Source organism: Rothia sp. HMSC069C04 (assembly GCF_001812895.1).
Lineage (GTDB): Bacteria > Actinomycetota > Actinomycetes > Actinomycetales > Micrococcaceae > Rothia.
Window position 1 is genome coordinate 1 of sequence record NZ_KV810729.1, and the last position, 49,063, is coordinate 49,063.

Consider the following 49,063-nt stretch of genomic DNA (forward strand, 5'->3'; position numbering starts at 1 on the left):
TCGCCGCGGCGACTCATACAACTATACAGATGCCTAAACGCCCCTGCAACCCGAAAATGGGTGAAGTAGAGCACAAATACGGGGGTTTAGGTTCATCCTGACCTAAACAGAACAGCAAAACCCCTAGTCAACGCAGGATAAGCCTCCCGAAAGTTCTTCAAAAAAAGTTTAAAAACCTTCAAAAGAGCTCTAAAAACCTGCAGAAGCTCCCTAAAGAGCCCATATAGAAGGGCAACAGAGCCCCTCAACGTCAAGAAGATTCAGCATCAAGAAGATGGGAAGAGGGGCTCCGCCCCTCCCCCATCTCTGTATTTCATACCGCCGTATTTCTGTACCGCTGCACTCCCCCGTTCTGCACCTCCCTATATATGAGCACCTACATATGGGGAGAGCGCAGAAGAGCACAGAAAAGGAGGGCACCCCTCACGGGGGCGCCCTCCTTATTCAAACTACAGAGCTACAGGCTGTAGCTCGCTAGCTTCAAAACTTTAGTTCGCGGAAGCGCGACGACGAGAAACATCGTACAGAGTAATACCCACAGCCATCGCCGCGTTCAAAGACTCCATCGCAGAATCAATCGGAATCGACACAATCTGATCGCAGTTCTCAGTCACCAGGCGGGACAGACCCTTACCCTCAGAACCAACCACCACGCACAGCGGCTCATTCGCAAGCTCCAGAGCCGGCAACTCAATATCGCCGCCGCCATCCAGACCAATCACGAAAATACCCTGCTCCTTAGCCTGCTGAATCACGCGAGTCAGATTAGTCGCCATCGCAACAGGAATACGAGCAGCCGCACCAGCACTAGTCTTCCACGCACCAGCAGTCACAGCAGCCGAACGACGCTCAGGAATAATCACGCCATCACCGCTAAACGCGGACACGCTACGAATAATCGCACCCAAGTTACGCGGATCAGTAATACCGTCCAAAGCAACAAACAGCGGCGGAGTCGACAGCTTACCCGAGTGCCAACGCTCCATAGTATCCAGCACCAGGTCAGTAGCGTCCGGGTACTTGTACGGAGGAATCTGCATCGCAACACCCTGATGCACAGAACCATCAGTCAAACGATCCAGCTCGCTACGCGGAATCTCCAGCATCGGAATATTGCGCTTATTCGCAATAGTCATAATCTCGCGGACGCGGTCATCCACCTCAATGCGGCTCATGATGTACAAGTGCTTCGAGGGAATCTCAGTACGCAGAGCCTCAAGCACCGCATTACGACCAGTCACCAGCTCATCGCTAGCACGCTTACCGCCCAGACGAGTCTGGAACTTACGGTTCGTACCGGTAGCAGCACGACGCTCAGCCGCACGCTTCATCTTATGCGCCTTGTGATAAACGCGGTCCTCAGCCTTCGGAGTAGGACCCTTACCCTCAAGCGCCTTACGACCGTGACCGCCAGTGCCCTTAGTAGCACCCTTCTTCTTGGTGGTAGCGCCCGGGCGCGAACCTGCCTTAGCCATTCTTCTCTTCCTTCGTCAAAGTAATGAATACGAGTCTACGCGAGAGAAACCCGCGCGACCTAAGCCTTACGCACAAACGCGGGGCACATCACCCTCTAGCCAACGCTCCAGCTCGAACCATTCGCGCCATCCTTCACCTGCACACCAGCAGACGCCAACAAATCACGCATCGCATCAGCCTTCGCCCAATCCTTCTGAGCACGAGCATCAGCACGCTCCGCCAACACAGCCTGAATCAGCGCATCCAAAGCCTCATGCTCAGCACCCGAAGTGCCCTCAGCGTTAAAGCTCATCAACTGCGCCAAGCCCAGAACCTCAGCCATAGCCATCACAGCATTCGCCGCCTCCGAAGCATCCTCACCAGAAGCAAGCGCCGCATTACCCGCACGAGTCTGCTCATGCAGAACCGCCAAAGCACGCGGAATATTCACGTCATCATCCATAGCCTCAGCAAAAGCCTCCGGAACCTCACGACCCGGCTTCAGCACATCCTGAGTTGCAGCAAGGAACGCCTCAACACGCTCAATAGCGGTTGCCGCCTCCTGCAGAGACGACGGACGGTAATCAAGAATCGAACGATAATGCGCACTACCCAGGTAATAACGAACCACCAGCGGACGAGCCATCTGCAGCATCTGCGCCGGCGAAATCGTATTACCGATAGACTTCGACATCTTCTCACCCTCATAGGTGACCATGCCGTTATGCATCCAGAAGTTCGCGAAATCATCACCAGCAGCAGTCGACTGCGCCAACTCATTCTCATGGTGCGGGAAACGCAAATCCAAACCGCCACCGTGAATATCGAAACGCGAACCCAAATACTTACCAGCCATCGCCGAGCACTCCAGATGCCAGCCCGGACGGCCGCGACCCCACGGAGACTCCCACGAAGCAGTCAGCGGCTCACCCTCCTTATAACCCTTCCACAGGGCAAAATCGCGAGGGTCACGCTTACCGCGCGGATCAGCATCCGCAGAATCCTGCATATCCTCAACGCTCTGATTCGTCAGCGCACCATACTTACCCCACGAACGCACGTCAAAATACACGTCACCAGAATCATCCAGCGCAGGATACGCGTGGCCACGATCAATCAGACGCTGAATCAGAGCAAACATCTCCGGAATATGACCGGTCGCACGCGGCTCATACGTCGGCGGATCAATACCCAACGCCGCATACGCCTGAGCAAAAACCTTCTCAAAACGGTACGCGAGCGCCCACCACTGCTCATTCGGGAACTCACCCTCAAAACCGGGTTCCATAGAATCAGCAGACTTCGCCAAAATCTTGTCATCAATATCAGTGACATTGCGGACCGTCGTCACCTTCAAACCGCGGTAACGCATCCAACGGCTCAACTGGTCAAAAACCAACGCCGAACGGATATGGCCCAGATGCGGTTCACCCTGCACCGTAGCACCACAATAATAGATACGCGCCTCACCGGGCACGACGGGCTCAAACTCACGAATAGTCGCGGAAGCTGAATCATAAAAACGCATAGTCACACTCTCATTCTACGGGGTCGGCTCAGACGCCGGGGCGGTAAATCAGCGATAGGTTACAGAATGGCTCGAAGCAGCCAAACACCTACGAACGCGGGTACACCAACGCCGTCGCAATAGCAGCCACACCCTCGCCGCGGCCCGTCAAACCCAAACCATCAGTAGTCGTCGCAATCACCGTCACCGGAGCACCCGCCGCCTCGCTCAGCACACGGTTCGCCTCATCACGGCGCGGAGAGAACTTCGGGCGGTTACCCACCAGCTGAACGCTCACATTACCAATCTCAAAACCAGCAGCACGCACAATCGCCGCAGCCTCAGAAAGAATACGAACACCAGAAGCGCCCTTCATATCCGGGCGGTCCACACCAAAATTAGAGCCCAAATCCCCCGTGCCGGAGGCGGCAAAAAGAGCATCCGCGGCAGCATGAGCCACCACATCACCATCAGAATGGCCGCTCAAACCACGCTCACCCGGCCAATGCAGACCAGCAATATACAGAGGAGTGCCCTCCTCACCAAAAGCGTGGACATCAACACCGGTACCAACACGAGGAATAACAGTCATCACAGGACCCTTCAATCGATTAAACATCTTCTCAGCAGCAGCGCCTCGGCAAAAGAGGCGTTAGGCGGCAGGGTTAGGCAGCAGAATCACCAAACAGCGCACGAGCAACCCGCAAATCCATCGGAGTCGTCACCTTAAACGCATCCGCATCACCGGCAACCGTCAACACCGGCTCACCCGCCGCCTCCATCGCCATCGCATCATCAGTCAACAGCTCAGCTTCCTCAGCAGGCAGGGAACGGCTACGCTCATGCGCCGCCAACAGGGCAGCCACCTCAAAACCCTGAGGAGTCTGCACCGCACGCATCTGCGCACGCGAAGGAGTACCCGTCACTAGGCCGGCAGAATCCACGGTCTTCACCGTATCCACCACGGGCAACACCGGAATCACCGCACGCACAACACCCTGCGGGCTCTCAGAACCTAAGCCCTCAAGCACTCGGTGATACACCTGCGGCGGAGTAAAAGCACGAGCGCAATCATGAATCAGCACATAATCCACCGGAACCTGCGCATCCTTCAAAGCATCCAACGCCGCAACCACCGAAGCCGTACGCGTATCACCGCCGGCAGTAATCAACGCACCGGCACGGCAGGCATCCTCCAAAAGCTCCGGGCAACTCGCCGAACAATCAGCAGGAACAGTCACCACCACATGCTCAGCAATACCTGAAGCGAGCGCACCCTCCAACGCATAATCCAGTAGGGTACGACCATGCACACGCACAGCAGCCTTCGGAATCGGCTCACCCAGGCGAGTACCCGAACCAGCCGCCAAAACAATCACAGCAGTATTCGCCGCAGAAGCAGAACTCATCAGTCTCAAGCCCGCCTACGCCTCGAACTTATAGCCCAAGCCGCGAACCGTCACCACATACTGCGGGGCAGAAGAATCCGGCTCAATCTTCGAACGCAGACGCTTAATATGCACATCCAGGGTCTTCGTATCACCCACATAGTCGGCCCCCCACACGCGCTCAATCAGCTGGCCACGAGTCATCACACGACCCACATTGCGCAGCAGAATCTCAAGGAGCTCAAACTCCTTCAACGGCATAGAAATCTCTTCACCATTAACCGTCACCACGTGGCGGTCAATGTCCATACGCACCGGGCCGCCCTGCAGCACCGACTCAGTAGCAGAATCAGTCTCCGCCGAACGACGACGCAACACCGCGCGGATACGAGCAATCAGCTCACGCGCAGAATACGGCTTCGTCACATAGTCATCAGCGCCCAGTTCCAGACCGAGCACCTTATCCAGCTCAGAGTCCTTAGCGGTCAGCATGATAATCGGGACCGAAGACACCTCACGCAGCTTACGGCACACCTCCATACCGGACATGCCCGGAAGCATCACATCCAGCAGCACCAAATCCGCGCCCTCGCGGTCAAACACCGGCAGAGCATCCAGACCGTTGTCCACAACAATCGTCTGGAAACCCTCACGACCCAGCAAAAACGCAAGGGGATCCGAGAGGGCCTCTTCGTCCTCAACAATCAGAATTTTAGACATCAATAACTTCCTTCGATTCCATAAAACCTATACCGCTAACACTACACTGCGGCCGGAGGCTCATTCAGCGGCAACGCCAACGTAAACGTCGAGCCCTCCTGCGGCATCGACCGAACCGTCACGCTACCACCGTGCTGAGTCATCACATGCTTCACAATGCTCAAGCCCAAACCAGTGCCGCCCGTCTGACGCGAACGAGCCGGATCAACCCGGTAAAAACGCTCAAAAATACGCTTCTGCTCGTCCTCCGGGATACCCACGCCCTGATCAGCAACCTCAACCAGCAGCTGATCAGCCACACGATGCACCCAAATATCCACCTTCGTATGCTCCGGCGAATAACGCACCGCGTTCTCCACCAGGTTCTGCACAGCAATACCGAGCAGCTCGGCGTCACCGTACACCTCGGGGACCTCCTCGATGCGGGTAGAAATCTGAATGTCCTTCTCCTCCGCCACAATATGCGAACGGTCCACCGCATCAGCCACCAAAGAAGGCACCGACACCGGACCACCACGCGCAATCACGTCGGTCGACTGCAAACGCGAAAGCTCAATAATGTCACGCACCAGCGCAGAGAGGCGGCGAGTCTCCTTATGTAGACGACCCACAAAATACTCGATAGCCTCCGGGTCATCACTCGCCTGTTCAATAGCCTCCGCAAGCAGACTCACCGCACCCACCGGAGTCTTCAACTCATGCGACACATTCGCCACAAAATCATTACGCATACGCTGCACACGAGAAATCTCAGTGCGGTCATCCGCGAGCACCAGAATGTACTCGTCACCCAAAGAAGCCACGCGAACGTCCAGCACCAGCGCCTCACCCTCACCGCGGTCAATTTCAAAAGTACGCTCCGCAAAAATACCGCGATGACGCACCATGCGAATCATATCCGCCAACTCATCAGACGCCACAGTATGACCACGCACCAAACCCATCGCATACGCACCAGGAGAAGCCTGAACCACGCCGCCCACCTCATCAATCACCAGATAGGCACGACCAATCACAGCAAGCACCTGAGCGGCACCATCACGCAGCGCCGGCGCCGACACCAAGCTACGCTCCTGCTCCCGCTCACTACGCGCCACCGCGTTCATGCTCAGGACGCCCACCAGCAGACCTATCATGCCCGCAATAAAGGCGATCAGACCGGCATCCATGTACTTCCCTTCCATTCGGGTACCCCATAAGTATAAATGTGGCCGATACCCAGCACTTGGGCGAACGCCCCTCTTCTCAGACAGGCTCCCCGTGCAGAAACCCTGCAGAGAACGCAATGAGCCGCCCACCTCAACGGTGGACGGCTCATCACAATGACAGGGGTGAAACCCTGCCGGAGGTATTACTTGCCCTGGTTTGCTACGGCAGCAATAGCGTCCTTAGCAGCCTCGGGGTCCAGGTACTCGCCAGCCTTGACGGGCTGGAAGTTCTCATCCAGCTCGTAGTACAGCGGAATACCGGTGGGGATGTTCAGGCCAGCAATGTCCTCATCGGAAATACCCTCGAGGTGCTTAACCAGCGAACGCAGGGAGTTACCGTGTGCAGCAACCAGAACGGTCTTACCTGCTGCGAGGTCGGGCTTGATGTCCGACTCCCAGTAGGGAAGCATACGGCCCAGAACGTCCTTCAGGCACTCGGTGCGGGGAGCGTTCTCAACATCCGCGTAGCGGGGGTCGTTTGCCTGCGAGTAGGGGTCGTTGTCGTCCAGCGGGGGCGGCGGAACGTCGTAGGAACGACGCCAAGTCATGAACTTCTCGTCGCCGTATTCCTCGCGGATCTCGGACTTGTTCTTACCCTGCAGAGCACCGTAGTGACGCTCGTTCAGGCGCCAGGTGCGCTTGACGGGAATCCACAGACGGTCTGCTGCATCCAGTGCAAGGTTTGCGGTGTTGATTGCGCGACGCTGCAGGGAGGTGTGAACAACATCGGGGAGGATGTTGCGCTCTGCCAGCAGCTCGCCGCCGCGCTTAGCCTCAGCGCGGCCCTTATCGGTCAGGTTAACGTCCACCCAACCGGTGAACAGGTTCTTTTCATTCCACTCGGACTGGCCGTGGCGCAGGAGTACTAGTTTGTAAGTCATACCTCTATTTTTTCATTTACCCGCCGGTTTGTCATGCCTTAGAGCCTAGAAAATATGCATTCTCCCAAAAATTTATAAGGGTCTTTTCCACCAGAACGAAAGGCTCAAAAACCCCGCCAGAAAAGGGAAAAGCCCCGCACACCATCCGACCGGGACAAACCAGCCAGAGGGCACGCGAGGCCTCACACTGCATCACTCAAAGCGAGCGCAAAAGCTAACGCTAGAAACGGCGGCGACCCACCGAAGGCCACACACCAGCCAGGAACACGCAGCTAATCACAGCAGCAACCAGCTGAAGAATCAGCACAGTATTACCGCCGCCAGTCACCGCAGCAAAAACGCTAAACAGCGACACCGCAGCAGAACCACCGGTCAAAGCCAGCCACGTGTTCTTCGGGCGCTTACCAGCAAAATCGTAAGCATTAGCCGGAGACGACCACGCACGAACAAAAGCCAGCACACCAACCACAGCGCCGGCAACAGCCAGTAGCACATCGATAAGAGTGGTCACATAGATGACCAACAGAATAGGAGACATAGTATTCCTTAGAATCAGCAGCTTCTCTAGACAACCCTAGCAAAGTGCCTAGCGGACAGCATTAAAGGCCTCAACCAAGTCATTGTAAAGGTCATCGACGTTCTCAATACCTACCGACAGACGCAGCAGGGATTCGGGAATCGAATCCGGCTCGTTACCGTGGCGACGACGACGCTCCACGAGAGACTCCACGCCGCCCAGAGAGGTTGCCGGGGTCCACAGCTTCAACGCCTCCACGACGTTACGGGCACCAGCCGCATCGGTATCCAGGGTGACGCACAAAATCGCACCGAAACCGTCCATCTGCTTCTTCGCAACCTCATGACCGCGGTCGCTCTCCAGACCCGGGTAACGCACCTCAGTCACGAAGGGGTGCTCGCTCAGACGCTCCGCCAGCACCTGTGCGTTCTGCACAGCACGTTCCACGCGCAGCGCCAGGGTGCGCAGGCCGCGCAGACCAAGCCATGCCTCCACGGGGCCGGGGATTGCGCCGTTGGTGATGCGGTGGTGCAGCATCGCCTTGTACAGTTCCTCATTCGAGGTGAGGGTCATGCCCAGCAGAACATCAGAGTGGCCCGCGAGGAACTTCGTAGCGGAGTGAACCACCACGTCAGCACCCAAATCCAGGGGACGCTGCAGAATCGGGGTTGCGAAGGTGTTATCCACCGCGGTCACAATGCCCAGGCGGCGAGCAGCAGAAAGCAGGGCAGGCAGGTCAGCGACCTCAAGCATCGGGTTCGTGGGGCTTTCCAGCCACGCCAGGACCTTCGGTGCCGAGTAGTTCACGTTCTCCGGGGTCACGCCGGTGCGGGATGCGGCATCCTCCATAGCGGCGATAACGCTCTCGGTGTCTTCAATGTCCACGCGAACAAGCTCAATGATGCCGCGGCGCTCCAAATCCTTGCACAGGGTCACCGACGCCATGTATGCGTGCTTCGGAATCAGAACAATGGAACCAACCGGCACCAGGTCGATCACAGCAGCGACAGCAGCCATACCGGAGGGGAACAGCAGACCGGGCTGGGTAGCGTTCTCCAGCTTCGCCACAACCTCTTCCATGCCCTCCCAGGTGGGGTTCGAGAAGCGGGCGTACACACGGTCCTGCTCAATATTGACGGCATCCACACCGCGGTAGGTAGAAGAAAGAACGATCGGAGGGTTCACCGGCGCGTCATGCTCGTGTGCCGGGCGACCGCCAGAGACGACGAAGGTCTCTGCGGAGTAATTCATGTCGTGGTTATCTGCACTCATGTCTTTAAGCCTGGCACACCCGCGCCCAGAACGCACGCCCGCACGGGTGACGATACGCAGGATTTACATGTTTTTTACCTTGATACGCGCTCAATCCCACGCGGAGGTATCACCAAAACCGCACCGGTGCAGCTAAGAGACCCGGTACCCTTAAAGGTGATGGATACTCTCAGCTACACCCCCGATGCACAGAATCTTCCCGCCGACCCGACCGGTCGCCGCGGGCTTTTTATCGTGGTCGAAGGAGGCGACGGTGCCGGCAAAACCACCCAGCTCTCCCTACTGAATGAAGCACTCAGCACCCGCGGATACCGCGTCATCACCACCCGCGAACCCGGCGGCACCGAGATTGGCGAAAAGCTGCGTGCCCTCGTCCTTGAAGCGGGTCAGGGTACCATTGACGACCGCACCGAGGCGCTGATTTTCGCGGCATCCCGCGCGGCTCACGCCTCCCAGCTGATTCGCCCGGCGCTCGCTGAGGGCGCCATCGTGCTCAGTGACCGCTATATTGATTCTTCCGCCGCGTACCAGGGTGTTGGCCGCGATCTGGGTATTGAAACCATCGTCGATTTGAGCCGCTGGGCTACCGCCGATCTGGTACCCGACGCGACCCTACTGCTGAGTGTGCCGTTGAGCGCCGAGCAGGAGCGCATGGATCAGCGCGGCACCGTCGACCGTATTGAGGCTGAAGGCGCCGCGTTCAAGGCCCGCATTCACGGTGCGTTCGAGCAAATCGCCCGCGAGGACGCTAACGGTTCGCACCGCATCATTGATGGTGTGGGAACGATTGAGCAGGTACACGCGCGCGTGCTCGAGGTGATTGAGCCTCTACTTGCCGCTCGCGAGCTGGTCCGCACCGGTAAGGAGGACTCATGAGCCTCTGGGATACCCTGCTGATTCCCGCCGATAAGCTCCAGCAACTACACACGGATGCCGCCGCCGCCCGCCCCACGCACGCTTGGCTTTTCACGGGTGCAACCGGTGCGCCTCACCGTGAGGCGGCAAAGGTTTTCGCCGCCGCCCTGCTGTGCGATCAGCCCGACCCTCAGAACCGCGGCTGCGGCCAGTGCAAGGGCTGCGTGACCGTCATGAACGGTTCGCACGCAGATTTTACGCACTTTAGTACCGAGGCGACGCACATCAGCATTGATGAGGCGCGCGAGCTGGTCATGAAGGCTCAGGACCGCCCGACCGTAGGTCGCTGGCGCGTGATTCTGGTCGAGGACACCGAGCGCATGCCGGAGCGTACCTCCAATGTGTTGTTGAAGGCGATTGAGGAGCCGCCGCCACATACGATTTGGTTGTTGACGGCGCCCTCCCCCACCGATGTGCTGGTGACGATTCGTTCGCGGTGCCGTCCGGTGCAGTTGCCGGTTCCTACCGATGCGCAGGTGCACGAGTATCTACTGGCGCACGGTGTGGCTGATCCTTTGGCGCAACGTGCGGCGCGTCTGGCTCTGGGCGATGCGCAGGAGGGGTACCGTTTGGCGACCGATGAGCGGGCGATGGCTCGTCGGGAGTTGATTACCTCCCTGATTCTGAATGTTCGTTCTATTTCTTCGGCTTTCAACGCAGCTGAGAAGCTCACCGACCTTGCCAACCAGGACGCACAGGCTGTCTCCGCTCTCAAGGATGAGCAGGAACGCCAGGAGCTTCTGGCACTGCTGGGTATTCGCGAGGGTGAGCGTGTTTCTCCGTCCTTGCGAGCGCAGGTTCGCCGTCTGGAGGAGCAACAGAAGCGCCGCGCTAAGCGCGTTTCCTCCGATACGCTGTTGCGTTCCGTGGCGCAGGTTCAGACGGTTCTGCGTGATGCGCTGACGGTGGCTCTGTCGGCGCAGGCTCCGCTAGTCAATGAGCATTTGCGTGAGCCTCTGGAGGCGTTCTGCACCCGCCGTTCCGCCCAGCAGCTGCTGGAGGATGTGCAGGCGGTCGAGCTGACTCTGCGTCGTCTGCGGACGAACGCGAATGCGCGTTTGGCGCTTGAGGCGTTGATGAGCCGCTTCGTGTATCAGTAGCTTCTTGCTAGCGAATACAGCACAAGGGGAGGCACCGAAGAGATAATCTTCGGCGCCTCCCCTTTTCTATTCATTCTCAGCGCCCCTAGAGCTTAGTTGCGGAATCGAGCTTAGTTGCGGAAACCGTGAACCGGCGACGGAATACGACCGCAACGGGCGATGAACGCCTCCGCGCTAGGGGTGTGGGTGGGCATGACGGGTGCTCGACCGAGCAGGCCACCAAATTCGACCATGTCGCCTACGCCCAGGCCGACCGCCGGGATGACGCGGACCGCGGTGGTCTTGTGGTTCATCACGCCGATTGCTGCCTCGTCGGCAATCATTGCGGCGAGGGTCGCGGCGGGAGTGTCTCCGGGAACCGCGACCATGTCCAGACCGACGGAGCAGATGGCGGTCATTGCTTCGAGCTTGTCCAGGGTGATGTGTCCGGCGGCTGCGGATTCAATCATGCCGATGTCCTCAGAGATCGGGATGAAGGACCCGGAGAGGCCGCCGACATTTGAGCACGCCATGAGGCCACCCTTCTTCACCGCGTCGTTGAGCAACGCGAGTGCCGCAACGGTACCGTGGGTACCGACGGTTTCCAGACCCATTTCCTCGAGGATGTGTGCGACCGAGTCGCCAATCTCTGCGGTGGGCGCCAGGGAGAGGTCGATAATGTTGAACTGCACGCCAAGGCGTTCAGCGGCGAGGGTACCGACCAGCTGGCCAACGCGGGTAATCTTGAAGGCTGCCTTCTTGATTTCTTCTGCACAAGTGTCGAAGGATTCGCCGCGGACCTTCTGCAGGGCGCGGTGTACCACGCCGGGGCCGGAGACACCCACGGAGATGGTGGTGTCTGCCTCCTGAACACCGTGGAATGCGCCCGCCATGAAGGGGTTGTCGCTGACGGCGTTCGCGAAGACGACGAGCTTGGCGCAGCCGAAGCCGTGTGCATCCGCGGTCAGGTCTGCGGTGGCGCGGATGGTCTCGCCCATGAGCTTGACTGCGCTCATGTTAATGCCGGCTCGGGAGGATCCGATGTCTACGGAGGAGCAGACCACGTCGGTTTCTGCGAGCGCTCGCGGGATGGAGCGAATCAGCTTCTCGTCGGCGGGGGTCATGCCCTTATCGACGAGGGCGCTGAAGCCGCCGACGAAGTTCACGCCGACTGCCTTCGCAGCTGCGTCGAGGGTACGAGCGAACTCTACATAGTCCTCGTCGCCGGAGGCGCCTGCCACCAGCGCGATGGGGGTGACGGCGATGCGCTTGTTGACGATCGGGATGCCGAGCTCAGCTTCGATACCTTCGCAGACGCTGACGAGGTTTGCGGCGCGGTTGGTGATCTTGTCGTAGATTTTGCGGCGGGCTACTTCGCCGTCGGAGTCGGCGCAGTCGAGCAGGGAGATGCCCATGGTGACGGTGCGAATGTCGAGCTTCTGCTCCTCGATCATTCGGATGGTTTCTAGAATATTGGTGTTGCGCATCAGTGGAGCCCTAGATGGCGTGCATTGCTTTGAAGATGGATTCTGCCTGGATGCGAATCTGCACCTTCTGTTCGTGTTCGACACCGATCATGGCTTCCTGCAGATCGATGAGGTTCTGCTGCGCTTCGTCGAAGGAGCAGTGCATGATCATGGTGAAGTATTCGCCCATGATGGTCTGGGAGACGTCGAGGACGTTGACCTTACGCTCGGCGAGGGTTGCGGTCACGGCAGCGATGATGCCTTCGTGGTCGATGCCTGTGACGGTGAGGATGATCTTCACAGTGTTCTCCTAGCAGTTTGGGGCTGCGTACCTGAGGAAGAGGTGCATAAAGGCACAGGTATACGCATATTTATAAGACCAATTATAGGTTACTCAGAACACACTGTGCAGGGTAGACACAAAAATATCCCCTGCATCCCATATTCGGGGCATAAAAAATCCACGCCTTCCCGGTCTGAATAAATACAGGGAAGAACGTGGATTCTTTATTATGTGCCAGTCTTGATGTATCTTTCGACACTCCTTATATCTGGCTAGATTATAACTGTCTAGAAGTTTTAGTTATCGAGGATTATTTCCTAAACATAAGAAGCAATGTACAGCTCGCCATTACCGCTCAAGGTTGCCTCGGAGGGCTCACCCACGTGCAACACCGACTCGGTAACACCCAGTACGAATTCCTCGGTGCCGTTGCCGTCCGCTGCGTGAATGGTGATTTCGCCGGATACGCTCAGTGCGGCGCTAATACCCTCGAAGGTGTACTCCTGCGGCTTGCCCTCTTCAACACGGATGCGGGTCACGCTCATGCGCTCATCCCACATGGCGTAGGTGCCGACAGGTGCGTTTTCGGGGGTGAGGCGCTGGATGACGGGGGCGTCCTGGCTTTCGCCGAGAACCTTAATGAGCTCCTCAGTATCGATGTGCTTCGCGGTCAGACCCGCGCGCATCACGTTATCGGAGGGGTTCATCAACTCAATAGCGGTACCGGAGACGTAAGCGTGCACCTGACCGTCGGGGGTAAAGGCGGATTCACCCGGTGCCAGGTGTACCAGGTTCATGACGAATGCTACGAGCAGACCGCGGTCGCCGGGGTACTTGCCGGCAACGATCTGCACGAGCTCCGCGGCATCAGCAATAGCAGCGTTTTCGGAGTCGGTCAGCTGTGCTGCCGCCTCGACAAGCTGCTCAACAGCCGCGGTGGCGGTCTCTTCGGGCATGCGAATGATCTCGGTCAGCAGCTGCTTGGGGGTAAGCTCCACGCGCTCTGCCAGCCAGCCAGCCTTGAACGCCTCGGCAAGCTCTGCCAGCTGCGCGGAGGTGCGCACACCGGTGAGCACACGCATCGGGGTCAGCGCAATAACGGTTTCGGGCTTGGAGTAGCGATCCTTGTAGTTGCGGTGCGGTGCATCAATCGCGATGCCGCGTGCCTGCTCGTCCTCGAAGCCAGCAATAGCCTGCTCGGGGGTGGGGTGCACCTGAATCGACAGGGGTGCATCAATCGCAAGGATCTTAAAGAGGAAAGGGAACCAGTCGGAGGTACGGTCCGGGCGCAAGAAACGGGAGGGCTCAGCCTGAATCAGTTCGTTGAGCGGGGACTCGGTGCCGTCAACGGTTGCGCGGGAGGGAGCAGCCGGATGCGCACCAACCCACACCTCAGCCTCGGGCTGCTCGGTGGGTACGGGCACGCCACGCATGCGTCCGAGAATTTCGCGGGAACCCCACGCATAATTCTGAATCTGGTTTTTTAGGGAAAAAATCTCACCCATGGGGGGAAATACCTCTCGACGTGAGTTGTCTGGAGTAAGTGACGTGATAAAAAACCCATACATTCAGCGGAATTTATAAGGTTTTACCTGCCCATTATAGAGGCTACTTGCACTTCTTTACCGCTAAAATAAAAGGCGTGACTACTATTAATCTACATGACTCATTCAAAGCGTACGACGTGCGTGGCATCGTCGGCGAAACCATTACCGCAGAGACTGTTCGCGCTACTGGCGCGGCTTTCGTAGACGTTCTGGGCCTGGAGGGCCAGACTATCCTGGTCGGCGGCGACATGCGCCCCTCCTCCCCCGAATTCATGGATGCATTCGCCCAGGGTGCAACCGCTCGCGGTGCAAATGTTGAGAAGATCGGTCTGATCTCCACTGACGTTCTGTACTTCGCATGTGGCGTTGAGAACGCTGCCGGTGTTACCTTCACCGCTAGCCACAACCCCGCAGAGTACAACGGCATGAAGATGGCTAAGGCTGGCGCTGTTCCGCTGTCTTCCGAGTCCGGTCTGTTCGACATCCGTGACCTGGCTCAGAAGTACCTGGATTCGGGCGAGATTCCTTCGGTTGAGAAGGTCGGCACCGTTTCTGAGAAGGACATCCTCAAGCCCTACGCAGAGTACCTGCGCAAGCTGGTTGACCTGTCTTCCATCCGCCCCCTGAAGGTTGTTGTTGACGCTGGTAACGGCATGGGTGGTATGACCACTCCCGCTGTTCTGGGCGACACCATCCTGCCGGGTCTGCCCCTGGAAATCGTTCCCCTGTACTTCGAGCTGGACGGTACCTTCCCGAACCACCCGGCTAACCCGCTGGAGCCGGCTAACCTGGTTGACCTGCAGAAGGCTGTTGTTGAGCACGGTGCTGACATTGGTCTGGCATTCGACGGCGACGCTGACCGCTGCTTCGTCATCGATGAGAAGGGTGAGCCCGTCACTCCTTCGGCTGTGACCGCTCTGGTTGCTGAGCGCGAGATTGCTCGTGCAAAGGCTGAGGGTAACGAAGAGCCCGTCATCATCTACAACCTGATCACCTCGAAGGCTGTTCCCGAGCTGGTTGAGAAGCTGGGCGGCCGCGCAGTGAAGACCCGCGTGGGCCACTCCTTCATCAAGGCTGTTATGGCCAAGGAGAACGGCGTGTTCGGTGGCGAGCACTCCGCTCACTACTACTTCAAGGACTTCTTCAACGCAGACACCGGTATGCTCGCTGCAATGCACGTGCTGGCTGCTCTGGGTGGCGGCGACCAGCCCCTCTCCGAGATTAGCGCAAAGTACTCCCCGTACGTTGCCTCCGGCGAGATTAACTCCGAGATCGAAGACAAGGCTGCCGCTGTGGACCGCGTTCGTGCACACTACGCTAACGCTCCCGTGGTTGTTGAGGACTCCGACGGCACCACCTTCACCAACACCGAAGAGGGTTGGTGGGTTAACCTGCGTCCTTCGAACACCGAGCCTTTCCTGCGCCTGAACCTTGAGGCACCGGATGTTGCGACTATGGAGCGCGTCCGCGACGAGGTTCTGGCTCTGGTTCGCCAGGGCTAAGCACTAGCTAGCTACTAAAAATCCCGCCTCGCAGATTCGTCTGCGGGGCGGGATTTTTATTTTGAGTTCTAAAAACCCGGCTAGGTTCTTCTGTCTAAGAGGAAGAACCTAGCCGGGTTTAAGAAACCTAGCGGACGAGCCGGCTTACGGGGTTTTTACGCCTCGCGTGCCTGGTCGTGGAGCATCCACTGGTCGGGGCCGAAGATCTCGTAGTTGATGTTCTTGCCGGGAACGCCTGCCTCCACCAGTGCGGAGCGTACGCCCTGCATGAAGGGCAGCGGGCCGCAGAGGTAAACGTTAGCGTTGGAGGGAACGTCCAGCTTGGAGACGTCGACGCGGCCGGTGTAGTCGCCACCCTCACCCTCGATGAAGGAGACGAGGCGTGCGTTGGGCAGCTTGCCGACGAGCTCGGTGAGCTCTTCGCGCAGGGGCCAGGTGTCCAGGCGGCGGTCTGCGTGGACCACGGTCACGGGGCGCTCGGAGCCCTTCTCAACCAGCTCGGAGAGGAAGCTGAGCATGGGGGTGGTGCCAATACCTGCGGAGAAGAGGTACAGGGGTGCCTGGGGGTCGCCGAAGCCTTCCAGGGTCAGGTCACCGTAGGGGTTGGAGACCTCGACGACTGCGCCGACTTCCAGCTCGTGCAGGATGGAGGTCATCTCGCCGTTGGGGTCGAGCTTCACACCGATGCGGCGCTGGTTCTTTTCGCTGGGCAGCAGGGTGTACTGGCGTGCCTGGCGCAGACCGTCACGTGCGGGAACGATGATGGAGATGTACTGGCCGCCCTTGGACTCGGTCATGGGGGTCTCGTCGGCGGGCTCGAAGGTCAGCACGACAACGTTCTCGCCGGTCTCCTTGCGCTCAACGAGCTTGAAGGGTGCGAACATGACGTCGTTTGCCTGAGAAGCGTACAGGCCCTTCTCCAGCTTGATGAGGGCGTTGCCCATGAGCCAGTAGACCTCGGTCCATGCCTCAACGATTTCGGGGGTTGCCAGGTCGCCGAGGTTAGCGGCGATTGCCTCGAAGAGGTACTTGTAGACGGTGGGGTATTCTTCTTCCTTCAGGCCCAGGGATGCGTGCTTGTGGGCCACGCGGGAGAGGACCTCGTCCGGGTAGGAGTCCGGGTGCTCGACAATGTAGGAAGCGAATACTGCGATGGAGCCAGCCAGTGCGCGAGGCTGAGTGCCTTCAAGCTGGGAGGAGCGGGAGAACATGCCGTCCATCAGGTCGGGGCGGGCGGCGAACATTCGACGGTAGAAGTCGGGGGTGATGTCGTTGATGCGCTCAGCGATAATGGGCAGCGTTGCCTCAATAATGGGGCGGGACTTCTCAGAGAGCATGTCATGCCTTCTTCCTGTGTGGTCACCTGGTCGTTGTGATGATGCCCTTGATATGTGTGATGCTGGGGCGTTCACTCGGACAGCTCAGTTGGTGACGAAGTGTTTATAAAGCACCCTTACCGTAGCATTTTGCGGGGTGCTTGCGCTGTGTGCAGGTCATGCCCCGAGGGTTATTTGGCGCTACAGATGCTACTTATGGTTCACCCTGACTCAAAGAGAGAGCCGAGCGTCACACTATATATTTTCAGCACTGTTTTTGAGTTCGCCGGGTGACTAGCCCCGAAGTGTGCATAAAAATTCTGGAGCGAAAATATATTTACTAGGGAAAGTATGCAGTGCGGTGCAAAAATGAATATGGTCACATTTTCTGCATTTGAAAAGCAAATTTGCAATATCCTGCATTTACTGCACATTTTCCGGGTTCGTGCAGGTGCCGACAACCGCGCACGCAGAGTCAAAAACACTCCCCCGCGGCCCTCAAAACCCCCACGAAACACCCCCGCGCGAACCGCCCAGCAGCCCCCGCGCCAACCGCAGAAACACCCTAAACTTCGTGTTAAAAACTCTATGGAGCCTCCCACCGGAAAGCTCCACAGGTACCACGTATTCCTTTAGCGTGCAGGCAGCGCATTCTCCGGAGGCGCGAAGCCTAGCTCCACAAATACCGGGCCAACGGGACGTGCACCGGCAGTCAACTCGCTAATCACAACCGAGTCCACCGAAGCATAGAACGCCTCACGAGCCTTCGCCAGCACATTGCGCAGGCGGCAGAACTTATCGAGGGGGCAGTGGCCGTTCTCATCCTCGCACTCAATCATGGGGATATCGCCCTCAGTAGCGCGAAGAACAGTGCCGACGGTCGCAGAACGACCAGCATCGGAAAGCATAACGCCACCGGCGCGACCGCGAGTCGAATCCAGGTAACCCATGTTCACGAGGAAAGCCACAGCCTTCGCCACATGGTTGTAGGGGGTGTCCACTCCCTCAGAGATCTTCTGAGTGGAAAGCTTCTGACCGGGCTCCAGAGCAGACAGGAGCATCAGAACGCGGAGCGAGACATCCGAGAATGCTGTCAAACGCATGGATACTCCTTCTATCCTTCTCGTGTCGCCGTCACTTCCACAGAGAACTTCCACAGAGACGGCAACGGATGCGTGAGCCCGGGCGGGTTCGACGCGTTCAAAAATCTTACATTGGAATTGTATAGGGGCGGCAAGAGAGGCAAGAAATTATGGATAGCCACTTCTGCACCAAACCATCCCGGCGAGGATCTTAAAGTATTTCTCAAGAGCAAGTGGACTGCATAGCCTTACACTCACGCCTTTGCAAGAAAATTTATCACTCCCCCAACTGACAGGGATTCAAATTTCCCCCAAACGGAAAGAAGGGGCGGAATCTCACCGAGAGATTCCACCCCTTCAAGGCGCTAAACCTTAGGTATTAGCTGGAGTGTCTTAGTCCTCCAGAGCCTTCGCCAGAGCGTCGCGCTGTTCGCGAACCTCAGCGGGCAGCTTGTCGCCGAACTTCTCGAGCCACTCGTCGATGCCGGGCAGTTCAGCCGCCCATTCTTCCTTCGAGACAGCCAGAGCAGCCTTCAGCTCTTCCTCGGAGATTTCCAGACCGGTCAGGTCCAGGTCTTCCTTGGTGGGAACGGTGCCCAGGAAGGTCTCCTGGCCGCCAGCCTTGCCGTCGAGGCGGTCGAAGATCCACTTCACAACGCGAGAGTTCTCGCCGAAGCCGGGCCACGCGAAGCCACCGTCGGGGGTGCGGCGGAACCAGTTGACGTAGTAGACCTTCGGCATGTTCTCGGTGCCGTGCTTCTTGCCCAGGTCCAGCCAGTGCTTGAAGTAGTCACCAGCGTTGTAGCCGATGAAGGGCAGCATTGCCATCGGGTCGCGGCGAATCACGCCGACAGCACCCTTAGCAGCCGCGGTGGTCTCGGAGGAGAGGGTAACTGCGCGGAAGACGCCCTGCTCCCAGCTCTCGGACTCGGAAACCAGCGGGATGGTGGTCTTACGGCGACCACCCAGAACGATAGCGCTCAGCGGCACACCCTCGGGGTCGTAGTACTCGGGAGCGAGCATGTCGACCTGGGATGCGGGGGTGCAGAAACGGGAGTTCGGGTGAGCTGCCGGGCGGCCGGACTCGGGGGTCCAGTCCTTACCGGTCCAGTCAATCAGGTGTGCGGGAGCCTCGTCGGTCTTGCCCTCCCACCAGACGGAGCCGTCGTCGGTCAGTGCAACGTTGGTGAAGATGGTGTTGCCCTTGGCGATAGCCTTCATAGCGTTCGGGTTGGTGGAGTAACCGGTGCCCGGTGCCACGCCGAACAGGCCAGCCTCGGGGTTGACCACGCGTGCCTGGTGGTTCTCGTCGAACTCGATCCATGCGATGTCGTCGCCGACCATCTCAGCCTTCCAGCCGTCAATGGTGGGCTCCATCATTGCGAAGTTGGTCTTGCCACATGCGGAGGGGAACGCTGCGGAGATGTAGCGAACCTTGCCCTCGGGGTTGGTGACCTTCAGGATGAGCATGTGCTCTGCCATCCAGCCCTCGTCGCGACCGATAACGGATGCGATACGCAGTGCGTAGCACTTCTTACCGAGCAGTGCGTTACCGCCGTAACCGGAGCCGAAGGACCAGATTTCGCGGGTCTCGGGGAACTGGACGATGTACTTCTCGGGATTGCAAGGCCAGGGAACATCTTCCTGACCGGGCTCCAGGGGTGCACCAACACTGTGCAGAGCCTTGACGAAGAAGCCGTTGGTCTCGTTCAGCTTGGCAAGAACGTCCTTACCGATGGTTGCCATGATGCGCATGGAGCAGACAACGTATGCGGAGTCGCTGAGCTCAACAGCAATCTTGGGGTTCTTAGCCTTCAGGGAGCCCATGACAAAGGGAATGACGTACATGGTACGACCGCGCATGGAGCCCTCGAACAGACCGGTCAGGGTCTGCTTCATTTCGACGGGGTCGCGCCAGTTGTTGGTCGGGCCTGCGCCTTCTTCAGTCTCGGAGCAGATGAAGGTGCGCTCCTCGACACGTGCAACGTCGTCAGGATCGGAGAAAGCTGCGTAAGAGTTCGGGAATTCGTGATCGCTGAGGCGAACAAAGGTGCCAGCGTCGACCAGTTCCTGAGCGAGGCGGTCGTATTCTTCCTGGGTGCCATCGACCCAGTAGATGTGTGCGGGCTGGGTCAGTGCCGCAACTTCGCGAACCCAGTCCAGAAGGCCCTGGTGGGTAGTGGGTGCGCTCTGCAGCTCCTTTTCGAGCTCAGCAGAGAGAGTACGAGTTGAGGTGTCAGCCATTGACATTTTCCCCTTCAATCGGTGGCCCGGATACTACATTGATCCGGATAGGTCTGCGGTAACAAAGAAGCAGTTAAACACTACAAGCGTGCAAACAATGGTGAATATGCACGCTTGGACAGTCTCCACTTCCTCGTGATGCTTACAGAATAACGCATTAATGGTCTATAGAGCTTTCTATAACGCCATTTCTTAAGTTCTGCGCATCACATTCTTAGAATACGAGAGGATTTCTGTAAAGAATTTTTAGGGCTTACGACGGGATCCTCCGGGGGATTTCAGGGACCCGCAGTGCCGGTTTTAGGGTGCCGAGAAAATATTTTGAAAAATTTTTACGGGCACAAAAACCCTGAAATTACGCGGCAAAATGGGGTATTTTCAGGATGCAAGGAGGGGATTTTGGGTCAATTTCGAGTTTTTCGGCTTGCACACCCTTGAGGACATCCGTATAGTAGTACCTGTTGCCGCGACGGGTTGAAGAAATCCGAAGCGAGGAACATGCGCCTGTAGCTCAACGGATAGAGCATCTGACTACGGATCAGAAGGTTGGGGGTTCGAATCCCTTCGGGCGCACCACCGATCCCCGGTTCTTCGGAACCGGGGATTTTTTGTATGCCCAGAAGACGTACCCGGAAGACACGCCCGGGAAGATGCGTGTGGGGAAAAAGCGCGCCCAGAAAACGCTCTGCCAAAAGCCCCGGGGCAGAGCTCAAGCCACCGCACAGTACGACATGTTGCAGTACGACATGTTGCAGTACGACACACTGCGGGCTCTAGCTAGGTGCAGCAAGGACGCTTCACCACCTGACGCTGTCCCCGCTGTGTCAAAAACCGCGCCTAAAAGCGCCTCAACCTGTGAATCCGCAGATTTACGCTCCCAGATGACGTGCTCCGGGGCACACCCGCCGAAAAACGCCTAGGATGGAAAGAAGGACCCTCCACACATAGGCTGGAGAGCAGACAACGCGAAGGAGCACTATGGCACAGCTATCCATTCCGCAGTCCCTGATAGGTGCGCTCATTGATATTGCTGATTTGGGAACCCTCGATTGCTTCCCGCCCACCGAACGATGCGCCCACTGGTCCATCTATGACGCACAGCGCCAGGAGCTCCTCTGCCCCTGCGCACCCGCCGCCAACACCACCGCGGAGAAGCTCTTTGAGGCCGCGGCAAAGATTCTCTACGAGAACTTCCCCCGATATATCGACTCTCCCGAGGAAATCATTCCTTATACTTCCCGACAGGAACTCGTTGCCGCCCTACGCCGCGGTGAGGAAGAGCCTGTTGATGAGGAACAGGGCGAGTTGCAAGAGCAGTCAGCTGAAAATACTGTAGAGCCTACGGCTGAGGTTGAAACTAGCCCCGCCGAACCTGCAGTAGTTGAGGACACGGAAGTGAGCGCTTCTGTTGCGCCCAAGCCCGCAGCACCGAAGCCCGCACCTTCCCCCGCGCTCTTTGCCGCCCGCGCGGCCCAGGCACCCGCACCGGCTCCCAGCGTGCCGGAAGAAGCAACTGTGGAGGCGACTGCAGAAAAGACGGTTCCGACGCCCACCACGGTTGCTCCCGCAGCGCCCAAGCCCGCTGCACCGAAACCTGCAACACTCAAGCCTGCTGTGCCGAAGCCTGTGGCTCCCAAGCCTGCAGCACCGACTCCCGGCGCGCCCTCCCCCGGTATGTTCCGCAAGTCCACGCTGACTTACCGACCGCCGCGCATCGAAGAGTACCTGGAGGGCCTGCGTGCCCGCCAACAGGCTGCCGAAGCCGCAGAAGCTACCCATACGGCAGTATCTAGCGAGCAGGCACCTGTTGAAGAGTTGCTCGTGTTTGCCCAGTCCTTGCCGAGCGCACCCGCAGCTCCCAAGCCGAGTGCACCGAAGCCCGCTGCACCGGAACCGGGTGCACCGATGACTGCCGCACCCGCCCCGAGCACTCCGGCAGCAGAACCGGTAGCCGCCGCACCTCGCGGCGTTACCGCCGAGGACCGCGAACGCAACTACCGACTGCGCCCGAGCCTGCGTGCCCGCCTCGAACGCGAAAACATTAGCGAAGAGCTCGTGCGCACCATCCTGCGCGACGGCGAAGCGGAACGCATCAACGATTGGACCATTCGCTTCACGCACGACGACTACCGGGTTGACGTGAACACCGCCTCCGCAGAAGTTATTACCGTCATTGACGAATACGACGCCGACTACAACGAGGCGGCGCAGGCTTCCCTGGCGCAGGGCGAATACACCTCGCTCAACGCCCTGGAACTCGAGTTCAGCGAGCGCGCTCGCACCTTCTTGAAGAAGAACCCGCCGTTCGTTTTCGATCTGATGCTTCAGGCGCTGAGTAGCCCCGAGAGCGTGCGCATGGCTGAAGGCTGGACCCGCATCTACGCGGCACAGGGTCTGGAGATCGCGGTTTCGCCCGATGAGCGGACCGTTCTGGCTCTGGCGAAGACCCCGGATTTCCATGTTCTGCACGCGGAGAACCTGCGCAAGGTGCAGCTCGAGGAGCTCAGCAACACCCTGGCGAAACAGGCAGAAGATAAGGCAGCCCAGGCAGAAAACACCACCGAGGAGGAGAAATAATGTCCGCTAAGCAGATCACTATTCCTCTCGAGGTGTATGTTCGCCTGCAGGAGCTTGCCTCCCTCGCCGCCTATAGCTACCGGGACAATCAGGGCTCCGAAGAGAACAGTGCAAACAATAAGCCGTGGGATTTGCTCTCCAAGGACGGCGCGTCCCTACTCGATGAGAACGGCGCGCTCAAGCCCGAAGCGGCAGAGCTCTACTTCACCCTCCTACCGCTCATTGCCCAGGAATTCGTAGAGCAGCAGCAGGCACTCGTGGACGCATACCGTCAGGCACCCAAGCCCGCCGCCGCACGCGCCAAGATTCGCCCCTCCAACCAGCGCCTCATTCCGCTGACCGAGGTGCCGCTGGAGAACCAGCGTATTGCCGCGCGCATCGAGAAGGAATTCTACGGTGACGTGCCGCCGCGCCGCCGCATCTACGGTGTGCTCCCCGGCGTGATGGACTACATGATGCGCCACGGGCTCACCTACGAGCTGCTGTTGGACATCATCGGATCCCCCGCAAGCACGGTGGTTCAAGAAAGCGCGCAGGAGAACCGTTACGGCCGCGAAGTCACCCTCTACACGCATGAAGAGGAAGGCTACCAGGTGGTGCTCAACCCCCTGACTGCCGAAGTGCTCGCGCTGCGCCCGCTGCAGGCTCTGGCGGGAGGCTATCAGCTCTCCCCCGATGCTCAGGCACAGCTGAAGGCGCTCGGTCTGACCGGCGAGTACATTGCCCGCATCCTGGATGAGGCTGAGGACCGCCGCCCAATTCCCGGCAGTAGCCGCACCGTGTACTCGCTCAACGGCTACCAGGTGGAGTTCTCGCACTCCGACCAGCAGGTGATTCGTATTAGCCGCGGCACCGCGCCCAGCCGTAACCCCTTCGAGTCGCAGCCGAGGATGAGCGGCACAAAGAGGCAGCGCGGCCGCAAGATCCCGCACGATGTGGATGCGTTCGTGCAGCTGTTGCAGGAGCACGGCTTCACCATCACCATGGGCGGTAAGCACTACGACATTCGCCACGAGAAGCTGGCTCCGGGTCAGAAGGCGGTCACCTCGGTGACTCCGTCGGATTCGCAGCGTTGGCACCTGAACTCGGCACGCCAAATCCGCAATACCTTCGGTATCGACCTGCGCTACGCCGATCCGCGTGATAGCGTGCGCGGTATTGTGCGCGGCCCCGGAGGAAGAGTCCAGAATTCCGATAACCACAGCGCAGAAAAGCAGGACGCCGAGAAGGCTGCGGAGAAGGAATCAGAGTAGGTCTTCGTCACCGTTAAAGCGCGCCTGCGTGCCGGTTCTTTATACTGCCCCCAGCATGTCTTTGCATCTGGGGGCAGTATTCATATACGGCTATATCCCGCATTGTCAGGGATTTAAGAGGTAGACTGGGGGCAATACAGACATGCTATTCAGCATAAAAATTAATATGCGTTCCCGTGATATGCGTGACGGTAGGGTTGGGGATACACCACAAAGTACGGTGAATAACAGCCCCTACCTCTACAATAGAAACGCATCACTACAGAAGAAGGAGAACGCATGGGCGTAACGATTAAGGTCACTGACGAAGCAGGCGTAAACTACGACATTCAGTGGGAAGACCACCACACCCTCCTGGAAGCCCTCCAGGCTAACGGTGTGCCGGTCCTCGCAACCTGCGGCGGTAACGCATCCTGCGCTACCTGCCACGGCTTCATCGACCCCGAGCACTTCGAAGCTTCCGGTGAACGTACCGAAGCTGAGCAGGACCTGCTCGACATGGTCGACGATGTCGCCAACGAGTACTCCCGCCTGTGCTGCCAGGTCGAGTACGCCCCCGGTATGGACGGAGCAGAAATCCAAATGCAGGCGGCGATGTAATCATGTTTAAATCGGCTCAGGTACTCGCATCAACCACCCTCCTCTGTTGCGTGCTCGCGCTCAGTGGATGCGGCGCGTCCCAGGCCGGTCAGGAAGCTGAAGGCACCTCGGCGCAGCCGAGTGCTTCGGCTTCGGTCAAGCCCGGCACGATTCGAGTAGCTTCTGACGGAGCTACCCCTTCGGTGACTCCGGGCTCCATTACCGTGGTGAACTCCCCCGAGGCGGAGAACCACGGCTCTTCCTCTGAGCACTCCGAGTCTTCTTCCCACACCGAGACTCACAAGTCGAAGCAGAACTCTGACTCTCATTCTTCTGAGTCCTCCCACGAGGGTTCCGAGCAGAACAAGTCAGACGACTCTGCAGATTCTCAGCAGGATTCACAGAAGAGCTCAGACTCGTCTTCACAGTCCGGTTCTCATTCGTCGAACGGATCCTCCCATTCTTCGGAGTCTTCACGTTCGTCGAGCTCATCGAATTCGTCGAATTCCTCGGATCGTTCTTCGAACTCCTCCAACAACACTGCTGAAGGCCCCGGCCAGTGCGATCTGGACGACCTGAACATTTCGGTGTCCATTGGAGATGGCTCCCCCGGCGCCCGAAACTACACCCTGTACTTCCAGAATTCTTCGGATTCTTCCTGCACCCTGCGCGGCTACCCGCGCGTGGTGCATGCGGGTCCTTCGGGCACCTGGGTCGGTCGTGAGGCTTCCACCTCTGATGAGTACATGAACTCTGCGGGCGTGACCCTCAACCCCGGCGATAGCACCACCGCGGTACTGCGTTCGGTGTACCCGGCACGCTTCGGCGACGCATGTGGTAGCCGCCCGGTTCAGGGCTTCCTGGTGGGTCTTCCCTCCGGTTCCGGTGGCGTGATTGTTCCGCTGGATACGACCGCGTGTTCCTCGTCTGTTCCGCAGCTGTCGGTGGGTCAGTTTGGTGCCCGCTAACGCGGCATTTCAGGGTTAAGAAACCGGCGCGTATAACGCACATATGGTTCAAGGGCGGTTCCCCGTGATGGGGAACCGCCCTTGAGCTGTCTATAAGTCTGAATCTAGGGTTTAGCTTTAGTCATACCATAGCTGCGCGCTCTTAGAGGGAGCGAGCAACCTCATCGTGGCTGAAGCGTGCACCGCGCGGGTATGCGGGAGCCTCACCGTGACCGAGGTTGACGACCAGGAAGGGGATTTCTGCGTTGTCCGCGAAGAATTCCTTTTTGATGCCGGCGAAGTCTGCGCCGGTCATGGGGCCGGCATCCAGGCCGAGGGCGCGGATTGCGGTAATGAAGTAGCCTGCCTGCAGGTGAGCGCTCAGCTCAGCGGCGGGGGTGGCGAGCTCCTCGGTGGTGTAGAAGCCCTTGATAAAGCCGGCAGCGTTGGGGTTGAAGGTGTCAGCGTGCTCTACCCAGTTTGCGTCTGCGGAGAGGATTGCGGTCACCGGTGCCGCCTGGGTCTTAGCCTTGTTGCCGTCTGCCAGGTGTGCGACGAGGCGCTCGCGTGCCTCGGGGCTCTTGACCCAGGTGATGCGCAGGGGCTGGCTGTTGAAGGCGGTGGGGCCATAGAAGGTCAGCTCCTGGATGCGGCGCAGCTGCTCGTCGGTGACGGGCTCCTCGGTGAAGGAGGAGACGGTGCGCGGCTCGTGGAAGAGGCTGATGAGCTGTTCTTCGGTCAGGCGGGTCATGGTGAGGCTCCTTTGGGTTGTTTCGCAGTCGATTACTTTACGGGTAAAATATTACATACTCTGTAGAGACACTGTCAAGCACATCTTCCTCCCCCAACCCCCAACAATTCAAGAGGCGCACACCATAAACCCCGCCATAATAGATACATGACCGACGCACTCTCCCACTTCTCCGCCCCCGTACGCGACTGGTTCCGCGCCACCTTCAGCGCACCCACCGCCGCCCAAGAAGGCGCCTGGGAGAGCATCCGCAACGGCAACAACACCCTCATCATCGCCCCCACCGGCTCCGGCAAAACCCTCGCCGCCTTCCTCTGGGCACTCGACGCCCTACACCGCGAACACGAAGCCGGCACCGCAGGCGGCACGCGCATCCTCTACATCTCACCCCTCAAAGCACTCGGTGCGGACGTCGAACGCAACCTACGCGCGCCCCTCGCCGGAATCACCCGCCTGAGCGGCAACGACACTGGCGAGCCGAGCATCACCGTGGGCGTGCGCAGCGGCGACACCCCCGCACGCGAACGCCGCCAACTCATCAGCAACCCACCCGACATTCTCATCACCACCCCTGAATCCCTCTACCTCATGCTCACCAGCGCCGCCCGCAACACCCTCGCCGGCGTGACCACCGTGATCGTGGATGAGATTCACAACCTTGCCGCCACCAAACGCGGCGCGCACCTGGCAGTATCCCTCGAACGCCTCGATGCGCTCCTTGAAAAGCCCGCACAGCGCATTGGTCTCTCCGCAACCGTCGAAAACCCGGAGGCGGTCGCCCGGTTCCTCGGTGGCATTCAGCCGGTGACCATCATGAGCCGCCCGGTTGCCAAAGAATGGGACCTGCGTCTGAGCGTGCCCGTACCCAATATGGCGGCGCTCGGAGGCGCCAACGACTACGGGCAGGGGCTCTACGCCCCATCAGAATATGCGCCCTCGGAGGTGCCGGGCGGCGGGGGCTCAACTTCTGCCGGCTCGGCGCAGGGCGCGGCACAGCCTGCCCCCAGCGCAGCGAATACCCCGGCAAGCGCGCCCTACACGCTGGAAGATGCCATTGGCGTATTCCCCGGGCAGGAAACTGGTCAAGAAACCGGACAAGAAACCGGACAGGCAAACCCGGCGCGACAGGGCAATAACGCCGCGCCCAAAAATACGCTCACCATCCCGGAAGAATCACTCCGTGAAACTGCCGATAGCGAGCGTCCCGAGACTTCCATCTGGCCGCGCGTACAGGAGCGCATCGTCGACCATATTGAGAACAACCGTTCTACGATTGTTTTCGTTAACTCGCGTGGACTAGCGGAAAAGCTCACCGCGGCACTCAACGATATTCACCTACACCGCGTGCTCGCAAAGCAGGGCATCAGCCCCGAAGACTACGCGGCGGGCATCTGCGACATCGCCGAGGTGCCACCGCTCGCCCGCGCGCACCACGGCTCCGTATCCAAGGAACAGCGCACCCTCATCGAGGAAGCGCTCAAGGGCGGAACCCTACGCTGCGTGGTCGCCACCAGCTCCCTGGAGCTGGGCATCGACATGGGCCACGTGGACCTCGTAATCCAGGTGGCCGCACCTCCATCGGTTGCCTCCGCACTGCAGCGCGTGGGCCGCGCCGGACACCGCGTGGGCGAAATTTCGCGCGGATTCTTCTACCCCAAGCACCGCGGCGACCTGCTCGGCGCAACCGTCACCCTCGCCGGAATGCGCAGTGGAACCCTCGAGCCGCTTGCCATCCCCACCAACCCCCTGGACGTACTCGCGCAGCAGACCGTCGCCGCCTGTGCGTTGGGCCCCATCAGCGTGGACTCCTGGTACGAGGCGCTACGCCGCAGCGCGCCCTACGCCGAACTGCCGCGCGCCCTCTTCGACTCCGTACTCGAAATGCTCGCCGGACGCTACCCCTCCGACGAATTCGCCGAACTGCGCCCGCGCATCATCTGGGACCGCACCCCCACCGAGGAAGCCCCCTCCGGCAGTATTGAGGGCCGCCCGGGTGCGCAGCGCCTCGCCGTCACCAGCGGCGGCACGATTCCCGACCGCGGGCTCTTCCCCGTCTACCTGGTCAGCGGCAATGAGGAGCGCGGCCCTAAGCGCGTGGGTGAGCTCGACGAGGAAATGGTGTACGAATCCCGTGCTGGCGAGGTCATCACCCTCGGCGCGAGCAGTTGGCGCATCGAAGAAATTACGCATGACGCGGTGCGGGTCTCCCCCGCACCCGGTCAGCCCGCACGCCTGCCCTTCTGGCACGGCGACCGCATGGGCCGCCCCTACGCCCTGGGCGTGCAGACGGGTACGTTCACGCGCGCCCTCTCCAGCCTGGACGCCACCGATAGCGCCGCCGCCCGCCAGCAACTCGAACAGCTCGGACTGGACACCTGGGCAGTCGATAACCTGCTCGCCTACCTGCGTGAGCAGCGCGAATCCACCGGGGCGGTCCCCTCCGATACCCGCATGATTGTAGAGCGGCACCGCGACGAACTGGGCGATTGGCGCGTGGTCCTGCACTCGCCGCTCGGCTACGGGGTGCACGCACCCTGGGCGCTGGCGGTACGCGCCCGCATTGAGGAGCGGTACGGGGTGGACGCTTCCGTCATGGCGAGTGATGACGGCTTGATTCTGCGTCTGCCCGCTATGGAGGATGTGCCGCCCGGCGCTGATCTGTTCCTTTTCGACCCGGACGAGCTGGAGGCGATTGTCACCGAACGCGTAGGCGATTCGGCGCTTTTTGCGTCTCGGTTCCGTGAGAATGCGGCGCGTGCCCTGCTGTTGCCGCGCCGTGATCCGGGTAAGCGCACCCCGCTGTGGCAACAGCGTCAGCGTGCGGCGCAGCTGTTGGATGTGGCGCGTAAGTACCCTGATTTTCCGGTGCTTTTGGAGACGGCACGCGAGTGTCTGCAGGATGTGTACGATGTTCCGGCGCTGGTTCAGGTGCACCGTTCGTTGCAGTCTCGGGCGGTATCCATGCTGGAGGTTGAGACGAACGACCCTTCGCCTTTTGCACGAACCCTGCTCTTTGAGTACGTTGCCGAGCACCTCTACGACGGCGATGCACCCGCCGCCGAACGTCGCGCCGCCGCGCTGTCGCTGGACCCGGCTCTACTGGCTGAGTTGCTGGGTTCGAGCGGTCTGCGCGACCTGCTGGATCCGGCGGTTCTGGTGCAGACTCAGCAGCGTCTGCAGCGCACGGATGAGCGTTACCGCGCCTGCGGCGTGGAGGGCGTGGCGGATCTTTTGCGTCAGCTGGGTCCGTTGAGCGCGCGGGAGTTGAGTCTGCGCTTGCAGGCTGACAACCCGCGGGCTCAATCTGCGGCACAAGGTTCTCAAGATTTCGGCGAGTCCGAGGACTCTGAAAACTACGGCGAAGAGTACGGCGCGCACGCCAGCACGGATCAGGCGCGTGCCCTGGCGGAAGAGCTGGTGCGCTCGCGCCGCGCGTTCTCGTTCATGGGAGCTGCCGACGGTTCCGCCGAGCCGCAGCTGTACTATGCGGTGGTTGAGGATGCCGCGCGTCTGCGCGATGGGCTGGGCATTATGCCCGCCGCGGCGCTTCCTACTGCCCTTTTGGAGCCGGTCGCGGAGCCTTTAGAGGATCTGGTCTCTCGATATGCGCGCACCCACATTCCCTTTACGGCGCAGCAGGCGGCGGAGCATTTTTCGCGCCTGACCCCGGTGGGCGTGGGCGTGCTGACTCCGGTGTTGCAGCGTCTTCAGCAGCAGCGCCGCCTGAGCTCCGGCGAGTTCCTGCCCGAGGTGTTGCGTGCCTTGGGGTCTGCCGGTGTTGAGTGGGTGGATGCGCAGGTTTTGCGCACGATTCGTGCCCGTTCTCTGGCGGCGTTGCGTGAGGAGATTGAGCCGGTATCGGCGCAGGTCTATGGTGTATTCCTACCCTCGTGGCAGAACGTTCGTTCTTTATCCGTGCGGGTTGCACAGACCCTTCCGGAGGCGAGCGCCTACGGTGCGTTCATGCCCTCCCGCCGTGCCGCCACGGTGGTAGGCGAGAGGGTGGCACCCCTCAGCCCTGCCGCTGAAAACAGTGCTGATAGCGCGGCTCAAGATTCCGCCTCCGCCACGGAGGATCTGCTCACCGCCATCGACCAGCTGGCGGGTGTGCGCGTACCTGCTTCCGCGCTGGAGACGCTGATTCTTCCGGCACGCGTGCCCGGCTACCAGCCGCACATGCTGGACGAGCTGATGGCGAGCGGCAGGGTGTTCTTCACCGGCGCCGGGCAGCTCGGCGGCGGTAGCGCACAGAAGTCTGACGGCTGGATTCGCCTGCATTTGAGCGAGAGTTCTTCGCTAACTCTGGGTGAGGACTACCCGGAGCAGCTGTTGCGCGCGGAGAACCCCGAGCTTTGGGAGGCGCTACAGGCTCCGGGCACGCTGGAGCACGCCATCTATGAGGCGCTGGCTCATGGCGGCCTGTTCATGCCGGCGCTACGTGAGCGGGTGGCGCAGCTGATGAGCGCTGCGGCACCTGCCGGTCAGGTGGTGACTTTCCCGGATGCGGCGGAGGTTTCGGCGGCGCTGTGGCGCTTGGTGTGGGCTGGTGCGGTGACGAACGATAGTTTCGCTCCGGTTCGAGCGGTACTTGCCGGTGTCCGCAGTGCGCATCCGACTCCGGCACCTGCCGCGCGTCTGTCGCGGGTGGGTCGCCGCGGTGCGGGTCGTATTGCGGCGGCGCGCGCCTCCATGGGTAACGGCATGGCGGGCGGTTTCGGCGCTGATAATTATGGTTCCAGCGGTTACTCTGCACCTGCCGCCGGGCGCGGCCTGCGTTCCCTGCGCGGCAATTCCCTCCGCGGCGGGCTCCATGCCGCCACTCCCGCTGTTGCCCCGCAGGATAGCGGCCGCTTCTCGCGCGTGGACTCACTGCTGCAGGATCCGGTGGAGGCGACGGTTGCGGCGCTCGCACGCGCCGACCTGCTGCTGGACCGCTACGGTGTGCTGACTCGCGGGTGCCTGCAGGTGGAGGATTCTGCCGGCGGGTTCTCGCAGCTGTACCGGATTTATTCGGCGGCTGAGGATCGTGCGTTGGTGCGTCGCGGCTACTTTATTGAGGGTTTGGGTGCGGCGCAGTTTGCCGCCCCCGCAACGGTGGACCTGCTGCGTTCTACCGCCGATAGCCTCAGCATTCCCGCAGGTCAACAGGCTTTTGGTGCGACACAGGGTTTTGGTGCGAGCGCCTACGCCCCGCAGCGTACCGATACGGAGCGGGTGTACGGCACGTTCACGGTGACCCTGTTGGCGGCGAGCGACCCGGCGAACCCGTACGGTGCGGCGCTGAGCTGGCCCGCGATTCCCTCCTTTGCGCACAAGGGCGAGGGCACCGTGAAGCACCGCCCGGCACGCAAGGCGGGTGCCTGCGTGGTGCTGGTGGATGGCGCCCCGGTGCTCTATGTGGAGCGTGGCGCGAAGACCCTGCTGGCTTTCACCACCGACCCGGTACTTCTGGAGGCGGCGGCCCCCGCCCTGGCGCGCCTGGTGTCCACCGGTGGCGCGGAGAAGATTTCGGTGGAGAAGGTCAACGATGTGGAGCTTTTGGGCACCCACACGGTGAGCACATCCACATTGGGCGCATCCGGCGGCGAGGTTGTAGAGCATCCGGTGGAGGCGCTGCGTGCGGCGCTGCAGGCGCAGGGGTTCTACGCGACGGTTCGCGGCTTATCGCTACGCCGCTCCATTTAGACTGCGCCGTTCCATTTAGCCCGAGCCTCAAGCTTAGCCTCAGAATAAAACTATTTTCTTCAACCTCAACTTGAGCATCACAATGCCCCGCACCCTCATTGAAGGGGGTACGGGGCATTATGTTTCCCTACTCACGAACCGGGTGGTGTTCCCGGATTCCACCACGTCGCAAGCGGCGTGGTGGAGGAATAACCGCCCGGATGTCCACGTCGCCTTTGCCGTGGAGCACGTAACCAAACATCGGAGCGGGAAGTCCTGTGTAGACCTGTCACCTCTTGAGGCGGCTAGTAGCCGCCGGTGAGGGTGTCAACGGCACCCAGGCACAGGTCGATGGCTTCTTCAAGCCCGAGCCCGCGGGAGCGAACGGTGCGCTGATCGCGGGGGTTGAGCTGCACGACGTGCAGGGCGAAGTAGTCGACGAGTTGCAACCAACCTCCGAGGATGACGCGGGTGCGGTCATTAATCGGCATGCCGGTGCGTTCAAGCATCCATTCGAGGTAGTCGGTGGGGTTGTTCGGGAAGTCCTCCCCACCGGGGGTGGGGACACCGGCTACAACGAGGAAGTAGGTGCGCAGTGCATTGCGCAGGGCCTCCTCGGGGTTTTCGTGGTGCTCGCCGAGAGCCTCAAGGACTGCATTGGCTTCGCGTCGGGTGACGGCTGCCGCCAGGGAGTCCTTGCCGGGGAAGTAGTGGTAGAGCAGGGCGCGGGTGATGCCTGCGTCGCGGGCGATAGCGCTCATGGAGGCACCGAGCACGCCGCGGCGAGCGAAATGTTCTGCAGCGATTTTCAGAATTTGCTCTTCGCGTTCGTGCGGCTCCATACGCAGGGCACCGGTGCGAGGCTCCGCATTCTTTTGTGAATGTTCCATAACCTCTCCTATCGCATTTTCCGGTGCTTTGGAATTGCCCGATTGCACCGCTGTATTTGGGGGTGTTCCTTTAACCTCTGCATCCTTGCGCTGTTTCTGTCCCATTTCGACCCCTTCGTTCGAAATATCGAACTTCTGTGTCTTAATCGTACCGCTTTAAGGCGGTTTCCAGCCTTTATTACGGCCTTTATGACGTAGGATGCCCAGGTTAGCAGGTCTTTATTTGCTTTACATCTTTTATAATTAGAAAAACTACAGGGTCTAAATTGAGGGTTATTAGTTTCTGATTTGACAGCATTTTCGAAAATATCGCACTTAAACGCTGTTTTTTGTAAAATTAATGCAGTTTTTTTAAATTAAATATCCAATAATTTCAAAAATTTGTGAAGTTTTCGTTTTCTCAACCACACGTTCACACAAACATTCATGAGTGTCAGACAAATCTGATTTCCGCAACCCCACACCCAAACCCACGGTAATATTTCCGCCTGCATGCAGCTCAGTCTGACTCATCCGTACCGCCGCCGAGCCAATCCCGCGCAGGCGGTAGAGTAGAGCCATGCCCGCACAGAACACCGCCCACACGCAGCCCGGCACCGCCTATCAGTCGAAACCGGCACGCCGCATGCATCGCCGTCTGCTGACCCCTCCGCTAGCTCAGAAGAACGGCATTGACCCGATTCAGCTGATCCTGCCACTGCCCAAGGAGCTCCCGGCTGAACTCACCCCGAATGGCACGGCTCCGGCAACCATTGCGGACTATCTGATTGCGCGCTTCTACCCGAACGACCCGCAGATTATTTACGCCCGCTTTAATACCGGTGAGGTGCGCCTGGACGACGGCACGATCCTGACCGGCGATAGCCCCTATATGCCGGGTGAGCGCATCTGGTATTTCCGCGAGCTTGTGGATGAGCCACAGCTACCCTCCGACATGCCGGTGCTCTACGAGGATGAGCACGTGCTGGCGATTGATAAGCCGCATTTTCTGCCGACCACCCCGCGCGGTTCCTATATTGCGCAGACCGCGCTGACCAAGCTGCGGGTGCGCGAGCAGAACCCGCTACTGATTCCGATTCACCGCCTGGATCGCCCAACCGCGGGCGTGCTGCTTTTTGCCAAGACGGTGGAGGCGCGCCGCCCCTTCCAGATGATGTTTCAGCACCGTCAGGTGTCGAAGACCTACCGCGCCGTGGCACCGGTACCCGCCGATACCGCCGCCGCCGAGCAGGCGTTGAGTGCGCAGGGTCTGCAGGTGCGTTCGCATATTCAGAAGATTCGCGATCGGCTGCAGGTTCAGCAGCTTTCTGAGGAGCAGTGCGCGGCGCAGGGTGTGGAGCCGAATACGCTGACGACCGCGAAGATTCTGCGGACTTTCACTCCGAGCGCGCAGGCGGTTGCTGGTTGGCGTGCGGAACCGAATAGAGAATGGGCGCTCTATGATTTGGCGCCTCACACCGGCAAGACGCACCAGCTTCGGGCGCACCTGAACCTTTTGGGCTCCCCCATTCTGGGCGATGTGCTCTACCCGCAGGTGCTACCCGACGCCCCAGACCGTCCCGAGTACCCGCTGCAGCTGCTGGCGTACAGCCTGCACTTTGAGCACCCCATCACCGGCGAACAGGTGGACCTGTACAGCGGGCGTTCGCTGGCTGCCGCCGCCTAACCCGTTTTTGAGTGGCGTTCACCTCGTTCCCCGCGGTGCATCTTCTCGGCGGGCTCTCGAAAAGGGATCACACCCGAGAGCCCGCCCACAGCATCCGGGCGCTCAGAGGGTAAAAGGTGGGATAATTTCAGACGTAATACTTCACCGCAACTACAGAGGGTCCATGAAATCCCAGCCGTCTTCCCACAACGAGCAGTCTCTGGAGTCGATTAGCGAGTACGCCCAGCGCACCTCCTCGCACGCCGCTACCGCAGCCGACAGCGTCACCGACACCTTCGTGCACCGCATCCTCGGTGTTCCCGGCGCCCTCATCGGTTCGGTACAGGTTCCCGACCCGCGCCCGCTGAGCCAGCGTCTGAGCGCTTGGCACTACTGGTGGCAGGCGCACCTGCTGGACTGCATAATTGATGCCGGTCAGCGTCACCTGCGCGAGGGCGATATTACTGCCGCCCAGGAGCAGCTGCACCGCGCCCGCGCACTATTGCGCGGCATTAACGTGCGTAACTACGGCCGCTTCGCTAACGACTACTTTGACGATATGGCGTGGCTAACCCTCGCGGTGGGCCGCATGAACTCCTTCTGCATTGAGCTGACCGGTGCGAACGATGTTGCCGCTCAGGATGCCGGCGCGGCTCTCTTCGAGCAGCTGGCAAAGGGCTTCTCCCCGGTGGGCGGCATGAGTTGGCGTAAGTCCAAGCGTGATTTTGTGAATGCTGCGGCGACCGCGCCGACCGCTCTGGCGTATGTGCGGGCGGGCGACCCGAAGACTGCCGCCGCGCTCATGGACTGGATGAACGAAACCCTCTGGGATGCAGAACGTTCGCTCTATATTGACGGTGTGAATGTACGCGGCGACGAGTACGAATACGAGCGCGGCGAATTCACCTATAACCAGGGAACCGCCCTGGGTGCCCTGCTGAGTTTGGCTGCATCCGGCGTGCCCTGCGAAGTGGACCCCGCAGAACGCGCCGAGCGCCTCATCGTCGGCATCGTCAAGCACATGACCGAAGAGGTGGAGTTCCTCTCCGGTGCGCGCCGCCGCATCCTCATCTCGCACGGCGACGGCGACGGCGGCCTGTTCACCGGCATTCTCGTGCGCTACCTGGGCATGGCGGCGTCCTCGCCGCTGCTCAGTGATGAGGCGCGAGCGCTCGCCTCGACCCTGGTGTACTCGACCGCACGCGCCCTGTGGGAGGGTCGCCGCGAGTTCGACCCCGACCTGCCGATGAATGAGTACGGCATTGACCCGAATGAGATTCGCGGTAAGGCGCTCGTGCAGTTCTCCCCACGGTTCACCGAGCCGATGAGCAAGGTTGTGAAGCCCGGTGCGCCGGTGGAGATGTCCGCTCAGGTGCAAGCGTGGACTATTTTTGAGACGGCGGCGCGTCTGGCGCATGCGCGGTACCTCGCCTCCCGCAGTTTCTAAGGCACAGTTTCTAAAGCGCGGCTTCTAAAGTACAGCTTCTAAGACCCGGTTCCTAAAACCCTGCTGTTCTTTGCCTCCCAGCCCTAATCTTCTCCGTTCAGTGCAGAAGGTTAGGGCTGGATTCATTGCGGGGGCGTACGCACGGGCGTACGGTGAATTTTATGCTTGCTTCAGAATCACAACAGGTCACTGCCAGCCCGAACGCTAACACCATTTTCATGGTGTGGAAGTTCAAGAAAGACATTGCTCACGATGCACTCATCGAGGGGTTCCAGAACCTCTGCGGGCTCGTCATTAACCTCAACCACACCGCCGCAAACCGCTACTCGCCCGAGAACGCCAGCATTGTGCTGGGTATCAGCCACAGCGCGTGGCTGACCCTGGATCTGCCCAAGCCGCTGCCGCAGGAGCTCGAAGAATTTGAGGAGATTAGGGGCCCCAAGCACACCGCGGTGTCCACTCCCGGTGATCTGCACTTCCACATCCGTGCGACCCAGCCGTCCGTCGCCTACGATATGGCCTCCGCTATTACTGCGGCGCTACGCGATATTGCTGAGACCGCGGATGAGGTGCACGGCTTCCGCTACTGGGACGGCCGCTCCATCATCGGTTTTGTGGACGGCACCGAAAACCCGCAGACCCCCGCGGCACGCGAATACTTCGGTCTCGTCGGTGACAACGACCCCATGTACAAGGGCGGCAGCTACCAGTTCGTGCAGAAGTACATTCACGACATGACCGCATGGAATGCCCTGCCCGTCTCCGAGCAGGAGAAGGTCATCGGCCGCTCCAAGCACGACGACATCGAGATGAGCGAGGACGAAAAGCCCGCCAACTCGCACTCCGCCATCGCCAATATCGGTGACGACTTCAAGGTCATTCGCGACAACATGCCCTTCGGCACCGTGGGCAACAACGAGCTGGGCACCTACTTCATCTGCTACGCCAGCACCTTCTCGACCGTCAGGAAGATGCTCATGAACATGTTCATGGGAGTGGACGGCGCCAACTACGACCGCCTGCTGGATTTCAGCACCGCGGTGACCGGCACCCTCTTCTTCGTGCCGACTGTGGACATGCTCGGCGACTTCGCCGGCTAACTTCACCGGCTAGGGCGAGCTAAACCCAGCCACCCTGCCTGTACCCTAGTCTGCCTGTACCTCAGCCTGGCTGTACCCTAGCCTGACGGTACCCGCGAAAACCCCGCCTCCGGCGAGAGAGGCGGGGTTTTCCGGTAGGCTAGGGTATAGACATTCAGACGGAAAGCAAACAATCGAGAGAAGAATGAGCGTTCTAGATAACTCTTTCCCCACCGAGGACTTTGGCTTCACCATCACCAGCCGCCTGGCGGACACCGCCTCCCCCAGCGCTGAACGTGTAGAAGCCAACGGCGGACAGTTCCGCGGACGCACCGGTGTCATCACCACCCCGCACGGACAGATCCAGACCCCCGCCTTCACCCCCGTGGGCACCAAGGCAACCGTCAAGGCGGTCCTACCCGAATCCATGAAGGAGCTCGGCGCTCAGGCTCTGCTCTCCAACGCCTACCACCTGTACCTGCAGCCCGGCCCCGAAATCCTCGACGCGGCAGGCGGCCTGGGCGCATTCATGAACTGGGACGGACCCACCTTCACCGACTCTGGCGGCTTCCAGGTCATGAGCCTGGGCTCCGGCTTCAAAAAGGTAATCGACATGGGTACCGTCGCGGACGCTAAGGGCGCCGACGGCCGCCCCCTCGGTGACGACGACGTGGCAAAGGGCAAGGAACGCCTCGCCCACATTGACGACGACGGCGTGAACTTCAAGTCGCATATTGACGGCTCGATTCACCGCTTCACCCCCGAGGTGTCCATGCAGGTTCAGCACCAGATCGGTGCCGACGTCATGTTCGCCTTCGACGAGCTGACCACCCTCTACAACTCCCGCGGCTACCAGGAGGAGGCGCTCGAACGCACCCGCCTGTGGGCGCTGCGCTGCATCGCTGAGCACCAGCGTCTGACTGAAGAGCGCGTGGGCAAACCCTACCAGGCACTGTTCGGCGTCATTCAGGGTGCACAGTACGAGGACCTTCGCCGCAAGGCATGCCAGGACCTCGGCTCCATGCCCTTCGACGGCTTCGGCATCGGTGGTGCGCTCGAGAAGGAAAACCTCGGTACCATCGTGCGCTGGTGCGCCGAAGAGCTGCCCGAATCCAAGCCCCGCCACCTGCTCGGCATCTCCGAACCCGATGACATCTTCGTCGGAATCGAGAACGGTGTAGACACCTTCGACTGCGTATCCCCCACCCGCGTGGCACGCAACGCCGCCGTCTACTCCCCCACCGGCCGCTACAACATCACCAACGCGCGCTTCAAGGCGGACTTCTCGCCCATCTACGAGGGCTGCGATTGCTACACCTGCACCCACTACACCCGCGCCTACCTGCGTCACCTCTTCAAGGCGGACGAGCGTTTGGCGGCGACCCTCGCCTCTATCCACAATGAGCGTTTCATCGTGCGCATGGTGGACGACGCCCGCGAAGCCATCAAGGACGGCACCTACTTCGAGTACCGTGACGAGTTCCTCGGCAACTACTACTCCGGCAAGAAGCCCTAAACCCGCTCTTCAACCCGTTTAAGGAGAACCCTATGAGCATCACTCATGTTCCCGATGAGGAGCTTCTCGTCTTCGATCACGAGATTGCAGCCCCGGTCGAGGACGTCTTCGGCGCCTACCTGAATCCCGAACTGCTGGTCCGCTGGTACGGCCCCGCCGGCTGGCATGTGCGCCCCACCGACGTTGTCGTGGAGCCCGTTGTCGGCGGTCTGCAGCGTCTGTCCATGATCAACGAGGTTGACCCCTCGGTGTCCTGCATTCTGCAGAGCCGCTTTTTGAGCATTGAACCGTTCAAGGAGCTCGAATACGCAGAGCAGCTGCCCGACCACCTGGGCAACCCCGGTAGCGTGCTGGTGTACCAGCGTCACCGTTTCTTCCCCGAAACCGTGATTACCGCCGACGGCGTGGGAGCCGGTACCCGCATCGTTATTGAGATTGGCCCCATGCCCGCCTCGGTTCACGAGGAGGTACGCACCACCTGGCGTTCGACTTTCGCCCGCCTGGATAACGTGCTTGCCACCCGTGCCCGCGGAGAGTTCTAACTCGCACCAGCTCTGATTCTGCCCGCCTGCGGGTGGGAATACTAAAGCGCCGCGTTGACGAATGATACGTCAACGCGGCGCTTGTGTTTAATACCCGTGCCTTGCCGGGTGGGAATCGTAAACTAGTTGGTCAGCTTCACGGTAATGACGGTGCTGCCACCATCCAGGGACACACACTCGGGGGTCGCACGATCCGCGCCGTCGCCCGGCTTCCAGTAGCAGCGCGCCGACATGACGGTACGCTCACCATTCGCCTTATCGGTCACCTCGGCGGGGTTCTGCACCACAAACTGGCGGATCAGCTCACGCGCAAACAGGCAATCCACCGCGCCAGAGGCTACCTGCACGGTCGCATTATGCTTCAGGTAGCCGGTAGCATCCATGCTGCCGCAGCTACCACCCGCGGACTGAACGTCCGAGCTGGACAGGCTCGCGGTGCTCGACGCACTCGCCACTGCACTCGCCGAAGTATTCGCCTTAGCCGATGCGGAAGGGCTCGACGCCGCACTCGCCTGCGCGGTCGCCGTGGGGCTTGCGGTGGTGATGGTTCCGGGGCTCACGGTAGCCGCCGCGGTGGGGGTGTGCACGGTACCGGCAGTCGGGGTGCTTTCAGTGACCGTTACGGTGCGAGTGGGGGTCGCCTTCGCGCTCGTAGCGCTGGGACTAGGGATTGCGGTGGCGCTCGGGGAGGCGGTGGTGGCGCCTCCGGAGCATGCCGACAGCGCCAGCAGAAGCGTGGCACCGAGCGCTACGGGGCTGTAGCGCTGAGCGGTACGGAGGGTAGTAGAAGAAGTCTGGGTAGAGTGCTTCTGTGCCGGATGCATGGTGACCTTTCTGCGTCATTGGTTCGGGTTCCTAACCAGTATTCTAAAGACGCTACCTGTGAGCTAGCTATATACGGCATCTTAGAGACCCGCAGGGTGACCCCTCTGGGTATAACGGGATGGGGGCACCGCGGGAAGGGGACACAGCGGGAAGAATGCAATACGAGGAATGCAATAAGAGGGGCTCCCCGGCAGTGCGGGGAGCCCCTCCTTAGCTAGTCACAACTCATTGATAGCTCGTTAGCAACTCAATAATTCTGACGCGGGCGCTTAGCCTTCGTGCCTGCCACGCACCAGAATAGTGTGGCCGTTTCCGTCATGGCAGCTAATCGAGCCAGTCTCAATCTCGCCCAAGCAGGTCAGCTGCTTGCCCTCAGCAACGGGCAAGATCACCACATCCAAGGCGTGCATTATCTTCGTGTTTGCGGTGGTGGTCTCCCCGTGCAGAGCCGAGGACTCATTCACGGTATTCACCTCGCTGGCGCCGGTCAGGAAGTTCATGCGAGTCACCTCCACCGGACCGGCAAAAGTGCGGCCGACAGCACCGTTACCGTTGCCGGTCTGCTCGCCGGTGCGGCGCTCGCACACCAGGGTTCCGTCCGCGGGGTTCAGCTCGCAGAGGGTGCGCTCGTCATCGCTCTTGAAACGGTAGTAGCCGGCACCGGAATCGTAGTAGGAGGGCTCCATGAGGAAGGGAATCTGGGGAGCATCCGGATTGTCCAGGCGAGCCACAAAGGCGACATCCTCACCGATGGTGCACTCGGGGGCGCCGCGATCCTCGCGACGGTTCTTAACCATCTCGTACTGCGGGTTCCAGTAGCAGGTGGCGTCCTGAACCTTCGCAACCTGGTGCTGGGTCGTGTTGTCGTCGGCACGCGGGGTGGTGACGTACTCGGTCAGCACGTCCAGGGCGTGGGCGCAGTCCACGGTACCGCGCAGCACCATGATTTCCGCGCCGGTCTTCAGGTAGCCTTTGCGCCCAATATGCCCGCAGCGCTCGCCGGCGGAGGCGCGCTCAGCCTCCACCTTTTCGGGCGCGCGGGGAGTCTCAGCGGCGGTAGGGTTCGCGGCAGAGGTTGCCTTCGCCTCAGCGGGTGCGGAGGATTCAGACGCCTTCGCCTCGGCACTCTCTGCGGGGGCGGACACCCGAGTCTCGGTGACGGTCGGCTCGGTCTTCTTCGTCGGCGACGCGGTGGAGGAAGGGAGCGGGTACTGCGAGTGGTTAGCCGTGTTGGAGGGGCTGGGGCTCGACGAAGAGTTTTCGCTCTGAGAACCGCCAAAGCAGCCGGTCAGGGCGAGGAGCAGGGCGGCGGCGCATCCGGTGGCGCGCATCGTGCGGCGACCCCGGCTGGCGGAGTCTGCCTGAGTGTGGTGGAACGACATTGTTATCTCTCCCGGGAATGAACCTTTTGCACCCTTTGCAGAAGGTATTTAAAGCATACGCTTGACCCCGTTCAAGACCGGTTTATTACAGCGGAGCGCCCTCTACTTCTGCGGCAAGTAGGAGCTCAGCAGTTCACGCTGCTCGGGGCTGAGTCGAGTCAGTCGCCCCGCCACGGAATCCCAGAACGCCAGCACGGTAAAGGCACGCACGCATTCGCGGCCGTCCACCGGGGAGAGAATCGAGTAGCCAATCCGCACGGATGCGGCGCTGACCTTCTCCACGCTCAGGCGCACCGGCACGGGCTCACCGGTGTAGGGTAGCTGAGCCAGGTAGCGGATGCCGTGCTCGGCAATAAGCGCCTGCACGCCCTCGGCAACCAGGTCGAAAAGCGGAATCGGAGGCTGCGGTGCCACGGTGGGCTTCTGCCCAGAGGAGGGCGGCGGGCCGAAGAGCGCCACGCGGGCTTCTTCCATGACCGAGAAGATGGCAACGTTGTTGACGTGACCGTAGGCGTCCATATCGCCCCAGCGTGCGGGTACGTGCACCAGCAGTTCGTCGGTGGTACCGACCTCAGAGGCGGGGGTGTTTTCGCGGTTCTTTTCGTGGCTTTGCATGGTTTTAACTCTACTCCCCCACCGCTGTGGGGCGGCTATTCGTACGAATCCGCAAGGTACAGCAAATGAATCAGCTGATAATGATTCGGGGGCTAGAAATATATTTGATAGTTAAAGCGATGAGGCTCGAAAGCTACGATGCTTTCGAGCCTCATCCAACACACAGACATTTGAACGCATACAAGATCATACGGTTCACTGTCTATGATAGACCCCACTCTGAGGGCCAACTGCATTTTTACGGTTTTATTACGAGGAATTCCAGAAATTTTCCGTATTTTTCGTTTATTACTGTGTTGGAGTCTCTGCAGGCCCCAACACCGGCCCTCCCGGCAGCTGCAGAACCTAACGGCCCAGCTTCGCCGCAGTCTCCAGGGCATGATCAGCGTCGTACTTCATGGCATCGTACTCGGCAGTTGCCTGCTGAGCCTCCACGAAGGTCTGCTCATCAATCACGTGAGTGTGGCGGATACGAGCAAAGTACAGCAGGCTCAGCACCACAAAGTAGCCCACGCCCACAATTGCCGGAACCATAGAACCGCGCACCATGAAGAGCGCAACCCACACCGCGAAGAGCAGCAGAACGCCCACCGCTGCGGTGAACTGGCCACCCCACAGGCGGAAACCATCGGTCGCCGGCTCAACACGCTTGTACACGATGTACGCGAAAAGAATCAGAACCCACACGGTCAGCGCGCACACCATGATCACAAAAATCATGGAGAGGAACGCTTCCTTCGGGCTGTACAGCGCCAGCAGAATAGCAATAACCATGCCGCTGGTCGACGCCCACACGGCGCGAGCCGGAACGCCAGCACGGTTCACCTGAGCCAGCTGGCGAGGCGCCATGCCGTCAGCCGCCAGGGAGTGTAGCAGACGCGCACCCGCGTACAGGTTTGCGTTCGCGCTCGACAGTGCCGCAATCAGCACCACAAAGTTCACGAAGTGCGCCACGCCCTGAATGCCGAGCTGTTCAAAGACCAGAACGAACGGGGAAGCATCCACCGCATCGCCTATGCCCGAGGCCGAACGCCACGGAATAATAGCCACAACAATCAGAACTGCCAGCACGTAGAAGGTCGCCAGGCGAATCATCATCGCCTTCGCCGAGGAACGCACCGAACGGGAGGGGTCCTTCGCCTCCGCAGCAGAGATCGAGATCATCTCAATACCACCGAAGGAGAACATCACAACAGCCAGCGACAGCCACACCGACTGGAGGCCGTTCGGCATGAAACCGCCGTCGTTGAAGAGGTTCGCGGTACCCACCGCGGCGTGACCGGGCAGACCGAAGAAAACCAGGCACAGGCCCACCAGCAGGAAGGCAACAATCGAAATGACCTTAATGGACGAGAGGAAAAACTCCAGCATGCCGAAAGACTTCACGCTCGTCAGGTTCAGCACAATCAGCGCCACACCAAACACAGCAATACCAACCCACAGAGGCAACTGCGGCCACCAATAATTCAGGTAAGTCGCCACCGACACCAGCTCAACGCCGGCAATCAGAACAGTCGCCGTCCAGTAGGCGATGCGAGTCAAAAAGCCCGCGAAAGGGCCCAGGTAGCGGGTAGCGATAGTGCCGAAACCGCCGCGGACAGGGTAGCGAACCGCCATTTCACCGGTTGCCGCGCCAATCACCGAAGCGAGCGCAGAACCAATAGCGTAGGTGAGAATGACCGCAGGACCAGCCATCGCAATGGCGGTGCCCGAACCCAAGAAGAGGCCCGTACCGAGCGCAGAACCCATCACAATCATGGTCATCTGTCCGTGGGACAGCGAACGCTTCAGGGTGCGCGATCCGGCGGTCCCCGCTGCAGCGTGGCTGCGGGTATCGTCGTTGTGGGACACGAAGGTGCCTTCCGTCAGTACGCCTTAGGGGCGTGATGTGCAATGTGTGCTCGCACCCGGCTTCTGCGGCTTCTAACCTCGTTGACGGGTACGAATAGTTAACTATTCTACGGGCACACTCACATCGCTCAGAACGGCGCCGTCTAGAGCACAGAAGCGAAAAGGCACCGAACGGGGGTACTCCCCCATCCGGTGCCTTCTATGTTTTAGTCTCGCGAGGCTTTCACGCTATTTAGCGCTGTGCCGCGCTGGTGTTCTCGTCGGCGTGCATAGCGTCCAGGTCGGGGCGCTCATAACCGCCCTGAACCTTCGACGAGATGGCGTAGCCAATAGAAATCAGCACGAAGAAGACGATACCGACCATGATGGATTCCTGGACACCCGAGCCGGGCAGCATGAACATTGCCGCCAGGGTCGCCAGGACACCCGCCAGAGCCAGACCTGCGGTGACGCGGCCACCCAGCACGGTGAAGGAGGAGGCATCCTTCTGGTCCTTCTTGTACGCCTGGTAGGTCAGCAGAATCATGATCCACACAATCAGGATGCACAGGGTCACCAGCGCCATGAGCAGGGCAAAGATGTCACCAATCTTGGCAACAGCCATCACGGTTGCCACGACAACGCCGGTGAAGGAGATGAGCAGAGCCACGACCGGTACGCCGCGCGAGGAGGTGCGGGCAGCCACTGCGGGAGCCATGCGGTCAGAGCCCAGGGCGTGCAGCAGGCGGGTTGCCGCGTACAGGGAGGCGTTAGCGCCAGAGAGCGCAGCAACGAGCACCACGAAGTTCATGATGTCCGCCGCGAAGGGGATACCCAGTTCAGAGAAGACGAGCACGAACGGCGACTCGGTCAGCTCCGAGTTCTGTGCGGCGGTCTGCCAGGGCACCAGGCACAGAATAATTGCCATGGACACCACGTAGAAGGTGGACAGGCGCCAAATCATTGCCTTCACGCTGGTTGCCACCGAGCGTGCCGGGTCCTTCGCCTCCGCTGCGGAGAGAGAAATCATTTCCACACCGCCGAAGGAGAACATGACAACAGCCATCGAAATCCAGATGGATGCCGGGCCGTTGGGCAGGAAGCCGCCGTCGTTCACGAGGTTTGCGGTACCCGCCGCAGCGTGACCGGGCAGACCCACGAACACCAGCAGCACACCAATCACCATGAACACGATGACGGCAGAAACCTTAATCGAAGACAGCAGGAACTCCAGGGCGCCGAAGGACTTCACGCTCACCAGGTTCAGCACCAGAATAATCGCGCCGAAGAGAGCGACGAACACAGCCAGGGGAACATCCGGGAACCAGTACGCCATGTAGTGGCCAACCGCCACCAGCTCAGCACCAGCCAGCGGCACGGTGCATGCCCAATACGCCCAGCGAGTCAGGTAGCCGCTAAAGGGGTTCAGGTATCGGCTCGCGATGGTGCCGAAACCGCCCTGGACGGGGTGACGCACGGACATTTCGCCCGCGCACGCAGCAATGGTTGCCGCAATCATCGCACCAATAGCGTAAGAGATGATTGCGCCGGGGCCCGCAATTTTAATGGCGGAGGAGGAACCCAGGAACAGGCCCGTACCCAGCGCCAAGCCCATCGCAATCATGGTCAACTGGCCGTGGGAGAGGGAACGATTCAACGAGTCGTTCTTCTCCGACTGCTCGGGGATATTCCCCTGCAGTTTAGACATAACGTATCTCTTTCTTAGACATGCTGTGTATTGAATAAAGCTGAAATGGCAATGCCGCCCAGGCGTTAGGCCGGGCGGCTGCGCACATCAGCTGTAAGGAGGTTAGTTTACGCCACGTACTCGAGTTCGTGACGCTTGAACCAACCAATAATCGGGTAGCTAATCGGCATGAGGAGCACCTCGACCAGGCACTTGTAGATATAGCCGATCAGTACGTAGTTAATGAATGCCTCCACGGTGTCGATGCCGAGCACCGGTGCCGCGATGGAGCAGAAGATGAGGGTGTCGAGCAGCTCACCAACCAGGGTGGAGACAATCATGCGCAGCCACAGGAAACGGCCCTTGCTTGCCTTCTTCATTGCCACCATGACCCAGGCATTCAGGGTCTGGCCGAAGAGGTAACCGAGCAGGGAGCCCGCAAAAATCTGCCAGACCGGGCCCAGTACGCTAGCGAATGCCTCCTGGCCGGTGTAGAAGCTCGCAGCGGGCAGGTGCACGATCAGCAAGAAGCACAGGGCAGCAAAAGCAGCCGAGCCGAAGGAGGCTACAATCGCGCGGCGGGCACGCTTGAAGCCGTACACCTCTGAAAGAAGGTCGCCAATCACGTAGGCGAGCGGGAAAAGGAAGAAACCACCATCGGTGACAATGGTCGAGCCAATCAGGGGCAGTTCGAAGGGCAGCGGACCGAACTCCACACCCTTGGTTGCACCAATATTCGAGATGATTAGGATGACGCAGGATGCGCCCAGCAGCAGATCAAAGTAGCCGCGGCGACCAGCCCAGGGCACCGTAACGGTGCTCGTCTGAGCCTTAGATTCGCTAACGGGTTTAGCCATTACTTTCCCCAAGTCTTTCTTCATGCGATGTGTTTCTTCACGTAAGGTACGAGCCCTCACGCGTGGTGGGTGAGCGCGCTATGCAGGGCGCTACTCACCGGCTCGTCTGCCACCCGAGCCTATCTAATAGTACCTATATGCTGTGCTGGCGGCAGGTTTCTGCGCCTCTTTCAAGAGTGTGGACGCCTTTCAAGAGTGTGGACTCCGCATGCACCCGGTTACCCGGCGTGGGATGCCTGCGGAGCCGCCTTATCCCGGCAGCGGCAGAACCCGCACATTTACAATGGAGATATGAAGAGACTGAGCCGCAGAGTTCACCGCAGCGGGGTTTACCGCAGCGGCGCTCACCGTACCGGGCAGGTGGCGTCCCCGCTGGAGACGGGGCGTGTGCTGCGTGCCTCGGTGCGCCGCTCGATTCGGGGCTCTATACGGCGAGCGCGGAGGCGGCTGCACCGTAACCAGCGGCGGCTGAGCGCGCATATTCCGCGTCTGCATCCGCTTTTTGCCTATGCGGCGCAGGCTGTGCGCACCGGTCTTTCCCTGCTGGAGCCGGTGTTTCTGGCTTCGTCTGAGTTGCTCGGCTACCGGTCGTTTACGCATCGCGGCCGCAATATCTACTATCGGGTCGATAACCTGCACCTTCTGTCCGAGTCTGAGTATGCGCCCGGTGTGCTGTTCTATTTTGATGGCGACCACCTCTCCCGTGTGGGTAGCCGTCTGTTGCGCCGCGACTCCCCGTTGCGTGCCGAGTTGGCGCAGGTGGCGGCTGAGTTCAATATGCTGTCGGTGCCGGTGTTGTCGCCGGGTAGTTTGCGGGATCCGCGCCTGGCCGATGGTGATTCTTATGCGCCTCCGCTGACCTATAACTGGTGGGTTCGTGCCCGCTCGAACGGCAGGATGGTTCGCGCCCTCATTGAGGAGATTGCCCTGGCGTACAAGGTGGATATGAGCCGCGTCTGGCTTGCGGGCTATTCAGGTGGTGCGGAGTTTCTCAGCTACGAGCTGCTGTCGCACGATATTGACTGGATTCGCGGAGGCGGCGCGACTTTCATCGGTGGAGGCGGTGCTGACGGCGTGCCGGCTCGGGTGCGTGAGCGGGCTGCGCTGAATCCTTCTTCGCATGCGCATCTGTTGATGAGCTGGCATGTGGGTGTGTTGGATGGGCGTTCGCCGTCGGGTCGTCGGCGTATGGCGACGAGTTCTGAGGGGAGTTGGTCGGCGCGGATTGCGGTGCAGGAGGGTAGTGCGTTCTACGAGGGTTTGGGTGCGCGGACTTTGTTGCAGGTGACTCCGGGGCGTGGCCATACGGGGTATCCGATTGCGTCGTTGGTGGGTGCTGATTTGGCGGCTGCTACGCGTTTGGGCTTCTTGTAGTGCCGGTCGTTCTGTCATATTTGTGAAAATTCGCATGGATTGGGCAAATTTCTTGGTGACACATTCAATAAATTCGTCATTTGCTGACGATTTGGGGTAGAGTGTCACTATGCCTCGTATTTCTGCAGCAACCAACGCCGCCCAGCGCGAAAACACCAAGCGCGCCATCCTCAACTCCTTCGGCGAGATCCTCTACAACCGCGGCCTCTCCGGCCTGACCATGACCGACGTCGCCAAGAACGCCGGCATCGGCCGCACCGCGGTCTACAACTACTTCGCCGACATGGGCGAACTGCTGGTCGCCTACGCCCTGGACGAGACCGAACGCTTCCTCAACGAGCTGCGCGTCGGCCTGGAGGGCATCGAAAACCCGATTGACCAGCTCGCGGTCTACATTCGCTTGCAAATCAACGACCTGGCGCGCCGCCACCTGCCTCCGGGCCCTGCGATGCGCTCCATGCTCTCCCCCGAGTCCTACGCGAAGCTCGGCAAGCACGTTCACGAGCTGCAGATGGTGCTCGCGCATATTCTTTCTGCCGCCATTGCCGAGAACTACATTCCGAAGAACGACATTCGCGAACTGGCGATGCTCGTGCACGGCTCCCTCTCCTCAAGCGCCGGTCGCGCCGAGGACGCACCGGATGAGGAAACCCGTGAGCGCCAGATTCTGAATACTATCCGTTTTATTCAGATGGGCCTGGGCGCGCGTTTTGACGCCGAGGGCAACCCGGTTCGCCTGGATTCCGAGGAGTCCCTGCCGGAGCAATCCCCGGTGCAGGAGGCGGGCCTGAAGGTTGCGTCCTAAGCGTGGTATCTCTGCGTAGCGGAACGTAGCTCAGTTATACGTCACAAAAATGCCGCGGACCTGATGCTTCTTTGCATCGGTCCGCGGCATTTTCTGTATTCGGGTAGGCGTTTACGCGGTTAGGTTTTTACGCGAGTAGGTTTTTACGCGCCGGGCAGCAGCGCCGGGGAGATTGAGTCCAGGTCCAGTACGCGCGCATACATGACGGCGCGGCGGTGCAGGGCGTTACGCAGTGCGCGGTGCACGCCGTCTTCGAGGTAGAGTTCGCCTCCCCATTTGACGACGTGAGGGAAGAGGTCGCCGTAGAAGGTGGAGTCTTCGGCGAGTAGGGTCTCGAGGTTGAGGGTTTTTTGGGTGGTGATGAGGGTGTCGAGGCGTACCTGCTGCGGCGGGATTCCTCCCCAGTCGGCATGGGT

The 49,063-nt window shown here is 60.1% G+C and carries 39 protein-coding genes and 1 tRNA gene; 16 read left to right on the forward strand and 24 right to left on the reverse strand.

The genetic code is table 11. From position 1 onward, the window contains the following. Positions 1 to 488: 488 nt before the first annotated feature. The 9 genes from rlmB to HMPREF2879_RS02005 form a co-directional block, all read right to left on the reverse strand. Positions 489 to 1,475 (reverse strand): 23S rRNA (guanosine(2251)-2'-O)-methyltransferase RlmB, encoded by a 987-nt coding sequence (rlmB, locus tag HMPREF2879_RS01965; RefSeq protein WP_070605010.1) that lies wholly within the window; start codon positions 1,473 to 1,475, stop codon positions 489 to 491. 95 nt (positions 1,476 to 1,570) lie between these two features. Further along, positions 1,571 to 2,989 (reverse strand): cysteine--tRNA ligase, encoded by a 1,419-nt coding sequence (cysS, locus tag HMPREF2879_RS01970; protein ID WP_070605013.1) that lies wholly within the window; start codon positions 2,987 to 2,989, stop codon positions 1,571 to 1,573. Positions 2,990 to 3,071: 82 nt separating this feature from the next. Continuing rightward, positions 3,072 to 3,554, reverse strand: a complete 483-nt coding sequence (gene ispF, locus HMPREF2879_RS01975; protein WP_005509302.1) for a 2-C-methyl-D-erythritol 2,4-cyclodiphosphate synthase — start codon at positions 3,552 to 3,554, stop codon at positions 3,072 to 3,074. 73 nt (positions 3,555 to 3,627) lie between these two features. After that, positions 3,628 to 4,371: a 2-C-methyl-D-erythritol 4-phosphate cytidylyltransferase gene (gene ispD / locus HMPREF2879_RS01980; RefSeq protein WP_070634706.1), complete on the reverse strand. Its 744-nt coding sequence runs from the start codon at positions 4,369 to 4,371 to the stop codon at positions 3,628 to 3,630. Between the two features lie 15 nt (positions 4,372 to 4,386). Continuing rightward, positions 4,387 to 5,070, reverse strand: a complete 684-nt coding sequence (locus tag HMPREF2879_RS01985) for a response regulator transcription factor (protein ID WP_005507150.1) — start codon at positions 5,068 to 5,070, stop codon at positions 4,387 to 4,389. A gap of 41 nt (positions 5,071 to 5,111) precedes the next feature. Next, complete coding sequence (locus HMPREF2879_RS01990) at positions 5,112 to 6,254, reverse strand: sensor histidine kinase (protein ID WP_239665180.1); 1,143 nt, start codon at positions 6,252 to 6,254, stop codon at positions 5,112 to 5,114. A 167-nt stretch (positions 6,255 to 6,421) separates the two neighbouring features. Continuing rightward, the gene (locus HMPREF2879_RS01995; RefSeq protein ID WP_012904159.1) at positions 6,422 to 7,159 is read right to left on the reverse strand and encodes a phosphoglyceromutase; all 738 of its coding nucleotides are present in this window, start codon (positions 7,157 to 7,159) and stop codon (positions 6,422 to 6,424) included. Between the two features lie 220 nt (positions 7,160 to 7,379). After that, entirely contained in the window at positions 7,380 to 7,697 is a 318-nt protein-coding gene (locus HMPREF2879_RS02000; RefSeq protein WP_070634707.1) for a DUF2516 family protein, read from the reverse strand. 48 nt (positions 7,698 to 7,745) lie between these two features. Continuing rightward, entirely contained in the window at positions 7,746 to 8,948 is a 1,203-nt protein-coding gene (locus HMPREF2879_RS02005) for a trans-sulfuration enzyme family protein (protein ID WP_049340345.1), read from the reverse strand. 159 nt (positions 8,949 to 9,107) lie between these two features. Here HMPREF2879_RS02005 and tmk point away from each other — a divergent pair, with 159 nt between their 5' ends. Further along, positions 9,108 to 9,824, forward strand: a complete 717-nt coding sequence (tmk, locus tag HMPREF2879_RS02010) for a dTMP kinase (protein ID WP_080974871.1) — start codon at positions 9,108 to 9,110, stop codon at positions 9,822 to 9,824. After that, on the forward strand, positions 9,821 to 10,963 hold the full coding sequence (locus tag HMPREF2879_RS02015; RefSeq protein ID WP_049346701.1) for a DNA polymerase III subunit delta': 1,143 nt from the start codon (positions 9,821 to 9,823) through the stop codon (positions 10,961 to 10,963). Before tmk ends, HMPREF2879_RS02015 begins: the two co-directional genes overlap by 4 nt. Positions 10,964 to 11,073: 110 nt before the next feature. On the opposite strand, the gene HMPREF2879_RS02020 is transcribed toward HMPREF2879_RS02015, so the two are convergent. The 3 genes from HMPREF2879_RS02020 to manA form a co-directional block, all read right to left on the reverse strand. Beyond that, positions 11,074 to 12,429 carry a PFL family protein gene (locus HMPREF2879_RS02020; protein ID WP_070634708.1) on the reverse strand — a complete coding sequence of 452 codons (1,356 nt, stop codon included), beginning with the start codon at positions 12,427 to 12,429 and terminating at the stop codon, positions 11,074 to 11,076. A gap of 10 nt (positions 12,430 to 12,439) precedes the next feature. Beyond that, complete coding sequence (locus HMPREF2879_RS02025; protein ID WP_049340339.1) at positions 12,440 to 12,709, reverse strand: ACT domain-containing protein; 270 nt, start codon at positions 12,707 to 12,709, stop codon at positions 12,440 to 12,442. A gap of 299 nt (positions 12,710 to 13,008) precedes the next feature. Beyond that, positions 13,009 to 14,196, reverse strand: coding sequence for a mannose-6-phosphate isomerase, class I (gene manA, locus HMPREF2879_RS02030; protein ID WP_070634335.1), 1,188 nt, complete (start codon positions 14,194 to 14,196; stop codon positions 13,009 to 13,011). Between the two features lie 137 nt (positions 14,197 to 14,333). Between manA and HMPREF2879_RS02035 the strand changes: the two genes are divergently transcribed. Next, positions 14,334 to 15,740, forward strand: a complete 1,407-nt coding sequence (locus tag HMPREF2879_RS02035; protein ID WP_049340335.1) for a phosphomannomutase/phosphoglucomutase — start codon at positions 14,334 to 14,336, stop codon at positions 15,738 to 15,740. A gap of 155 nt (positions 15,741 to 15,895) precedes the next feature. Here the strand turns inward: HMPREF2879_RS02035 and HMPREF2879_RS02040 are convergent, their stop codons facing one another. The 3 genes from HMPREF2879_RS02040 to HMPREF2879_RS02050 all read right to left on the reverse strand — a co-directional run bounded on the left by HMPREF2879_RS02040 (position 15,896) and on the right by HMPREF2879_RS02050 (position 20,382). Continuing rightward, complete coding sequence (locus HMPREF2879_RS02040) at positions 15,896 to 17,077, reverse strand: FAD-binding oxidoreductase (RefSeq protein ID WP_049340333.1); 1,182 nt, start codon at positions 17,075 to 17,077, stop codon at positions 15,896 to 15,898. A gap of 611 nt (positions 17,078 to 17,688) precedes the next feature. After that, entirely contained in the window at positions 17,689 to 18,159 is a 471-nt protein-coding gene (locus tag HMPREF2879_RS02045) for an RrF2 family transcriptional regulator (protein WP_005507162.1), read from the reverse strand. A gap of 372 nt (positions 18,160 to 18,531) precedes the next feature. Beyond that, positions 18,532 to 20,382: a phosphoenolpyruvate carboxykinase (GTP) gene (locus HMPREF2879_RS02050; protein ID WP_070634709.1), complete on the reverse strand. Its 1,851-nt coding sequence runs from the start codon at positions 20,380 to 20,382 to the stop codon at positions 18,532 to 18,534. Between the two features lie 500 nt (positions 20,383 to 20,882). On the opposite strand from HMPREF2879_RS02050, the gene HMPREF2879_RS02055 reads away from it, so the two are divergent. From HMPREF2879_RS02055 to HMPREF2879_RS02075, 5 genes are all read left to right on the forward strand, one after another. Continuing rightward, positions 20,883 to 20,958, forward strand: a tRNA-Arg gene (locus tag HMPREF2879_RS02055). 402 nt (positions 20,959 to 21,360) lie between these two features. Beyond that, positions 21,361 to 22,959 (forward strand): DNA repair protein, encoded by a 1,599-nt coding sequence (locus tag HMPREF2879_RS02060; protein WP_070634710.1) that lies wholly within the window; start codon positions 21,361 to 21,363, stop codon positions 22,957 to 22,959. After that, complete coding sequence (locus HMPREF2879_RS02065; protein WP_070634711.1) at positions 22,959 to 24,212, forward strand: cell wall biosynthesis glycosyltransferase; 1,254 nt, start codon at positions 22,959 to 22,961, stop codon at positions 24,210 to 24,212. The genes HMPREF2879_RS02060 and HMPREF2879_RS02065 overlap by 1 nt, the downstream gene beginning before the upstream one ends. 279 nt (positions 24,213 to 24,491) lie before the next feature. Further along, on the forward strand, positions 24,492 to 24,812 hold the full coding sequence (locus HMPREF2879_RS02070; protein ID WP_005507166.1) for a 2Fe-2S iron-sulfur cluster-binding protein: 321 nt from the start codon (positions 24,492 to 24,494) through the stop codon (positions 24,810 to 24,812). A 2-nt stretch (positions 24,813 to 24,814) separates the two neighbouring features. Then, positions 24,815 to 25,759: a DUF4232 domain-containing protein gene (locus HMPREF2879_RS02075; protein WP_070634712.1), complete on the forward strand. Its 945-nt coding sequence runs from the start codon at positions 24,815 to 24,817 to the stop codon at positions 25,757 to 25,759. Between the two features lie 142 nt (positions 25,760 to 25,901). Here the strand turns inward: HMPREF2879_RS02075 and HMPREF2879_RS02080 are convergent, their stop codons facing one another. Next, positions 25,902 to 26,489 carry a malonic semialdehyde reductase gene (locus tag HMPREF2879_RS02080; RefSeq protein ID WP_005507168.1) on the reverse strand — a complete coding sequence of 196 codons (588 nt, stop codon included), beginning with the start codon at positions 26,487 to 26,489 and terminating at the stop codon, positions 25,902 to 25,904. Between the two features lie 147 nt (positions 26,490 to 26,636). On the opposite strand from HMPREF2879_RS02080, the gene HMPREF2879_RS02085 reads away from it, so the two are divergent. After that, the gene (locus tag HMPREF2879_RS02085) at positions 26,637 to 32,174 is read left to right on the forward strand and encodes a DEAD/DEAH box helicase (protein ID WP_070634713.1); all 5,538 of its coding nucleotides are present in this window, start codon (positions 26,637 to 26,639) and stop codon (positions 32,172 to 32,174) included. A 284-nt stretch (positions 32,175 to 32,458) separates the two neighbouring features. On the opposite strand, the gene HMPREF2879_RS02090 is transcribed toward HMPREF2879_RS02085, so the two are convergent. Beyond that, positions 32,459 to 33,043 carry a TetR/AcrR family transcriptional regulator gene (locus tag HMPREF2879_RS02090; protein ID WP_049327335.1) on the reverse strand — a complete coding sequence of 195 codons (585 nt, stop codon included), beginning with the start codon at positions 33,041 to 33,043 and terminating at the stop codon, positions 32,459 to 32,461. A 559-nt stretch (positions 33,044 to 33,602) separates the two neighbouring features. Between HMPREF2879_RS02090 and HMPREF2879_RS02095 the strand changes: the two genes are divergently transcribed. From HMPREF2879_RS02095 to HMPREF2879_RS02115, 5 genes are all read left to right on the forward strand, one after another. Then, the gene (locus HMPREF2879_RS02095; protein ID WP_049360612.1) at positions 33,603 to 34,709 is read left to right on the forward strand and encodes a pseudouridine synthase; all 1,107 of its coding nucleotides are present in this window, start codon (positions 33,603 to 33,605) and stop codon (positions 34,707 to 34,709) included. Positions 34,710 to 34,872: 163 nt separating this feature from the next. Continuing rightward, complete coding sequence (locus HMPREF2879_RS02100) at positions 34,873 to 36,135, forward strand: glycoside hydrolase family 76 protein (protein ID WP_049360611.1); 1,263 nt, start codon at positions 34,873 to 34,875, stop codon at positions 36,133 to 36,135. Between the two features lie 161 nt (positions 36,136 to 36,296). Beyond that, on the forward strand, positions 36,297 to 37,235 hold the full coding sequence (locus tag HMPREF2879_RS02105) for a Dyp-type peroxidase (RefSeq protein ID WP_070634714.1): 939 nt from the start codon (positions 36,297 to 36,299) through the stop codon (positions 37,233 to 37,235). Positions 37,236 to 37,419: 184 nt separating this feature from the next. Continuing rightward, positions 37,420 to 38,730 carry a tRNA guanosine(34) transglycosylase Tgt gene (tgt, locus tag HMPREF2879_RS02110; RefSeq protein ID WP_049360606.1) on the forward strand — a complete coding sequence of 437 codons (1,311 nt, stop codon included), beginning with the start codon at positions 37,420 to 37,422 and terminating at the stop codon, positions 38,728 to 38,730. Positions 38,731 to 38,762: 32 nt separating this feature from the next. Continuing rightward, positions 38,763 to 39,272 (forward strand): SRPBCC family protein, encoded by a 510-nt coding sequence (locus HMPREF2879_RS02115; protein ID WP_049360604.1) that lies wholly within the window; start codon positions 38,763 to 38,765, stop codon positions 39,270 to 39,272. Between the two features lie 122 nt (positions 39,273 to 39,394). On the opposite strand, the gene HMPREF2879_RS02120 is transcribed toward HMPREF2879_RS02115, so the two are convergent. The 6 genes from HMPREF2879_RS02120 to HMPREF2879_RS02145 form a co-directional block, all read right to left on the reverse strand. After that, positions 39,395 to 40,096, reverse strand: coding sequence for a hypothetical protein (locus HMPREF2879_RS02120; protein ID WP_049360601.1), 702 nt, complete (start codon positions 40,094 to 40,096; stop codon positions 39,395 to 39,397). A gap of 270 nt (positions 40,097 to 40,366) precedes the next feature. Further along, positions 40,367 to 41,479, reverse strand: a complete 1,113-nt coding sequence (locus HMPREF2879_RS02125) for a phosphoglycerol transferase (protein ID WP_049360598.1) — start codon at positions 41,477 to 41,479, stop codon at positions 40,367 to 40,369. A 102-nt stretch (positions 41,480 to 41,581) separates the two neighbouring features. After that, a complete protein-coding gene (locus HMPREF2879_RS02130; protein WP_049350503.1) occupies positions 41,582 to 42,094 on the reverse strand; it encodes an acyl-CoA thioesterase in 513 nt (170 codons plus the stop codon). 345 nt (positions 42,095 to 42,439) lie between these two features. Next, positions 42,440 to 43,945 carry an amino acid permease gene (locus HMPREF2879_RS02135; RefSeq protein ID WP_070634715.1) on the reverse strand — a complete coding sequence of 502 codons (1,506 nt, stop codon included), beginning with the start codon at positions 43,943 to 43,945 and terminating at the stop codon, positions 42,440 to 42,442. 232 nt (positions 43,946 to 44,177) lie between these two features. Beyond that, entirely contained in the window at positions 44,178 to 45,632 is a 1,455-nt protein-coding gene (locus HMPREF2879_RS02140; protein WP_049360594.1) for an amino acid permease, read from the reverse strand. 107 nt (positions 45,633 to 45,739) lie between these two features. Continuing rightward, the gene (locus HMPREF2879_RS02145; RefSeq protein ID WP_049353412.1) at positions 45,740 to 46,468 is read right to left on the reverse strand and encodes a queuosine precursor transporter; all 729 of its coding nucleotides are present in this window, start codon (positions 46,466 to 46,468) and stop codon (positions 45,740 to 45,742) included. Between the two features lie 291 nt (positions 46,469 to 46,759). On the opposite strand from HMPREF2879_RS02145, the gene HMPREF2879_RS02150 reads away from it, so the two are divergent. Together HMPREF2879_RS02150 and HMPREF2879_RS02155 are read left to right on the forward strand one after the other, a co-directional pair. Then, positions 46,760 to 47,842 (forward strand): hypothetical protein, encoded by a 1,083-nt coding sequence (locus tag HMPREF2879_RS02150; RefSeq protein ID WP_049360592.1) that lies wholly within the window; start codon positions 46,760 to 46,762, stop codon positions 47,840 to 47,842. A 109-nt stretch (positions 47,843 to 47,951) separates the two neighbouring features. Then, entirely contained in the window at positions 47,952 to 48,647 is a 696-nt protein-coding gene (locus HMPREF2879_RS02155) for a TetR/AcrR family transcriptional regulator (protein ID WP_005509262.1), read from the forward strand. Positions 48,648 to 48,790: 143 nt separating this feature from the next. On the opposite strand, the gene HMPREF2879_RS02160 is transcribed toward HMPREF2879_RS02155, so the two are convergent. Beyond that, positions 48,791 to 49,063, reverse strand: a 273-nt coding sequence (locus tag HMPREF2879_RS02160; RefSeq protein WP_070634716.1) for a type II toxin-antitoxin system VapB family antitoxin, incomplete at its 5' end; no start/stop codon positions are given.

What these genes read in the sequence shown, in the direction of transcription:
- rlmB (WP_070605010.1), bottom strand. Translation starts at nt 1,475, where the DNA reads ATGGCTAAGGCAGGTTCGCGCCCGGGCGCTACCACCAAGAAGAAGGGT.
- ispF (WP_005509302.1), bottom strand. Translation starts at nt 3,554, where the DNA reads ATGACTGTTATTCCTCGTGTTGGTACCGGTGTTGATGTCCACGCTTTT.
- ispD (WP_070634706.1), bottom strand. Translation starts at nt 4,371, where the DNA reads ATGAGTTCTGCTTCTGCGGCGAATACTGCTGTGATTGTTTTGGCGGCT.
- HMPREF2879_RS01985 (WP_005507150.1), bottom strand. Translation starts at nt 5,070, where the DNA reads ATGTCTAAAATTCTGATTGTTGAGGACGAAGAGGCCCTCTCGGATCCC.
- HMPREF2879_RS01990 (WP_239665180.1), bottom strand. Translation starts at nt 6,254, where the DNA reads ATGGAAGGGAAGTACATGGATGCCGGTCTGATCGCCTTTATTGCGGGC.
- HMPREF2879_RS01995 (WP_012904159.1), bottom strand. Translation starts at nt 7,159, where the DNA reads ATGACTTACAAACTAGTACTCCTGCGCCACGGCCAGTCCGAGTGGAAT.
- HMPREF2879_RS02000 (WP_070634707.1), bottom strand. Translation starts at nt 7,697, where the DNA reads ATGTCTCCTATTCTGTTGGTCATCTATGTGACCACTCTTATCGATGTG.
- HMPREF2879_RS02005 (WP_049340345.1), bottom strand. Translation starts at nt 8,948, where the DNA reads ATGAGTGCAGATAACCACGACATGAATTACTCCGCAGAGACCTTCGTC.
- tmk (WP_080974871.1), top strand. Translation starts at nt 9,108, where the DNA reads ATGGATACTCTCAGCTACACCCCCGATGCACAGAATCTTCCCGCCGAC.
- HMPREF2879_RS02015 (WP_049346701.1), top strand. Translation starts at nt 9,821, where the DNA reads ATGAGCCTCTGGGATACCCTGCTGATTCCCGCCGATAAGCTCCAGCAA.
- HMPREF2879_RS02020 (WP_070634708.1), bottom strand. Translation starts at nt 12,429, where the DNA reads ATGCGCAACACCAATATTCTAGAAACCATCCGAATGATCGAGGAGCAG.
- manA (WP_070634335.1), bottom strand. Translation starts at nt 14,196, where the DNA reads ATGGGTGAGATTTTTTCCCTAAAAAACCAGATTCAGAATTATGCGTGG.
- HMPREF2879_RS02040 (WP_049340333.1), bottom strand. Translation starts at nt 17,077, where the DNA reads ATGCTCTCTGAGAAGTCCCGCCCCATTATTGAGGCAACGCTGCCCATT.
- HMPREF2879_RS02045 (WP_005507162.1), bottom strand. Translation starts at nt 18,159, where the DNA reads ATGCGTTTGACAGCATTCTCGGATGTCTCGCTCCGCGTTCTGATGCTC.
- HMPREF2879_RS02050 (WP_070634709.1), bottom strand. Translation starts at nt 20,382, where the DNA reads ATGGCTGACACCTCAACTCGTACTCTCTCTGCTGAGCTCGAAAAGGAG.
- HMPREF2879_RS02060 (WP_070634710.1), top strand. Translation starts at nt 21,361, where the DNA reads ATGGCACAGCTATCCATTCCGCAGTCCCTGATAGGTGCGCTCATTGAT.
- HMPREF2879_RS02065 (WP_070634711.1), top strand. Translation starts at nt 22,959, where the DNA reads ATGTCCGCTAAGCAGATCACTATTCCTCTCGAGGTGTATGTTCGCCTG.
- HMPREF2879_RS02070 (WP_005507166.1), top strand. Translation starts at nt 24,492, where the DNA reads ATGGGCGTAACGATTAAGGTCACTGACGAAGCAGGCGTAAACTACGAC.
- HMPREF2879_RS02075 (WP_070634712.1), top strand. Translation starts at nt 24,815, where the DNA reads ATGTTTAAATCGGCTCAGGTACTCGCATCAACCACCCTCCTCTGTTGC.
- HMPREF2879_RS02080 (WP_005507168.1), bottom strand. Translation starts at nt 26,489, where the DNA reads ATGACCCGCCTGACCGAAGAACAGCTCATCAGCCTCTTCCACGAGCCG.
- HMPREF2879_RS02085 (WP_070634713.1), top strand. Translation starts at nt 26,637, where the DNA reads ATGACCGACGCACTCTCCCACTTCTCCGCCCCCGTACGCGACTGGTTC.
- HMPREF2879_RS02090 (WP_049327335.1), bottom strand. Translation starts at nt 33,043, where the DNA reads ATGGAACATTCACAAAAGAATGCGGAGCCTCGCACCGGTGCCCTGCGT.
- HMPREF2879_RS02095 (WP_049360612.1), top strand. Translation starts at nt 33,603, where the DNA reads ATGCCCGCACAGAACACCGCCCACACGCAGCCCGGCACCGCCTATCAG.
- HMPREF2879_RS02100 (WP_049360611.1), top strand. Translation starts at nt 34,873, where the DNA reads ATGAAATCCCAGCCGTCTTCCCACAACGAGCAGTCTCTGGAGTCGATT.
- HMPREF2879_RS02105 (WP_070634714.1), top strand. Translation starts at nt 36,297, where the DNA reads ATGCTTGCTTCAGAATCACAACAGGTCACTGCCAGCCCGAACGCTAAC.
- tgt (WP_049360606.1), top strand. Translation starts at nt 37,420, where the DNA reads ATGAGCGTTCTAGATAACTCTTTCCCCACCGAGGACTTTGGCTTCACC.
- HMPREF2879_RS02115 (WP_049360604.1), top strand. Translation starts at nt 38,763, where the DNA reads ATGAGCATCACTCATGTTCCCGATGAGGAGCTTCTCGTCTTCGATCAC.
- HMPREF2879_RS02120 (WP_049360601.1), bottom strand. Translation starts at nt 40,096, where the DNA reads ATGCATCCGGCACAGAAGCACTCTACCCAGACTTCTTCTACTACCCTC.
- HMPREF2879_RS02125 (WP_049360598.1), bottom strand. Translation starts at nt 41,479, where the DNA reads ATGTCGTTCCACCACACTCAGGCAGACTCCGCCAGCCGGGGTCGCCGC.
- HMPREF2879_RS02130 (WP_049350503.1), bottom strand. Translation starts at nt 42,094, where the DNA reads ATGCAAAGCCACGAAAAGAACCGCGAAAACACCCCCGCCTCTGAGGTC.
- HMPREF2879_RS02140 (WP_049360594.1), bottom strand. Translation starts at nt 45,632, where the DNA reads ATGTCTAAACTGCAGGGGAATATCCCCGAGCAGTCGGAGAAGAACGAC.
- HMPREF2879_RS02145 (WP_049353412.1), bottom strand. Translation starts at nt 46,468, where the DNA reads ATGGCTAAACCCGTTAGCGAATCTAAGGCTCAGACGAGCACCGTTACG.
- HMPREF2879_RS02150 (WP_049360592.1), top strand. Translation starts at nt 46,760, where the DNA reads ATGAAGAGACTGAGCCGCAGAGTTCACCGCAGCGGGGTTTACCGCAGC.
- HMPREF2879_RS02155 (WP_005509262.1), top strand. Translation starts at nt 47,952, where the DNA reads ATGCCTCGTATTTCTGCAGCAACCAACGCCGCCCAGCGCGAAAACACC.